We start from the raw sequence: 57,671 nt of genomic DNA, 5'->3' as shown, positions 1-57,671 counted from the left end.
TGTCAACGTCGGACAAAGGACCCGCTCATCCGACTCGCCGTGAATACATCCTTGTAGGCTCCACCGCGCCATCCTTGGCGCGGTGGGTCGGCAGAGCAGATCCCTTTGTCCTCTGTGATGCTCCGGTGTTGTCTGAGGCCTCAATATGATCAGATACTTAAGCCCTGTGCCTGTAGGTAGTGTTGCAAGCGCTCTTGTTCGTCGTTCTGCAGTTCAAGGCCCAGCTTGGTGCGGCGCCACAGAATATCGTCCACCGTGGTGGCCCATTCGTGCTCTATCAGATAATCCACTTCCTTCCGGTATAGGTGGTCGCCAAAGGCCTCCCCCATATCGTCCAGTTGCTCGCAGCCCTGCAAAAACCGGTGACACAGGGTGCCGTAGCTGCGCACAAAGCGTTGTAGCAGGACATCGGGCAGCCAGGAATAGTGGAATCGCAGCGCTTTGGCCAGCCGGGCCTGGGTGCTGAAGTTGCCACCGGGCAGCACGGCGGTGTGGGTCCAGGGCGGGCCGGCTTCGGGAAAGAAGCGGCACAGAGTACTGGTGGCGGCGTCGGCCAGCAGGCGATAGGTGGTGAGCTTGCCACCGAATACCGACAATAACGGGGGCTCGCCCCCGGGCGCATCCAACTCGAAGCTGTAATCGCGGGAGGCCCCTTGTGCATCACCGTCTGCATTGTCTATCAGGGGGCGCACCCCGGAATAGCGCCACACCAGATCTCCCGGGCTTACCTGCCGTTTGAAATAGCCGTTGACCAGATTACACAGATACGCCACTTCGGCATCGTCGATGGCGACCTCGGCCGGATCCCCTTCATAATCCACGTCCGTGGTGCCGATCAGCGAGAAGTGCTCCTGATAGGGGAGCACGAACACGATGCGCCGGTCCTCGTTTTGCAGGATATAGGCCTCGGGCCCGTCGTGCAGTCGCGGCACCAGAATATGGCTGCCCTTGACCAGCCGCAGTTGCCGGGGGGAAGGCATCGCCATGGTATCGGCAAAGAGCGAGCTGGCCCAGGGGCCGGCGGCATTGACCAACGCCCGGCTGCGGCATTGCCGCCGCTCGCCGGTGTCGGTGTTTTGCAGCGTCAGGTGCCAGAGGCCCTCTATACGCCGGGCCTTGATGCAACGGGTACGAGTCTGGATCTCGGCGCCTTGCTCGCGGGCGGCGATGGCGCACAGTACCACCAGCCGGGCATCGTCCACCCAAGCGTCGGAATACTCGAAGCCCTTGGTAATGTGTGCTTGCAAGGGGCTGTCGGCATTGAAGCAAATGGCGCAGGAGCCCGGCAGTCGCTTGCGCCGGGCGAGGTGGTCGTAAAGAAAAAGGCCGGCGCGGATCATCCAGGCCGGACGAAGATGCGGGCGGTGAGGAAGACGAAAGCGCAGCGGCCACATGATGTGTGGGGCGCTTTGCAGCAGTAACTCGCGCTCGGTCAGCGCCTTTTTGACCAGACCAAGTTCATGATGCTCCAGATAGCGCAGACCGCCATGAACCAGCTTGCTGCTGTTTGACGAAGTGGCCGAGGCCAAGTCCTTCATTTCGCACAAGCACACCTTGAGACCGCGACCCGCCGCGTCCATGGCGATGCCGGTACCGTTGACACCACCGCCGATCACCAACACATCATAAAGAGGGGAGTCTGTAGTCATCTGGTTCCTTATTGGCTGTTATATCAATTACATTAATCACCAGAGCAGGATTTGGTCTGTACCCCAGAGGCAACACAGCCGCCTCCCATGACACGCCATGAACTCATCCCTGAGGGCTCGGAAATGCCATCCCTGGCATTTCACGGTCGTGGTAGTCGTTCTCTGTTGCCTCTTCTTGAGTACCGAGTTGCCCGCAGACAGTGCCAACAGGCGACTCTGCAACATCAAGGAGGGCAAAGGGATCTGCTTCACCGACCATCACATGACAGGGACGTCATGTGCTGAGCGTCACAAGGATGTGCTTGTTCGGGTCGGTGGAGCGGACCCTTTGTCCGAGATTGGCATGACCGTAAAAAGATCGAATGTTTAATGCGATCGGTATTAATCATGCTCTTCCCAGTCTCGTGCACGAGTCACCGCCTTCTGCCAGCCATGATAGAGGAGGGCCCGGGTATCCTGGTTCATCCGGGGCTTGAATGTCTTGTCTTCTGCGAGTGTGGCGGCCAGTTGCCCTGTGTTCTGCCACAGGCCCACCGCCAGCCCGGCGAGAAAGGCGGCCCCCATGGCGGTGGTTTCGGTTTGCCGGGGGCGTACTACCCGGGTGCTGATCATGTCTGCCTGAAACTGCATCAGAAAGTCGTTGGCCACGGCGCCGCCGTCTACCTTGAGCGCGGAAAGTACAAGCCCGGCATCTTCCTGCATGGCGTCCAGCACGTCGCGACTCTGATAGGCAATGGCTTCCAGGGCGGCGCGAATGATGTGGTTGCGGTTGCTGCCCCGGGTCAGGCCGACCAGGGTGCCGCGGGCATAGGGATCCCAATAGGGGGCGCCGAGGCCCACGAAAGCGGGCACCAGATACACGCCGTTGTTGTCTGCCACCTTGTCGGCGAAGTAGCCGGAGTCTTGCGCCTCGCGGAGCAGGCCCAGCTCGTCGCGCAGCCACTGAATAATGGCGCCGGCCATGAATACCGAGCCTTCCAGCGCATAGTTCACTTCCCCCCGGGCGCCGATCGCCAGGGTGGTGAGCAGGCCGTGGCGGGAGCTGACTTTTTGCTGGCCGGTGTTCATCAGCAGAAAGCAGCCGGTGCCGTAGGTGTTCTTGGCCATGCCCTTGTTGAAGCACAGCTGGCCAAACAGCGCGGCCTGCTGGTCGCCGGCGATACCGGCAATGGGGATCTCGCCTTTGGCACCCAGCCGGGCCTGGCCGTAGATTTCACTGGAGGACTTTACCTCGGGCAGCATGGCGGCGGGAATGTCCAGCACCTCCAGCAGGTGCCGGTCCCATTGCAGGTTATTGATGTTGAACAGCATGGTACGGGAGGCGTTGGTGTAGTCGGTGACGTGCACCCGGCCTTCGGTCAGCTTCCAGACCAGCCAGGTATCTATGGTGCCGAACAGCAGCTCGCCGTTGTTGGCCTGCTCACGGGCACCCTCCACGTTGTCCAGAATCCACTTGAGCTTGGTGCCGGAAAAATAGGCATCCAGCACCAGGCCGGTGTTTTCCTGCACGTAGTCGGTGAGGCCTTGGGCTTTCAGCTGTTCGCAGAGCTCGGCGGTACGACGACACTGCCAGACGATGGCGTTGTAAACCGGCTTGCCGGTGGTTTTGTTCCACACCACGGTCGTTTCACGCTGGTTGGTGATGCCGATGGCGGCAATCTGCTCGGGAGCTATGCCGGTTTTGGCCAGCACTTCGGTCAGGGTGGCGCGCTGGGTGGCCCAGATTTCCATGGGATCGTGTTCGACCCAGCCGGCGTGAGGGTAGATCTGGGCAAAATCCCGCTGGGCCAGGCCCTGAATCCGGGCGGCTTCATCGAAGATAATGGCGCGAGACGAGGTGGTGCCCTGATCCAGGGCCACCACATAGCGTTTGGCGTGTGCCTGTTTGGCATGTGGCATGGGGGCGATCTCCTTATCGAATCATCATGGCAGTGTGAGCCGTCGCGGCATCTTTATCGTACCCAGCCGACGCATTGTTTGGGCAGAACGGGGCGAAAGGGCGTGCGTGGCCCGGCGGAGATGGCACCGGCCTTGTCGTTCAGCCAGCTGGCAAGCTCGCGGCCGCAGCCGGTGCCGGCGGGCACCTGTGCCTGAGGCTCACACAGGGTATCGCCCTTCGGGCAGTGCAGCCGGACATGAACATGGCTGGAATGGCCAAACCAGGGCCGCAGTTTACCCAGCCAGTCGGCCTCGCCGTATGTCCGGCACATGGCTTTCTTGATCAGCGGATGCACGAAAATACGGCTGACCCGTTCGTCCTGTGCCGCCAGGGCGATCAGCCGGCGCTGTGGGTCGCGAAAATGACGACTCAGAATATAGTAGCGATGATCCACCATATCGACCGCCTTGATGCGTTCCAGCCGATGGGGGCTGGGATCATCGGGGGGCGGGCGCAGCCAGATATCCGCATCCAGGCCGGTCTGGTGGCTGCGATGGCCATATTCGAAGGGGCCACCGCGCTTCATGGCAATATCGGCGACCAGCATCGGCGGTAATTGGGCCTGTCGGGCCTTGAGGCCCAGATTCTGCAGATACTCGATCAGCGGCGGCTGGCCATAGAAACGTTCACGGGCGCTTCTGATCACATAAAAACCGGGCCCGGAGGCGGGCAGGGCCCGGGCGTTAAGCTGGCAACCGGCGGCATAACCACCGATGGCCTGGGCCCATACCAGGGAAGGCAGCCATAACAATAATCCGAACCCGAACCGTCTGATCATTTCAGTGCTCTCCCGAGTGGTCACATGACACCATTATTTATGGTTGCGGTTTTTTTTGCTAGGGTTGTGCCCCTTTTGACCGATGGAATACAAAAATGACAGTGCAGCGCTTATCCCTGCCACAGGTACTTGAACAACCGCTGGAGTTTGTGCTGAGCCCCCCGGCCGGGCGTTTTTACCTGACGCATGCACTGGTATTACTGGCCAGCCTGACGGCGGTGGGGGTGTCGCTGTGGGATGCACAAACCGGTTTTGGCCTGATCCACTGGGTTGGTATCATATTCGGCGGCACTGTCTTGCTGCTGAGCCTGTGGCCGGCCAGTTGGAGCCGGCAGCGACTGATCAACCTGGCGTTCGATGACGAGCGTCTGTATCTGGTGAACGGCGTCGCCAAGCAGGCGATGGCCGTGCCGCGCGAACGGGTGCGGGCGGTCAACAAGGGCAAGCTGCCCGGTCACGACGGCGCCATTATCGCCTTTACCCTGGATCTGGCGCTGAACGAGCAGGAACTGGCACAAGTGCACGACACCCTGGGTACCCAGGCGGAAGCACGATTCAAGCTCGATGAAGACTGTTATCGCTTCGGCTTCGTCGGCAACTGGCAAAATCGGCGTCAGTTGCTGGCAGCCATCTCGGTGCTGGCGCCCGCCATCCCCACCCCCGTCGCCGTGGCGGACGAGGATGATGATGAGTGGGACGATTGAATCCGGCTTGTTGTAGCTACCACTGCAGTCGGCAGGGCTAGACAACAAGCCGGTACAATCACAGCGTCATGCCTACAGGGCCCGAGTCGGCTGTGGGGTTGTATCGCATGGGTGCTTAAGCAGACGACTCGGCGGGCACAAAGAGGCAACAGGGTTGTCTCTTTGTGCTAACAGTTAGCGCAGATAGGGGTTGTGCCGGCGCTCAAAGCCGAAGGTGCTTTCCGGACCGTGGCCGGGTACGAAGGTGATATCGTCGCCCAGCGGCAGCAGGGTGGTGAGAATGGCGTCGATCAGGGTGGCATGGTCGCCGCGCGGGAAGTCGCTGCGACCCACGCCGCCGTTGAACAGCACGTCCCCCACAAAGGCCAGCCGCTGGGCCTTGTGCACAAAGACCACATGGCCCGGGGTGTGGCCGGGGCAGTGATAGACGTCCAGTTGCTCGTTGCCCACGGTCACGGTGTCGCCCTGCTTTAGCCAGCGGTCGGGGGTGAAGGCGGTGACGGGGTCAAAACCGAACATCTGCACCTGCTGTGCCAGGCCCTCTATCCAGAAGGCATCGTCCAGCCCCGGTCCCGTTATCGGCACGCCCGTTTTGGCGACCAGTTCGCCGGTGGCGCCCACATGATCCAGATGGCCGTGGGTCAGCAGTATGGACTCCAGCGTCAGCTCGCGCTCGGCAATGGCCGCCAGTAGCCGCTCGGTTTCGCCGCCCGGATCGACAAGCGCCGCCTTGTTGGTGGCGCTGCACCACACCAGGCTGCAGTTTTGGGCGAAGGGGGTCACCGGCAGTGTGATTCTGTTTAGCATCTGTTCATGGTTCCTTTAACATAATGCGCATCAAGACGCAGTCTGTGCCTCTGGCCGGTTGGCCAGCCACTCGGCCAGCTCGTCGGCCTCGCCACGCTTGATGATACGATCTTCCTTATCGACCTGATGCCGGCGATAGATGGGATCGTAATAACGGCCGAGCAGCTCGGCGATCCACTCCTGATGACCGTCGCTGCCAAAGCCCTGTTGCTGTTGATGAACGGCATCGGTCATCTGCTGTGACAATCGGCGCCAGTCCCGGTCGCCCAGTCGTTTGTACAGCCGCTTGAGGCTGTCTTGCAGGTAGGCTTCCAGCCGTTCCATGTCGTCGTTGAAGTGGCGCTGCATCAGGTCCACATAATCGTACTGGATCTGGCGTACTCGCTGCTCGAAGGGCACTTCCAGCAGCAGAATGGGCGTGTGCTGCATGCGCTGATACAGGCTCTTAGGTAGCGGACAGCGGCCAATCATGGCGCTTTCGTCTTCTACCAGCCAGCTGCCGATACCGGCCCTGCGCTGCTTGAGCCGGGCGATGGCCAGCCGGTTCTCGAAGTCGATGGGTGTGGGCTGGGGCTCGCCCCAGTGGCCGAAGCTGGAGCCGCGATGATAGGCGTAAGCTTCCAGATCCAGCGCCAGCGGGGTGCGGGCCAGCCAGTCGGTTTTGCCGCTGCCGGTCAGGCCCGACAGCACGAAGCCCGGCTGTTCGAAGCCGGTTTCAATTTCCTGCAACAGATGACGACGCAGCGCCTTGTAACCGCCTTCTACCCGGGTCACCGGGCGACCGGCGTCCTGCAGCCACTGCTGTACCGTCTGGCTACGCAGTCCGCCGCGAAAACAATAGATGACGCCATTGGGATTTTCACTCAGCCAGTTGAGCCAGCCCTGCAGCCGTTGCTCGCGGCGTTCACCCGCCACCAGTTGGTGACCCAGCTCGATGGCCGCCGCCTGGCCCTGCTGTTTGTAACAGGTGCCGACCCGGGTACGCTCCTCGTCACTCATCAGCGGCAGATTGCAGGCCAGGGGAAAGGCGCCCTCGATAAACTCCACCGGGGCGCGCAAGTCCAGCAGAGGAATGTCATCACCCAGCAACTGATCATAATCGGCAATCAGCTCGCTCATGTTACTCACCCGATCACCTCGATACAATGCTCGCCGGCCGGGGTCAGCTCGCCGATGGGGGAGAGATGCAGTTCGTGTTTGGCGGCCAGATTCAGGAAGGCGTCGACCGAGTCGGGCCGCACCGCCACCAGCAGGCCACCGCTGGTCTGGGGGTCGCACAGAATGTGTTGCTGGCGGGTGCTCAGCGGCGCCAGCTTGTGGCCGTAGGCATCCAGGTTGCGCAGGGTGCCGCCGGGTACGGCACCGGCCTGCAGATAATGGTCGACGGCGGGCAGCAGCGGAATGGCATCCATCTGCAGCCGGGCGCTGACATCGGCGCCTTCGCACACTTCCACCAGATGACCCATGAGGCCGAAACCGGTGACATCGGTCATGGCGCTCACGCCTGCGAGCGTCGCGAAGTCCTGCCCCGGCTTGTTGAGCAGACACATGGTTTCGGCGGCCAGGGTGGCGTGTTCGTCGAGCAGGACGCCTTTTTTCTGGGCGGTGGACAGAATGCCGATGCCGAGCGGCTTGGTCAGAAACAGCAGGTCACCGGCGGCGGCGGTGTCGTTGCGCTTGACCTGGTCGAGCGCAATCCGGCCGGTAACCGCCAGTCCGAAGATGGGCTCGGGCGCATCTATGCTGTGGCCACCGGCCAGCGAGATACCGGCGTCGTGACAGGCTTGACGGCCACCGTCGATTACCTGTTGGGCCACTTCCGGCGCCAGCAGCTTGACCGGCCAGCCGAGAATGGCGATAGCCACGATGGGAGTACCGCCCATGGCGTAGATGTCGCTGATGGCGTTGGTGGCGGCGATGCGGCCGAAGGTGAAGGGGTCGTCCACTATCGGCATGAAGAAGTCGGTGGTGGAGATGACGCCCATGCCGTTGCCAATGTCGACCACGGCGGCATCGTCCCGGCTGTCGTTACCAACCACCAGGCTCGGGTCGGTGAAGCGGGGCAGCTGGCTGTGCAGTATGGTGTCGAGCACTTTGGGGGAGATTTTGCAGCCGCAGCCGGCGCCGTGGCTGTATTGGGTCAGGCGAATAGGTTCCACTTGGGCTTCCTTGGAGTCACTAACGGAAAGGCGATATGTTACTCCTATTCGCTCGGGTTCGCATCCGTTGGGCGGCTAGGGATAAGCTTTGGAGTGGAGTTCTTGAGCACCGAGTTGTCCGACCTGTACAGAGCAACCAAATAGATCAGTTATCTAATCAGTTTGGTATGACTCTTTGCCCGACATTGGTACAAAAATGAAATAGATCATTTGTTTAATGGAAGCGATATAACAGAAAAAGCCGGCTCAGTTATGAGCCGGCTTTTTGCATTCAGCAGGATGATGGCGCCTTTACCAGGCTCGTACCACCAGTCCTTTCAGGTAGTGGCCTTCCGGGTAGGCGGTGCCGATGGGGTGGTCGGCGGCCTGATTCAGGCGCTCCAGGATCTGGGCATCGCGGCCTGCATCCAGGGCGGCGTCGGCGACGATTTTCTGGAACAGATCCTGAGTCATCAGACCGGAGCAGGAAAAGGTAAGCAGCACGCCGCCGGCATTGAGCAGCTGAAAGGCCAGCATATTGATGTCTTTATAACCACGGCAGGCGCCGTTGAGCTGGGCCTTGCTCTCGGCGAACTTCGGCGGATCCAGCACTATCACGTCGAAACGCTGGCCCTGATCCCGGTATTCACGCAACAGCTTGAACACATCGGCCTGTTCGAAGCGGGCCCGGCTCAGGTCCAGCTGGTTTAGCTCGACGTTCTGTTTCGCCAGCGCCAGCGCGGACTCGGACATGTCTACGTTGACTACTTCGTTGGCGCCGCCCTTGAGCGCGTAAACGCCGAAGGTGCCGGTGTAGCTGAAGCAGTTGAGTACTCGCTTGTTTTCGCAATAACGGGCGGCTATGCGGCGGTTATCGCGCTGATCCAGATAGAATCCGGTCTTGTGACCCTGTTCCACGTCGACCAGGATGCGCACGCCGTCATTTTCTTCGATCACTACCGGTTGGGTCGGCATGGAGCCGGCCAGCAGGCCCTTGCGCTCTTTCAGACCTTCTTTCTTGCGTACCGCCACGTCGGAACGTTCATAGATACAGGTATCCGGATACAGGGTGGTCAGCGCCTGGACGATGGCGGTGCGCCAGCGCTCGGCACCGGTGCTCAGTAGTTGACAGACCACTACATCGGCGTACACATCTATGGTGACGCCGGGCAGACCGTCGGACTCGGCGGCACAGAGACGGTAGCCGGTAAGGCCCTGCTCGGCAATCATCGGCTGGCGGCTGGCCTTGGCCCGCTCCAGACGGCGCAGAAAAAACGCCTCGTCGACCGCTTCATTTTGATCGAAGGTCCATATCCGAGCGCGGATCTGGGACTGGGGTGAATAGAAACCCCGCCCGAGCCACTGGCCCTTCTGGCTCAGGATCTCGACGGTATCACCGGCATTGGGCTGACCCTGTACCTTGTCGACGGCCCGGGAAAACACCCAGGGGTGACGGCGCAGAAGGGACTTTTCACGTCCGGCGATAAGGGTAATGGAGGTGGTCATAGGCTGGGCTGCTAACTGGAAAAGGGGCATAATTCTAGGGGGGTACGGAATAAAACACAAACGGGGAGCGAGCAAGATGACTGAAATCGCAAAAATAATCCGGGTCAGTGGCACTGTGCAGGGGGTGAGCTTTCGCTTTTACACCCAGTGCGAGGCGGAAAAGCTGGGTGTGCGAGGCTATGCCCGCAACCTGCCGGACGGACGAGTGGAAGTGTTTGCCGAAGGTGAGGCGGCCAGGGTACGGCAATTGGTGAACTGGCTGCGGCAAGGGCCCGACACCGCCGTGGTGGACGGCATCACCGAGGAAGACGTGGCCCCGGCAGGGCACCATGGCTTCGAGACCGGTTGAGCACCGTGCATCCGTAGGTGCCCATTTATGCGGCGCAAACCAGCATATGAATCGGTGTGCTCAGAAACGGCACCGAATCTGATAGCCCTGCGCTGTCTGATCCAACCGTTAAAGCGGCGGCTACAACAATTGCAAGCTTGTCCGTCTCATAGGGGTCAATCTATTGGACCGCCGTGCCATCCTGTCACTCCATTGGTCGAATAAATTCGCTCCTACAAAAGACGGCATCTGTTGTTCCATACGTACAAAAAAGCCCGGCATCGCCGGGCTTTTTTAATCATCGAGCAAATCAGACTTTCATTTTGGCATCCAGCTCTTCGATTCTGGCTTTCCAGATGGCGGGGCCGGCAACGTGGGCGTTGTTGCCTTCGCTGTCTACCGCGACGGTAACCGGCATGTCTTCCACTTCAAATTCGTAGATGGCTTCCATGCCCAGGTCTTCAAACGCCAGCACCTTGGCCTTTTTCACCGCCTTGGCCACCAGGTAGGCGGCGCCACCTACGGCCATCAGGTAAACCGCCTTGTGCTGTTGAATGGAGTTGACGGTGGCCGGGCCACGCTCGGCCTTGCCGACCATGCCCATCAGACCGGCCTGTTCCAGCATCATGTCGGTGAACTTGTCCATGCGGGTAGAGGTGGTGGGGCCGGCGGGGCCGACCGCTTCGTTACCGATGGCGTCCACCGGACCCACGTAATAGATGAAACGATCCTTGAAATCGACCGGCAGTGGTTCGCCGTTGTTGAGCATTTCCTGAATACGCTTGTGGGCGGCGTCGCGACCGGTAAGCAGCTTGCCGGACAGCAAGACGGTTTCGCCCATCTTCCACTCGGCAATGTCGGCGCGGGTGACGGTGTCCAGGTTGACCCGGCGCACGTTTTCGCCCACTTCCCAGGTGACTTCCGGCCAGTCTTCCAGCTTCGGCGGGGTCAGCTCGGCGGGGCCTGAGCCGTCCAGATGAAAATGTACGTGACGGGTGGCGGCGCAGTTGGGGATCATCACCACCGGCTTGGAGGCGGCGTGAGTGGGGGCGGACTTGATCTTGATGTCCACCACCGTAGTCAGACCGCCCAGGCCCTGGGCACCAATGCCGAGTTTGTTGGCTTTCTCGAAGATTTCCAGACGCAGTTTTTCTTCGGTGGTGTCGGCGCCGCGTTCGATCAGCTCGTGAATGTCGACCGGATCCATCAGCGATTCCTTGGCCAGCACGGCGGCCTTTTCGGCGGTGCCGCCGATGCCGATGCCGAGCATGCCCGGCGGGCACCAGCCGGCACCCATGGTGGGCAGGGTCTTCAGTACCCATTCCACGATGTCGTCGGACGGGTTGAGCATCACCATCTTGGACTTGTTCTCGGAGCCGCCACCCTTGGCGGCGATGGCCACTTCAACCTCATCACCGGCTACCATGTCGATGTGCACCACGGCGGGGGCATTGTCTTTGGTGTTGATACGGCGACCGGCGGGGTCGGCCACTATGCTGGCACGCAGGGGGTTATCGGGATTGTTGTAGGCGCGACGCACCCCTTCATCCACCATTTCCTGCACCGTCATGTCGCTGTCCCACTGCACCTGCATTCCGATTTTCACGAAACAGGTGACGATGCCGGTGTCCTGGCACAAAGGGCGGTGGCCTTCGGCGGACATGCGCGAGTTGATCAGGATCTGGGCGATGGCGTCTTTGGCGGCCTGGCTCTGCTCTTTGTTGTAGGCTTTTTCCAGCGCCTGCACGAAGTCCAGCGGATGGTAATAGGAGATGTATTGCAGCGCATCGGCAACGGAGTCGATAAAGTCCTGCTTCTTGATAATGCTCATGGCTTCCTCTGAGTTGGCGGGCATAGCTCTGTATTGTTATAAGTGTCGCTATGATACGCTTGGCGGCCCCCGGCTGGCCAGCCTGAGCGCCAGACGAGATGCCAAAACTGTCGAGTGGATTACATTAATGGGATTGCCTTTGCACATTCACAGCCAGCCGTTTTCCGGCTCGGTGCATGATTTCTTTTCTCCTATCGCCGAGCTGCCCTGGGCCATGCTGCTGGAGTCTGCCGCACCAATCGGCAGCGACAGCCGTTTTCACATCATCAGCGCCCAACCGCTGGCCACCCTGGTGACCCGCGGCGAAGAAACGGTGATCGATCATCAAGACGGGTCCGTTATTTCCACGGATTCTCCTTTCGCCCTGCTCAAAGACTGGCAGCGGCAATTGCTGGGCGAAGTGACGCTACCGGCGTCTTATCAACATCTGCCCTTTGCCGGCGGCGCCCTGGGTTTATTTTGTTACGATTTGGGCCGGCGGCTGGAGCGACTGCCGACGCTGGCCATCAACGAGCTGGCGACCCCGGACATGGCGGTGGGTATTTTCGACTGGGCCTGGGTCATCGATCGGGAACAGGGTCTGGCCCATCTGCTGGTGCCGGGTGACGAGGCGGCACTGGCGGCACGGCTGGATTGGTGGCAGGCACAGCAAGCGCCAATACCGGAATCCTTTCACCTGACTGGTGTCTGGCAGGCCAACAAGACGGCGGCCGAGTACGAAACCAGTTTCGATCGGGTACAGCAGTATCTGCAGGCCGGTGACTGTTATCAGATAAACCTGACCATGCGGTTTACTGCGCCCTTCAGCGGCGATGCCTGGCAGGCCTACCGCCATTTGAGCGAGCACAACCGTGCGCCCTTTTCCGCTTTTCTGCACCTGCCCGACAGCCGGGTGCTGAGCCTGTCGCCGGAGCGTTTTATCGCCCTCGACGGACGGCGGGTCGAAACCAAGCCCATCAAGGGTACCCGGCCCCGTGGCGTCTTTGCAGCCGAAGATCGGCAACTGGCGCAGGAGCTGAGTGAGGCACCCAAGGACAGGGCCGAAAACCTGATGATAGTGGACCTGCTGCGCAACGATATCGGGCGGGTCTGTGTGCCGGGCACGGTCAAGGTGCCGTCGCTGTTTGCCATCGAGTCGTTCCCTGCCGTGCATCATCTGGTGTCGACCATTACCGGCGAGTTGGCGGAGGGGCTGGATGGCAGCGAGCTGCTGGCGGCCACCTTTCCGGGCGGCTCCATCACCGGCGCGCCCAAGGTACGGGCCATGGAGATCATCGAAGAGCTGGAGCCGCACCGGCGCCACGGCTATTGCGGCAGCATCGGCTATCTCAGCGCCCACGGCCGCATGGATACCAGCATCACCATTCGCACCCTGTTGGCGGAGCAGAACCGGCTTTATTGCTGGGCCGGCGGCGGTGTGGTGGCCGACTCACAGGTCGAGGCGGAATATCAGGAGCTGTTCGACAAGCTGGGCAAGATACTGCCGGTGCTGGCAGCGTTATGACGTTGGAGGAGTTGGAAACCCGCATCAAGCTGCTGCCGCCCAGGCCGGATCCGCATCTGCCGGATCACGCCTATCCGGCGGCGGTGTTGATGCCCTTGCTGCAGGCGGAGCAGGGAGTGGAACTGGTATTGACCCGTCGCAGCCGCCATCTGCGCCAGCATCCGGGGCAGGTCAGCTTTCCCGGTGGGCGGGCGGACAGCACAGACCCCAGCCTGTGGCACACGGCGCTGCGTGAAAGCTGGGAGGAGATAGGTCTGGCGCCCGGACGGTGCCGCCAGCTGGCACGATTGCGGGCCCAGTACACGGTGTCGGGGTTTGCGCTGACGCCCTTCGTCGGGGTGATTGAAGGGCAGCCGGAGTTTGTGCTTAATCCGGCAGAAGTAGAGGAGCTGTTTCGGGTACCGCTGGACTATGCGCTGGACTTGCGTCATCACCATCTGTTTACCCTGCGCCGCAAGGGCCACTGGCACCGGGTGGTGTTCATTCGCTGGCATGGGATCTGGATCTGGGGTATTACCGCCGCCGTTATTCATCAGCTTGCCCGACAGATCGCCCGCTGACGGGCGATCACCATCACAAATACGGCGTCGGCGTTCCTGCCGTTGTTAAAAAGTTGTTGGGTCTTCTCTCAAATAATTCTACAATCATTCAATAATAGTTGAGTGATTCGGTTCAACCTTGCTTGAGCCCTGTTAATCCCGGTTGTATTTTGTAACCTCAGTGCGTTTTGGAGTCTTGCCATGATCAGCGTTTTCGATATGTTCAGTATTGGTATCGGCCCGTCCTCTTCCCATACCGTAGGGCCGATGCGGGCGGCGCATGACTTTGTAGAAGCCATGGCACAGCAGGACATTCTGACCCGGACCAGCCGGGTAGAAGTAGAATTGTTCGGCTCGCTGGGCCAGACCGGCATCGGCCACGGTACCGGCAAGGCGGTGATCCTGGGGCTGGGCGGTTTCGATCCGGAAACGGTGGACGTGGACATGATCCCGGGCTTTCTGGAACGGGTCGAGTCCAGCCAGGAAATACTGCTCAACCAGAGCCATCCGGCGGCGTTTCCCCGTAGCGGTGCCATCGTCTTTCACCGCCGTAAAACCCTGCCACTGCACAGCAACGGCATGACCTGCCGTGCCTTCGAAGGCGAGCAACTGCTGTATGAACAGTCCTACTATTCCATCGGTGGCGGTTTTATCGTCAAGGCGGAGGAGTTCGCCGACACCAAGGCCAGCGCCGCGGCCCAGTCCAGCGCCAAACCGGCACCTTTTCCCTTCAAGAGCGGTGATCAGTTGTTACAGTTGTGTCGTGAAAACGGCATGTCCATCAGCAGCCTGATGATGGCCAACGAAAAGGTCAACCGCAGCGAAGAAGAAATCATAGAGGGGCTGCGCAAGCTGTGGGACGTGATGAAGTCCAGCGTGAAACGCGGCTGCAAGACCGAAGGCATTCTGCCCGGCGGCCTCAAGGTTCGCCGCCGTGCGCCATCCTTGATGCGTCGTTTGAACAGTGAGTCCCAGTACAACAAGGATCCGCTGAGCGTGATGGAGTGGGTGGACTTGTTTGCGATGGCGGTAAACGAAGAGAATGCCGCCGGTGGTCGGGTGGTGACGGCGCCGACCAACGGTGCCGCGGGCATCATTCCGGCGGTGCTGCATTACTACGACAAGTTCGTGCAGCCGGTGGATGACGACGTGCTGGTGCAGTATTTTCTGACCGCTGCCGCCATCGGTATTCTGTACAAGGAAAATGCGTCCATCTCCGGTGCCGAAGTGGGCTGTCAGGGCGAGGTGGGCGTAGCTTGCTCCATGGCGGCAGCGGCATTGACCGCGGTGGTGGGCGGCACCATAGAGCACGTGGAAAACGCCGCCGAAATCGGCATGGAGCATAATCTGGGGTTAACCTGTGACCCGGTGGGTGGCCTGGTACAGGTGCCCTGTATCGAACGTAACGCCATGGGCTCGGTCAAGGCCATCAACGCCAGCCGCCTGGCCCTGCGTGGCGACGGCGAGCACAAGGTGTCTTTGGACAAGGTGATCAAGACCATGCGCGAAACCGGCATGGACATGAAAACCAAGTACAAGGAAACCGCCCGCGGTGGCCTGGCGGTCAACATCATCGAATGTTGATGCCCTGTGCCAGGGTATGAAGTCAGCAAGCCCGGCCATGCCGGGCTTTTTGTTGCGTATGGCAGAGTTATGCCTGCTGTTGGTCGTCACTCCGCGCAGGAGGGAGTCCAGTGCCTGGCGGGGCTGTTTGGACTGACTGAACCAAACCGGGTGATTGGGTTTCCGCCTACGCGGGAATGACAATCCGGCCTGTCATCAACAAAAAGCCCGGTCAGGACCGGGCTTTTTCTCGTTGCAGCCAACTGCTGGCGATTTTACTTGATCCGCATGCCGGGCTGGGCACCGTCCTGGGGCTCGAGGATCCACAGATCCTTGCCACCGGGGCCGGCGGCCAGCACCATGCCTTCACTCAGCCCGAAGCGCATCTTGCGCGGGGCCAGGTTGGCGACCATGACGGTGAGCTTGCCTTCCAGATCTTCAGGAGCGTAGGCGGACTTGATACCGGCGAATACCTGGCGGGTTTCGCCCCCCAGATCCAGCTCTAACCGCAGCAGCTTCTCGGCCTTGGGCACGGCTTCGGCCTTTTTGATCAGTGCCACGCGCAGATCAACCTTGGCGAAGTCGTCGAAGCTGATGGTGTCACCGATGGGATCCTCGGCCAACGGGCCGGTAATCTGCTTGACCTGGGCCTGCTCGGCGGCCAGATCTTCTTTGGAGGCGTCGACCATGGCGGCCACCTTGTCGGCGTCGATGCGGCTGAACAGGGCGTTGAACTTGTTGACGCCATGGGCGAGCAGCGGCTCGTTGACGGCATTCCAGCTCAGTTCGCAGTCGAGGAACGCCTCGGCACGTTCGGTCAGCTTGGGCATTACCGGCTTGAGATAGGTCATCAATACCCGGAACAGGTTCAGACCCATGGAGCACACGGCCTGCAATTCGGCGTCTTTGCCTTCCTGCTTGGCCAGCACCCAGGGGGCCTTGTCATCCACATAGCGGTTGGCCTTGTCGGCCAGCGCCATGATTTCACGAATGGCACGGCCGAATTCACGCTGCTCGTAAGACTGACCGATGCGCTCGGCGGCGGCGGAAAACTCGGCATACAGCTCGGGCCCGGCGCATTCGGCAGCCAGTTGGCCATCAAAGCGCTTGGCAATAAAGCCGGCGTTGCGCGAGGCCAGGTTGACCAGCTTGTTGACCACATCGCTGTTTACCCGGGCCACGAAATCATCCAGGTTCAGGTCCAGATCGTCGATGCGGCTGGACAGCTTGGCGGCGTAGTAATAACGCAGGCACTCGGGATCCAGGTGGTTGAGGTAGGTGTCGGCCTTGATGAAGGTGCCCTTGGACTTGGACATCTTGGCGCCGTTCACCGTCACATAACCGTGTACGAAGATGTTGGTCGGCTTGCGGAAGTCGCTGCCTTCAAGCATGGCGGGCCAGAACAGGCTGTGGAAGTAGACGATATCCTTGCCGATAAAGTGATACAGCTCGGTGCTGCTGTCTTTGTTCCAGTATTCGTCGAAGCTCAGATCGCCCCGCTTGTCGCAATAGTTCTTGAACGATCCCATGTAACCGATGGGAGCATCCAGCCACACATAGAAGTACTTGCCCGGGGCGCCGGGAATTTCAAAGCCGAAGTAGGGCGCATCGCGGGTAATGTCCCACTGGTGCAGGCCGGACTCGAACCATTCTTCCAGCTTGTTGGCCATTTCTTCCTGCAGGGCGCCGGAACGGGTCCAGGCCTTGAGCATGCCGTCAAACTGGGGCAGGTCGAAGAAGAAGTGCTCGGTGTCTTTCATCACAGGGGTAGCGCCGGACACCGCCGAACGCGGGTCAATCAGCTCGGCCGGGCTGTAGGTGGCGCCGCACACTTCGCAGTTGTCGCCGTACTGATCTTCGGCCTTGCAGCTGGGGCAGGTGCCCTTGACGAAACGGTCCGGCAGAAACATGTTCTGCTCCGGATCATAAAGCTGGGAAATGGTGCGGTTCTCGATAAAGCCGTTGCTCTTGAGGCGCCCGTAGATCAGCTCGGCAAAGTCGCGATTTTCTTTGCTGTGAGTCGAGTGATAGTTGTCGAAGCCGATGTTGAAGCGGTCGAAGTCGGCTTTATGCTCCTGCTGCACGGCGGCAATCATCTGCTCGGGATCCACGCCCAGCTGCTGGGCCTTGAGCATGATGGGAGTGCCGTGTGCGTCGTCGGCGCAGATAAAATGAACCTGATGGCCACGCATTCGCTGATAACGAACCCAGATATCGGCCTGAATGTGCTCCAGCATATGGCCAAGGTGAATAGAACCGTTGGCATAGGGCAGGGCGCAGGTGACAAGTATCTTACGAGGTTCGGTAGCCATAATTTCCATTCTGTTGAGTCAATGACACGGGACAGAGCATGTTACCCGAGTTTTTTTCGGTTATACACACTTTGGCGGCTTTTTCCGGCCCAAATGGCCCGGGCCGTAACCGTGCCGCTGCCTGGCACCGGAATATGGCCGACATACATTCGACTTTATACGACATAAGGCCGGCAAAGCCGCATATCGCCTCGGCCCGACGTTTCGCCGCTGCAGGCTTTTTGGTAGAGTGCAGAACAGATTCATCAGCAGGCAATTCAGCATGAATAATGAACAGATTAGTGCCCGGCTGGCCCGGTTTCGGCCCCCGCACTGGGCGCAGGATCCGGTGAGTGCCGGTTTTGTCCGTAGTGTGACGCTGGAGCAAGAGGTTCTGGTGATCTCGCTGGTACTGCCCTTCGTCGATTACCGGCTGGAAGGCGAGTTGCAAACCCTGGACGCCGACCTGTGTCGGCTGAGTGGCGCCCGCGCGGTGCGCTGGCAATTGAGCCATGATGTAGCGACCCTGGCGCAAGCCAACGATGCCCAGGCTGTGCCCGGGGTACGTAATATCATCGCGGTGTCGTCCGGCAAGGGTGGGGTGGGCAAGTCCACGACAACGGTGAACCTGGCGCTGGCGCTGAGTCGTCTCGGTGCCCGGGTGGGCATACTGGATGCGGATGTGTACGGGCCTTCCATTCCGATGATGCTGGGGGTGAGCGACGCCCGGCCTGAAAGCGACGATGGCAAGACCATGGCACCGGTGCTGGCGCACGGTATCAAGGCCAACAGCATCGGCTTTCTGGTCGGGGCCGATGATGCCACCGTGTGGCGCGGCCCCATGGCGAGCAAGGCGCTGGCGCAGATATTGCGTGAAACCCGCTGGGGCGATCTCGATTACCTGGTAGTGGATCTGCCGCCGGGCACCGGTGATATTCAAATCACCATGGCCCAGCAGGTGCCGACTACCGGTGCCCTGGTGGTGACCACGCCCCAAAACGTGGCGCTGGCCGATGCCATCAAGGGCATCAGCATGTTTCGGAAGGTCAGCATTCCGGTTCTGGGGGTGGTGGAGAACATGAGCTATCACCGGTGCAGCCAGTGTGATCACAAGGAATTCCTGTTTGGTGAAGGCGGCGGCCAGCGGGTATCAGACGAACATCAGGTGCCCCTGCTCGGACAGTTACCGCTGGATATGCGTATCTGCCGGCATATGGACAAGGGCACCCCTACTCTGATCGTCGAGCCCGACGGGACTCTGGCCCTGGAATATCTGACTATTGCCGCCCGGGTGGCCGCCGGCCTGTATTTTAGTGGTAACACCATTCCCACCCGCCTTTATACCCGGCAGGTTTAATCGCATTACTGCCACGCAGGCGTGTCGTTCGCGGCGCCAGACGGCAAGGGCCGTCGCTGCCGTGGTGGGTTCAACATTGAGTTAAGGAGTTTTCATGCGTCTTTGTGACCGGGATATCAAGCGTTATCTGGCCGAGGGTCTTATCCAGATCAGCCCGGCTCCGGATCCCGATCGGATCAGCGGCGTCAGCGTCGATGTGCTGCTGGGCAACGAATTTAGAGTGTTTCAGGACCACACCGCGCCCTATATCGAACTGAGCGGGCCCAGCGCTCAGGTGTCCGAAGCCATCAACCGGGTCATGAGTGACGAAATTGTCATCCCCGATGGTGAAGCTTTCTTCCTGCATCCGGGTGAGCTGGCGCTGGCGGTAACACTTGAATCTGTCACCCTGCCCGATAATATCGTCGGCTGGCTGGACGGTCGTTCTTCCCTGGCGCGGCTCGGGCTTATGGTGCACGTCACGGCGCACCGTATCGATCCGGGCTGGTCCGGGCGCATCGTGCTGGAATTCTACAACAGCGGCAAACTGCCGTTGGCGCTGCGCCCGAAGATGGTAATTGGCGCGCTCAATTTCGAAACCATGTCCGGCCCGGCCGAGCGGCCCTACATGAGCCGTGCCAGCGCCAAGTACAAGTCGCAGCAAGGCGCGGATGCCAGCCGTATCAATCAGGACTGACACCGATTTGATTCAATCTCTGCCCGGTTCGTCATCCTGGGGAACGTCAGGATCTTTCCGCAAAAAGATACCGGGTCAAGCCCGGTATGACAGCTAAAGACGTCACTCCGGCGAAGGCCATGGCGTCACACGCAGCAAAGCAGATTGCTATTCAACGTACAAAACGGGAAAACAATAATGAAAAAACTACTCTACGGCGTGGCGGCGTTGCTGCTGTTATTGCTGCTGGCGCTGGTGATTCTAACCCAGGTGGTCGACACCGACAGGGTCAAACGGGTGTTGATTGAACAGACCCGGGAAAAAACCGGCCGTACCCTGGTGATCAACGGTGATCTGAGTTGGCGCTTTTTCCCCTCCATCGGTTTTACCCTCGACGATACCGCCTTGCTTAACCCGCCCGGTTTTGCCGCGGGTAACACCCTGTCTGTCGGTGAAATCAGCCTGGATGTGGCACTGAAGCCGCTGTTCGATAACCGGCTCGAGATCGGCGAAGCGGTGCTGGGCAAGGCGCGTCTGCATCTGATCACCCGCGCCGATGGGGTAACTAATATCGATGATTTGCGCAGCCTGTCTGCCGCCACCGACCCGGACAAGAATACGGATGCCGCCGCCGAGCCTGGCAGCGCCGACGAGTCTCGTCAGCCGATGAATATCAGCCTGGATGGTGTGCGGGTGGTGGATGCCGAAATAGTGGTGCAGAACCAGGTCAGCAATACCCTGACGCGTCTGAACCGGGTGAATTTCACTCTCGACGAGTTTGCCCCCGGCAAGGCGGTGCCTCTGAGTCTGTCCGGTAATCTGTTCAGTGACGAGATCCAGGCCAACATCGATGCCACCGGTCAGCTATGGTTGGCACCGGAATTCGATCGCCTGCGGCTGGATGAACTGACACTGGATGTCGACGCCACCGGTCGCGCGATTCCCGGTACCAAGCAACTGCGGTTGCAGGGCAACCTGAACTACAATCTCGAGCGCAAACTGGCCGAGTTCAGTGACATGACTGTGAAGCTGGGCTCTCTGGATGCGACCGGGGAGCTGTCGGTGCGCCATATCTCGACTCCCGAGCTGGGCTTCAATCTGAACACGCCGCTGTTGGATGTGGATGCACTGCAGGCCGAATGGCGAACCACGCCGGCCTCTGCCGTCGATCAGGCGGTAGCCAGCGCAGCGGCTCCGGCACCTACGCTGCCTTCTTCCATTGCTGCCAGCGAGCCGGATTTGTCTGCACTCAAGGGCATCAAGGTCGAAGGCCGGCTGGCCGCCGACAAGGTGCTGGCGCAGGGGATTGAACTGGAACAGCTCACCATCAAGGTCAAGATCGATCAGGGCAAGGTGAAGCTGAACCAGATACAGGCGCAATTGTACGAAGGCAAGATTGAGGCCAGCGGTGAGCTGGACGTCAATGCACAGCCGGCTCGTTTTCGGGTGCAGAAGACGCTGAGCGGGGTCAATGCCCGTGATCTATTGAGCGCGGCGGCGGGCATCGACTATCTGGAGGGGCGGGCAGACCTGTCTTTTGACCTGAGTGGTACCGGCCTGACCGCCGATGCCATCAAGCGCAGCGTAAAGGGGAGTACCGCACTGACGGTGGCCGACGGCGCCCTGAACGGGGTGAATATAGCGGCGCTGATCCGTCGGGCACACGCCAGGGTGAAGGGACTGCCGCTGCCGGCAGAAGACGCGGTCGAAAAAACCGACTTCAGCGCCCTGACGGCGGATTTTGCCATCGCCAAAGGCAAGGTGAGCACCGATAATCTGCACATGGCGTCGCCCTTGTTGCGCATCAATGGCGAGGGGGAAACCAACCTGCTCGAGGAGTCGCTCGATGTATTGTTCAACACTGCCATTGTTGGCAGCCTCAAGGGCCAGGACGGTGAAGAGTTGAGCGAGCTCAAGAACATAGTACTGCCGGTGCGCATCGGCGGCAGCTACCAGGATCCGAAATACAGCCTGGATCTGCAGCAGATATTCGATCTCTATCTGCGCGACAAGGCCGACAAGGAAGCCGAGCGGGTCAAGCGCAAGCTTAACGAAAAGCTGGGCGACAAACTGGGCGATAAACTGCCGGGCCTGCTCGATAAACTGGGTCTGTAACCGACAACTGCCATCGCTTTGCTCTGCGCTCACGTCCCCGTGGGCCTCTGTCTGGCTTAAAGCGATGGTTTATTTACGCCTTCTGCCTGATGTCTTCCTTTCACCGTCCTTTCTTTTGTGAATCTCGCCAGCGATCGTCTCGCCGTATGGTTGTGTTTAATCTGTCACTTGCTCAGAATGTTTGATAGCCCCTTGAAAGATAGTTGTGCGTAATGATAGAACCGGGTCCAACATGTCTGAATCAAGGGAGCATCCAGTGAGCAATAAAAACCAACCTAGCGTGTTGATGGTCTGCATGGGCAACATCTGTCGCTCGCCAACCGCCGAGGCGGTGTTACGTCAGTTGGCGGCCCGGGATGGTGTTGCCGTCGACATCGACTCCGCGGGCACCCTCGGTTACCACAGCGGGGCGGCACCTGACAGTCGGGCTCGTGCGGCGGGCGAGAGCAGGGGCTATGACTTCAGTGGTATCAGTGCCCGAGAGGTGACGGCCGAGGACTTTGTTCACTTTGATCTTGTTTTGGTGGCTGATCGCAGTAATTTGGCTGATCTGCAGGCTCGTTGTCCGTCCGAGCATCAACACAAGCTCAGGCTGTTGCTGAGCTATGCGGACGTACCGGAGCAGGAAGTGCCGGATCCCTATTATGGTGGCGAGCAGGGTTTTGAACGAGTATTGGATTTGATTGAATCGGCTTGTGAGGGTTTGCTGGCGCAGTTAAAGAAGTCTTGATAACAGAAACAGCAGGCAAATAAAAAGGCTCCCGAAGGAGCCTTTTTAGTGGAGTCAGGTTACTCCGGTTTGGTCATGGGTGCCGAGGCGGTGTTGCGTGCGGCGACACTACCGGCCTTACGGCCGCTGGTGGCAATGGCCTGACGCTGCAGCGGCGGATATTCCGGCTTAACGTAATCCGGCTGTTCCACTACCGTCGGTTTGACCATGGGGGCTGACGCCTGGCGTGCACGCGAGTAAAGGCCGGAGGCAGCGGCGACCTTGGGCGCTTCGGCTTTGGCCTTGGGCGCTTCGGCTGCGGCCTTGGGCGCTTCGGCTTCGGCCTTGGGCGCTTTGGCTTCGGCCTTGGGCGCTTTGGCTTCGGTCTTGGGCGCTTTGGCTTCGGCCTTGGGCGCTTTGGCTGCGGCCTTGGGCGCTTCGGCTTCGGGCGCTACGGCTTCGGGCGCTACGGCTGCAGGCTTGGGCGCTTCGGCTTCGACCTCGGGCGTTTCGGCTGTGGCCTCGGGCGCTACGGCTTCGGCCTTGGGCGCTACGGCTTCGGCCTCGGGCGCTTCGGCTGCAGGCTTGGGCGCTTCGGCTGCAGGCTTGGGCGCTTCGGCTGCAGGCTTGGGCGCTTCGGCTTCGACCTTGGATGCTTGCTGCTGCGGCGCGGCGGGGGTCTGTTCGGCTACCACAGGACGGGCTTCAACTTTGGCCGGGGCGGCTTCAATATCAGCCGTTTCGGGGGCAACCCACTTTTCTTCACCCTGAGCGGCGATCAAGGCCGCGATGCTGTCCTGGCGACGCTGACGACGACTGTCTTCATTGATGCGTTTGCGCTTGGGCATGGTGCCACCACGCTGATGATGAGAGGCCTGCTTTTCGGTACCTTCGGTGGCCTTTACTGCGGCGGTCGGGGCCTTGGGCTGGCGTTCTGCCTGTTCGGTGGTGGCATCAGCCGGGCGGGCTTCGCTGCCAATACGCACCTGTTTACGCATCTTGCGACGCTGACGGCGCTCGGCGATGGCCTGCTCTTTCTGCTCGCTTTCCAGAGCCGGTTGCTGCTGAGGCTGTTGTTGCTGCGATTGTTGCTGCGGCTGTGGTGCCGGGGTTGGCACCAGCTCGACGGCGGCGGTCTCTTTCTGCTGCTGCTGTTGCTGCGGCTCGCGGCGCGGTTTACGACGTTCACGACGCGGTCTGTCGGTTTTGGTCTCGCTCTGAGGTTGTGACTGGGTGTCGGCAGCGGCCGGGGCGGCCTTGTTGCTGCGGTCTTCATCCCGCGGTCTGCGGTTGTTACGTGTATTGCGGCGCTCACCACGTTCACGGCGCTCGTTATTGCGATCCTGGTTGCGATCGTTGTTGCGTGCCTGGCGGGTCGGCTTGTCGACCGGCGTCGGCGCCGCTGCCTGCTGAGGCTCGGCAGAACCCTTGAACCAGTTGGCCAGGGCGCAGAACATGCGGCTCAGGATGCCGGGTTCGGCGGAAACGGCAACGGGAGCGGCGGCTTCGGTTTTAGTCGCAACCGCGGCAGGGGCAGGGGCCTGAGCCGGAGCGGTAAAACCCTGCAGCGCCGGTTGTTCGCTCCTGGCTGCAGCCTGACCCTGACGGGGGCTGTAGGTCGGCTTTTCGACGGTGGTTTTCAGCGCAAAGCTGGAGACATTATCTTCATCACCGCTGCGAACCCGGGCCACGTCGAAGTGTGGCGTTTCCAGCTGTTCGTTGGGGATGATGTAAATCTCTACCTTGTAGCGATTTTCCAGCCCGGCAATGGACTTGCGTTTTTCGTTGAGCAGATAGGCGGCCACGTCGACCGGCACCTGGGCATGAATTTGCCCGGTGTTGTCTTTCAGCGCTTCTTCTTCAATCAGGCGTAGTATGGCCAGTGCCAGCGATTCGTTGTCGCGGATGGTGCCCTGGCCCAGACAGCGGGGGCACACATGGGTGCTGGACTCGCCGAGGGAAGGACGCAGGCGTTGACGAGACATTTCCAGCAGACCGAAACGGGAGATGCGGCCCAGCTGGATGCGGGCTCTGTCCTGGCGTACCGCATCGCGCAGGCGGTTTTCCACCTCGCGCTGGTGGCGCACCGGTGTCATGTCGATGAAGTCGATCACCACCAGGCCACCCAGGTCACGCAGACGCAGCTGACGGGCGATTTCTTCCGCCGCTTCCAGGTTGGTCTGCAGTGCGGTTTCCTCGATATCGCCGCCCTTGGTGGCGCGAGAGGAGTTGATGTCGATGCTGGTCAGTGCTTCGGTCGGATCGATAACGATGCTGCCGCCGGAGGGCAGACGCACTTCCCGCTGAAAGGCCGATTCGATCTGGCTTTCGATCTGGTAGTGGCTGAACATGGGCACGTCGCCCTCGTACAGCTTGACCCGGTTGACGAAGTCGGGGCGAACCAGCTCTATATGTTGCTTGGCGCGTTCAAAAATCACCGGGTTGTCAATCAGGATTTCGCCGATATCACGACGCAGGTAGTCACGGATGGCGCGCACGATGACGTTGCTTTCCTGATGGATCAGGAAAGGGGCGCTACCACCTTCTGCAGCTTCCTGAATGGCGGACCAGTGAGTCTGCAGTACGTGCAGATCCCACTCCAGCTCTTCGCCGGATTTGCCGACACCGGCGGTACGTACGATAAGACCCATGCCGTCGGGCAGCTTGAGGTGCGCCAGGGCTTCCTTGAGCTCGGTACGCTCGTCACCCTCGATACGGCGGGAGATACCACCGGCGCGAGGATTATTGGGCATCAGTACCAGATAGGAGCCGGCCAGGCTGATAAAGGTGGTGAGGGCGGCACCTTTGTTACCACGCTCTTCTTTATCGATTTGAACGATAACTTCCTGACCTTCCTTGACCACTTCCTTGATATTGGGGCGACCCTGATAGCTATAACCGGCGGGAAAGTAGTTGCGGGCGATTTCCTTGAGGGGCAGAAAACCGTGACGGTCGGCGCCGTAGTCGACGAAGGCGGCTTCCAGGCTGGGTTCAACCCGGGTGATTTTGCCTTTATAGATGTTGGCTTTCTTTTGTTCGTGACCGGGGCTTTCGATATCCAGGTCGTATAGTTTTTGCCCATCCACCAGGGCTACACGCAACTCTTCTTCCTGGGTTGCGTTGATTAGCATTCTTTTCATTGAAGACTCTTTTATAAAGTTTTTACTGTTTCGACAGTGTTGGTATCCCCGGGTACACCGTGTTATTCCGACTGACACCGGCCTCGAGTCTGTGAGCGTAATGGTTACAGCCTCCCGGCTGGGTACGCATGAGGCGCATATTCAGGTGTCTTTCACGTCAAGGGGGGAGCCCTAAGGTCGCGAATAAAACGGAAAACCAGGGGTATTCAGGGTGTGCCCTCCGATCCCGGAAAGCACGAAAAACGGAGTTATTATCACACTTTAACTACAACCTTAGCAAGACGCCTTTTTTGCAGCCAAAGGACACAGGCTGGTGTTAGAATAACGGCCATGAAACAAGAACAACACAGCGTGCGGCTGCTCACCATAGAGGCTGAGCATGAAGGGCAGCGCATCGACAATTATTTACGGACTCAGCTTAAAGGCGTTCCCAAAAGCCTGATTTATCGAATTTTACGCAAAGGCGAGGTAAGGGTTAACAAAAAACGCATCAAACCGGAATATAAACTGCTGGTCGGTGATGTGATCCGGGTGCCGCCGGTGCGAGTGGCAGAGCGTGAAAATACGCTGCCCTCGGCCAAGCTGAACCAGGTACAGTCGCTCGACACGGCCATCCTCTATGAAGATGATGCACTCATCGTACTGAACAAGCCTTCGGGCATAGCGGTACATGGCGGTAGCGGCCTGAGTTTTGGTGTGATTGAAGGCTTGCGGGCGTTACGCCCCGAGGCGCGTTTTCTGGAGCTGGTGCACCGGCTGGACCGGGACACCTCCGGCATTCTGCTGGTGGCCAAGAAGCGCAGCATGTTGCGTAGCCTGCACGAGCAGCTGCGTGAAAAAACCATGGACAAGCATTATCTGGCACTGGTACGAGGCCAGTGGCAGCCGCACCAGAAGGTGGTGAAGGCGCCGTTGAAAAAGAACGAGCTGGCATCGGGCGAGCGAGTGGTGCGGGTAGATAAGGAAGGTAAGCCGTCGGAAACCCGGTTTCGCATCATCCAGAAATTCACCGGGGCCACCCTGGTGGAATGTAGCCCGGTCACCGGTCGAACCCACCAAATCCGGGTCCATACTCTGCATGCGGGCCATCCGATTGCCGGCGACAACAAGTACGGCGACCAGTTGTTTGATGATAAAATGACTGGAATGGGGTTGAAGCGACTGTTTTTGCATGCCTGCCGCATTCGTTTTTTCCACCCGGGACGTGAAGAGAGCATGGTACTGGAAGCTCCCCTTGAGCCGGCGCTGAAAAAACTGCTGACCCGGATGGCGCAATCATGAAGTATCAGCTGGTTATCTTCGACTGGGACGGCACCCTGATGGACTCGGTGGCGCGTATTGTGTCCAGTATGCAGGCGGCGGCTCTGGATTGTGCCCTGACCGTGCCCACGGCGGCGGCGGTGCGCAATATTATCGGGCTCAGCCTGCACAAGGCCTTTCCGCTGTTGTTCGGGTCGTTGACGGCCACCGATGAAACGGCGATGTTTGCGGCGTACCGTCGTCATTATCTCGAGCTGGACGAGACGCCGTCCCCCTTGTTTGCGGGTGCGGCGGACACCATCAAGGGGTTGCATGATGCCGGTTATCGGCTGGCGGTGGCCACCGGCAAACAGCGGGTAGGGTTGGACCGGGTACTGGCAGAAACCGGACTCGGGGCGTATTTTCACGCCCTGCGTGGGGCGGATCAGGCCCAGTCCAAGCCTCACCCCTTGATGCTGGAGCAAATTCTGGACGAGCTGAAGCTCAGTCCGGCCGAGGCGGTGATGGTCGGGGATTCGAGCTACGATCTGGCGATGGCCGAAGCCATAGGTATGGATCGCATCGGCGTGACCTATGGTGTACACGACGGCATTAAGTTATGCCAACATGCTCCACTGGCCCTGATCGATGATATCCGCCAGCTTCCCGGCTGGCTTTGAAAAGCCGTGAGGGGTGAAGCGGAAAGCCCCCTGTTTGTCACTCCCGCCTTCGCGGGAGTGACAATGGTTAAATAACCGTGTTTTCCTCACCCTGAACATCAAAGCACATCTACTCCAAAACGGCTCAGTAGCTCCACCAGGGCGATGAGCGGTAATCCTACCAGGCTGTTGGGATCCCGCCCCTCCATGCGTTCGAACAGGCTGATGCCGAGCCCTTCGCATTTGAAGGCGCCGGCACAGTCCAGGGCGGGCTCCCGATCCAGATAACGGTCAACCTGTGCCTCGCTCAAGGGGCGGAATATCACCGAAAACGGCTCTACCGTCGAATGCAGGCGATCGCTTGCCGCATCGAGTACCGCCAGGCCGGTATAGAAGGTGATGCATTGCCCGCTGGCAGCCAGTAGCTGTGCCCTGGCCCGTGTCCGGGTACCGGGTTTGCCCAGAATCTGCCCTTGATTGACACACACCTGATCCGAACCGATGATGAGTCCATGAGGGTACAGGCCCACCACGGCACGGGCCTTTTGCTCGGCCAGCCGCTGCGCCAGGGCGATGGCCGGTTCGTCGGGGCGGGGCGTTTCGTCGATGTTTGGGCTACAGCTTTTAAAGTCCAATCCCAGCTTGTGCAGCAGTTGCTGGCGGTAGGGAGAAGAGGAGGCGAGGATGATTCTGGCCATTGGGTACCTGAGTCTGTTTAAACAAAAGAAATAAGAGCGTCGTCATTGTAGTCGTAGCAGGAAGTGCCGTCACGGCCTGAGACTCGGGTGCTTGCCGGTTATTCTTCTACAGACTGCTTTTCTCTTTGACTCCGGTGACCTGTCACTATAATATGCGCGCCTTATGGAAAAGGTAAAGTTGCCCATTAAGGTTGATCCCGCTCGCTGCGCGCAAAGTCGTCTTGAATATCAAGGCGTGTTTGGCGCAGTTCTGATGCCCAGACTGCAGGATTCAACCCAAGGTATCCATGGTGATATCGACGTGTCTCTGAAATTTGGTACAGATGCCCAGGGGCTGCGCGTGATGTCGGGCCAGGCCCGAGTTCAGGTGTCGCTCCAGTGCCAAAGATGTAATGAGCTGTTTGATACCACTATAGAATCCGAATTTACATACACGCCGCTACGTGCAAACGCAGAGGCGCCGGAGTTGCCGGAAGACTACGACACTATTGAAGTGGATGACATTGGCGAAATCAACCTGGCTGAAATCATCGAGGATGAACTCATTCTCGGTTTACCGCAGATACCGACTCATGAAAATGAGCAGTGCTCCGAAGGTAAATTTGATCAAAGCTTTGGTGAGATCCCTACCGCCGAAGAGCGTCCGAATCCTTTTGCTGTTCTGGAAGAATTAAAACGTAAGTAACTGATTTAGGAGTGAGGTCAAATGGCCGTACAAAAAAGTAAAGTATCTCGTTCTCGTCGTGGTCAGCGTCGCTCACACGATGCATTGAGCACTGCTTCACTGTCTGTGGATCAAACCACCGGTGAACTGCATCGCCGTCACCATGTGACTGCCGACGGTTTCTACCGTGGTAAAAAGGTAATCGCCAAGTAAGGCTTGCCTTTTGCCGCAGCTGACCGTTGCGTTAGATATGATGGGGGGCGATCATGGCCCTTCTGTTACAGTGCCTGCCGCCGCGCAGGCACTGTCGCTTCTGCCTGATCTCAATCTGGTTTTGTTTGGCCTTGAGGCCGACTTTTCTTCCTGGTTACGCCGCTTTCAACTGGATACTCATCCCCGGGTGGAAGTGCGGTTTTGCAGCCAGCAGGTGGAAAATGGACATAAAGCCGCTTATGCCCTGCGTCATCTGACCGACTCCTCTATGCGCAACGCGCTTGATGCCCTGGCATCAGGGCGGGCACATGCCTGTGTCAGCGCCGGTAATACCGGTGCCCTGATGGCGATGGCGATGAAAACGCTCAATACCTTGCCCGGTGTGGACAGACCCGCCCTGATCACCCGGATGCCACAGGCCGGCGGCGGCTATGCGCTGCTGCTGGACGTGGGGGCCAACCTCTGCTGCGGAGCCGGACAACTGGTGCAGTTTGCCCTGATGGGAGAGCAGGCGGCACGACATACCCTGGGTATCAGCCAGCCCCGTATCGGCCTGCTGAATGTCGGTGTAGAAGCCAACAAGGGCAACGAGTCGGTTCGCGAGGCGGCGCAGCGTTTGCAGCAGGTAGAAGGGGTGCACTATGCCGGTTATGTGGAAGGGGATGAGCTGTTTTCTGGTCGCGTCGATGTTATCGTATGCGATGGTTTTGTCGGCAACGTCGCCTTGAAAACCAGCGAAGGGGTAGCGCGGCTGTTACTCGGCCAGCGGCAACAGCGCGGTTTTTTAAGCAAAATATTGACTTTTTGGTTAAAAAAGCGGCTTTCCCATCTGAACCCCGACCAGTATAACGGCGCGAGTCTGATAGGATTGCGCGCCAGTGTGGTCAAGAGCCACGGGAGTGCCGGCTCACCTGCCTTCTTAAATGCGATCTTGCAGGCCGTTTCCGAAATTGAACATGACCTGCCCGCGAGTATCGCGCATCGTTTTGATACTGCCCTACGGGACAGTCACGCAAGATAACGCCTATGAACAGTAGAATATTGGGAACTGGCAGCTACCTGCCAGAAGCGGTACGTACCAATGCCGACCTGGAACAAATGGTAGAAACCAGCAATGACTGGATCGTCGAACGTACCGGAATCCGGGAACGTCGCATCGCCGGGGTGGAAGAAACCGTCGCCACCATGTCTTATGGCGCCGCCTTGCGCGCCCTGGAAGCCGCCGGCATCGGCGCGCACCAGCTGGACATGATAGTACTGGCCACCACCAGCGGCGATAATGCCTTTCCGGCCGCCGCCTGTGAAGTGCAGGCCATGCTGGAGGTGCCTGGCATTCCGGCGTTCGATATCGCCGCCGCCTGCGCCGGTTTCAGCTACGCCCTGAGCGTGGCCGACCAGTTTATCCGCAACGGCCAGGCCCGCCACGTATTGGTGATTGGGGCCGATGCCCTGTCGCGCATGTGCGAGCCGGGTGACAGATCCACTATTATCCTCTTCGGCGATGGTGCCGGTGCCGTGGTACTGGGCGCAAGCGAAGAGCCGGGTATTCTGTCTACGCATCTGCATGCGGACGGCCGTTACGGGGAACTGCTCAAGCTGCCCCAGCGTCAGCGCGGCGTAAGCGGCAGCGAGATGGATGCCTACATGAGCATGAAGGGGAACGAAGTCTTCAAGGTTGCGGTGTCGCGCCTGAGTGAAATCGTGACCCAGACCCTGGCAGCCAACGGGATAGACAAGTCCGAGCTGGACTGGCTGGTACCGCATCAGGCAAATTATCGTATTATCAATGCCACCGCCCGAAAGCTGAATATGCCGATTGAGCGGGTGATCCTCACACTGGACAAGCATGGTAATACCTCAGCGGCCAGCGTGCCCATCGCCCTCGACGAGGGCGTACGAGATGGCCGCATTCAGCGGGGCCATCTGGTACTGCTTGAGGCCTTCGGTGGCGGTTTCGCCTGGGGCTCGGCCCTGGTGCGCTTCTAACGACCGGCTTGTTTTTAAAAACGGATTCGTTTTCAAAGAAGGACAGACAATGACATTTGCCATTACCTTTCCCGGACAGGGATCTCAGGCGGTGGGCATGCTTGCGGGTGTGCTGGCCGAGCATGATATCGTGAAGCAGACCTTTGCCGAGGCATCCGACGCCCTGGGTTACGATGTGGCCGAGCTGGTACTGAATGGTCCGGCCGAAGAGCTGAACAAGACCTGGCGTACCCAGCCTGCCTTGCTGACCGCCTCGGTCGCCCTGTGGCGCCTGTGGCAACAGCAGGGCGGTGCCCAGCCTGCCGTGATGGCCGGCCACAGCCTGGGCGAATACTCGGCGCTGGTTTGTGCCGGTGTACTGAGCCTGACCGACGGTGTCAAGCTGGTCGAATTACGAGGTCAGCTGATGCAGGAAGCCGTGCCCGAAGGCACCGGCGCCATGTCCGCCATCATCGGCCTGGACAACGACACTATTATCGCCAACTGCGCCAAGGCGGAAGAGGGCGAAGTGGTGTCGGCGGTGAATTTCAATTCACCCGGCCAGGTGGTGATCGCCGGTAATAAGGCGGCGGTAGAGCGGGCCAATGTGCTGATGAAGGAAAGCGGCGCCAAACGTGCCCTTCCGCTGCCGGTCAGCGTGCCTTCACACTGTGCGCTGATGCGAACTGCCGCCGAGCAGCTGGAGCAGACTCTGGCCGAGATGACGTTCAACGAGCCGGAAGTACCGGTGATCAACAACGTGGACGTCAAGATGGAAACCTCGGCGGCCGCTATCAAGGACGCCCTGGTGCGCCAGTTGTACAGTCCGGTACGCTGGACCGAAACCGTGGAAGCCATGGTCGGGCAGGGTGTGACCCTGGCGCTGGAAATGGGCCCGGGCAAGGTATTGTCCGGTCTGGCCAAGCGTATCGACAAGCGGGTTGAAGGTCTGGCGGTGAACGACGACGCCGCCCTGCAGCAGGCACTGGCCGCCGTACCGGCTTAACTATACAACGCAGAATTGATAAGGGATGGCAGAGTGACAGCTAAGCCGACCGTGGCATGCCAGGGACGGCACGTCCGAGCCCCAGGGATGGGGTTATGGCGTGTCGGCGTGCTTCACTCTGCCAGCCCTTTGCACAATCGAAGGAGTCATTATGAGTTTTTCCGGTAAAGTGGTATTGGTCACCGGCGCCAGCCGGGGTATCGGCCGGGCAACCGCCGAGCTGTTCGCCAGCCGTGGCGCGACCGTTATCGGTACCGCCACCAGTGAGAAGGGTGCCGAGGCGATCAGCGCTTATCTGGGCGACAAGGGCGCGGGTCTGGTGCTGAACGTGACCGATGTCGAGTCCATGAATCAGTTGATTGATACCATCAAACAGCGTTATGGCGACATCGATGTGCTGGTCAACAATGCCGGCATCACGCGCGATAACCTGATGATGCGGATGAAAGACGACGAGTGGCAGGATATTCTGGATACCAATCTGACCTCGGTATTCCGCCTGTCCAAGGCGGTGCTGCGCGCCATGATGAAGAAACGTCAAGGCCGTATCGTGACCATCGGCTCCGTCGTGGGCACCATGGGTAATGCCGGTCAGGCCAACTATGCGGCTGCCAAGGCCGGACTCATCGGTTTTAGCAAGTCACTGGGTCGTGAAGTGGCGTCGCGTGGCATTACCGTCAATGTGGTGGCGCCCGGATTTATCGAAACCGACATGACGCGCACATTGAATGAAGAGCAAAGGGCCGCTATCTTGTCACAAGTTCCGACACAACGTTTGGGCGACCCGAAAGAAATTGCCTCTGCCGTGGCCTTCTTGGCTTCGGATGAGGCCGGTTATATCACAGGTGAAACGCTGCACGTAAATGGCGGCATGTACATGGTGTGATGAAAATCTCCGCAGTTAGAGGCTGTTTGACGAAAATTGCGACATATTAAGCAGTTTTTCTGGTTTGACCAGACTCAAATAGTCTTGCAAACTACGGTTAATTTAATACACTACCGCAACGACACGCACTTGCGTATTTCTAAAGGATAATACTGGTCATGAGCAACATCGAAGAACGCGTAAAGAAAATCATCATCGAGCAACTGGGTGTTAAAGAAGAAGAAGTTAAATCTGAAGCCTCTTTCGTTGATGATCTGGGCGCCGACTCCCTGGACACCGTTGAGCTGGTAATGGCTCTGGAAGAAGAATTCGACACCGAAATTCCTGATGAAGAAGCTGAAAAAATCACTACCGTTAAAGCGGCAGTTGATTACATCAACGCTAACCAGGAATAATAAACCTGTACCGAAGTGGCCGTCGCCACTTCGGTTCTTTCCCCGTTTTAACCCCCATTCGGAGACGCACCTGTGTCCAAACGCAGAGTCGTGGTGACTGGCCTCGGTATGCTCTCTCCTGTCGGTAACTCGGTCGATGCCAGCTGGCAGGCCCTGTTGGCAGGCCAAAGCGGCATCAGCAACATCGAGCACTTTGATACTACCGATTACAGCACCAAATTCGCAGGCCTGGTCAAGGACTTCGATCCCGAAGCTCATGGTATCGCCAAGAAAGAAGCCCGTAAGATGGATTTGTTTATCCAGTACGGCGTGGCGGCCGGTTTGCAGGCCATGGCCGATTCTGGCCTTGATATCACCGAAGCAAACGCCGATCGCGTTGGTGTATCCATTGGCTCCGGAATCGGTGGTCTGGGTCTTATCGAGCAGAACCATACCAACCTGATGGCCAGTGGTCCTCGCAAGCTCAGCCCATTTTTTGTACCGTCTACCATCATCAACATGGTGTCCGGTCATTTGTCGATCATGAAAGGCCTTCGTGGCCCCAATATTGCGGCGACCACCGCCTGTACCACAGGTACTCACAGCATTGGCCTGGCCGCACGCATGATTGCCTACGGTGACGCCGATGCCATGCTGGCGGGCGGCACCGAGAAAGCCTCTACCACCATGGGTATGGGTGGCTTTGCCGCGGCCCGGGCTCTTTCTACCCGCAACGACGAACCGCAAAAAGCGAGTCGTCCCTGGGACAAAGAGCGCGACGGTTTCGTGCTGGGTGATGGTGCCGGCGTCATGATGCTGGAAGAGTATGAGCACGCCAAGGCGCGTGGCGCTACCATCTATGCCGAGCTGGTTGGTTTTGGCATGAGTGGCGACGCCCATCACATGACGGCACCGCCCGCCGACGGTAGCGGCGCTGCCAAGGCGATGGCCAATGCCATCAAGGATGCGGATATCGCCCCCGAGCTTATCGGTTATGTCAACGCGCACGGTACTTCCACCCCTCTGGGTGATGTGGCCGAGCTGCGTGGCATGAAAATGGTATTTGGCGAGCATGCCAATCAGTTGATGATCAGCTCGACCAAATCGATGACCGGTCACCTGCTGGGTGCTGCCGGTGCAGTGGAAGCCATTTTCAGCGTGCTGGCGTTGCGTGATCAGATTGCGCCCCCCACCATCAATCTGGATAACCCGGATGACGAGTGCGATCTGGATCTGGTGCCTCACCAGGCCAAGAAAGGTCAATTCGAGTATGCCCTGTCCAATTCTTTCGGTTTTGGCGGCACCAATGGCTCATTGATTTTCAAACGCATATAATGGCCTTTTGGCCAATCGCGAGCCCGGCCTTAGCGCCGGGCTTTTTTATTGGGTGATCATGCAGACTATTTTCACAGACTCCATTATTGCAGACACGGATCCTCTGTTGGCCCTGAGCCGGGCCTGGCAACTGGGCGATGCGCATTTCAGTACCCTGCACGCCAGGGCAGGCCGGCTATTCCACTGGCACTATCATCAGGCTCGATTGATGGCGGCCTGTACCCGACTACAGATGCCGATGCCGGACTGGAACGCGCTGTATGCAGCGGCGTTGGCGGCGACGAATGACGGCGATCAGGTGTTGCGCATCACCCTGGTTCGTGGTCCCGGCGCTCGTGGCTACGGTATCGCCGGCTGTGGCGAGACGATTGTGATGCTGAACCGCTCGCCTTTTCCTGCGCATTATTATCGATGGCGGCAGCAGGGTATCGGCATCGGCGTCTGTGCCGGCCGCCTTGGACAGAGCCCCTTGCTGGCGGGCCTGAAAACGGTGAATCGGCTGGAGCAGGTGATGCTCAAAGCCGAGCTGGAGGCGAAGGGCTGGCCGGAGGCGGTGGTGCTCGATGCCGGTGGCAGGGTGATGGAGGCGGTGACTGCCAACCTGTTCTGGCGCGAAGGCGAACGGATGTATACACCGGATTTGTCGATGGGCGGCGTTTGCGGTACCTTGCGCGCCTGGTGTCTGGATCATCTGGGGGAACGACTGACGCTGGCTGATGCCAGCTTGTCCCGGCTGCTGACGGCCGACGAAGTCTGGCTGACCAATGCCCTGATGGGCGTAGTGCCGGTCACGGCGATTGGCGAACGACATTTTTCATCCGACTTTATCATGGTGAAGGAATTACAGCAGGCTTATGAAGAAACTGAGTAAATGGCTGATGCGCTTGTCGCTGACAGTGGCGCTGGGACTGGGTGGGTTAGGTCTGTATGGATACCAGCAATGGCAACAACTGGAGCGGATGACGATCGCCTCCACCGATGAACCCTTGTTTGTGGTGGCTCGGGGGGAGACCAGTTTCAGGCTGATCAATCGCCTGAGTGCGAAGCCGGTACCCGAGTTGTATCGTCGGCTGTGGTTGCGATTTCATCCCGAGCTGGCGGCGGTGCGCCAGGGCACCTATAAATTCGAGCCGGGTACCCGACTGCGCGATGCGCTGATGACCATAGTAAACGGCGATGTTTACCGGCTGCAGATCACCCTGGTGGAAGGACTGCGTTTGAGCGACTGGCTGCAACGTCTGGCGGGGGCGGAATACCTGGAGGTAAAACTGACCGATGTGGACGACGGCGAACTCGCCGAACGGTTGGGGGTGGAGCAGAACAAGCTGGAAGGCCTGTTATTGCCCGAAACCTACAGCTATACCCCGGGTGATACCGATATTTCCATACTGCAGCGGGCCCATGACGAGATGGAGCGTTTTCTGGCTGACGCCTGGGCCGAGCGGGAACCCGGCCTGCCCATCGAGACGCCTTATGAGGCGCTGATCCTCGCCTCCATTATCGAAAAAGAAACCGGCATTGCCGAAGAACGACCGCTGATTGCCTCTGTCTTTATCAATCGGCTGCGGCGGGGCATGCGATTGCAGACCGATCCTACCGTCATCTATGGCATCGGAGAAGATTATGACGGTAACATCCGCAAGCGGGATCTGCAGACCCATACGCCTTATAACACCTACATGATTGATGGCCTGCCGCCGACGCCCATCGCCATGCCGAGCAAGGAAGCCATCATGGCTACCCTGCAACCGGAGCACAGCAAATACTATTATTTTGTGGCCATGGGCGAGGGACGACATTATTTTTCCAAGACACTGCGCGAACACAATAACGCGGTTCGTCGTTATATTCTGAAAAGGTAACACATGAGCCAGTTTATCGTGATTGAAGGACTCGAGGGGGCCGGCAAGAGTACGGTGCAGCGCCATGTGGTGGCCTGGCTCGAATCCCGTGGACTGTCGGTGATGAGTACCCGTGAGCCGGGCGGCACGCCGCTGGCCGAAAAGATGCGCACCCTGGTGAAAGAGGTACACGAAGAGCCGCTGACCATGGAGGCCGAGCTGCTGCTGATGTATGCGGCCCGGGTTCAACTGGTCAAAAACCGTATTCAGCCGGCATTGGCGGCCGGCACCTGGGTGGTGGGAGACCGGCATGACTGGTCTTCCCAGGCCTATCAGGGCGGCGGCCGGGGCATCGATGCCCGGCTGATCACGCAGATAAAGCAGGCGGTGTTGGGCGACTTTGCACCCGACCTTATTTTGTATCTGGACATCAATCCGGCTCAGGGGCTGGATCGGGCTCGGGTGAGGGGCGAACTCGATCGCATCGAGCAGGAGCAGCTCGGCTTTTTTGAACGAACCCGGTCCCGTTACCTGGTGCTGGCACAGGATAGTCCCCGTTGCGAGCTGATTGATGCCAGCCGCAATGAAGCAGACGTAAAAGCTGCGGTATTGGCCTGTCTGGAGCGCCGCCTGTGTATCCCTGGCTAAGCGGGCAAGAGCAGCAGTTGACTGCCTTGATACGCCAGCAACAGCTGGGCCATGCGCTCTTGCTGAAAGGGGTGGAGGGCATCGGCAAGCGGGCGTTGGCGGCAGCATTGGCGCAGGCTTTATTATGCCAACATACAAATGTTGCAGATAACAAACAAGGTGTCGCCTGCATACATTGCCATTCCTGTCAGCTGATTAAGGCCGGTAATCATCCGGATCTGCATGTGATCGGCGGCCAGCAGCAGCGCAGCATAGGAGTGGATGCCATCCGTCAGCTGACTCAGGTATTGAGTGAAAGTGCTCGCCTGGGCCACGGCAAGGTCGCTATCATCGAGCAGGCGGACAAGATGACCGAAGCCGCCGCCAATGCGCTGCTGAAAACCCTGGAAGAGCCGGCGGGGGAAGCGACGCTCTTGCTGACCAGCGCTCATCCCGAACGGTTGCTGCCGACCATTCGCAGTCGCTGCCAACAGTGGCTGTTACCGGTACCCGAATCTGATGTGGTCTTGCGCTGGTTGTCCGGGCTGGGGCTGGAGTCAAATCTGGCGGCTCTGAATGTCAACCAGGGCTCGCCGCTCGGTACCCGAGATTATCTTGCCGCCGGTACCGACAAGCGTCGCCGGGAACTGTTACAGCAGTTTGGCCAACTGGCCCAACTGCCGCAGACACTGACCTCGGTACAGAGCGGCCTGCTGGAGCAGCCGGTGCATCTGCTCTGGCTGCAGCTGTTGCTGCAGGATGCGCTGCAGCTGGCACTGGGATTATCCTCGACCGGTTTACGCCTGGCTGACAGCGAGGACCTGTGCCGAGCCTTGAGCCAGCGTGGCCCCGAGAAGCTCAGACAGGCGCTTACCAGCTTGCTGCAATTGCGTCAGATCCTGCAACCCGGTGCCGGCAGACCGGTGAATGCCGGTCTGCAACTGGGCCAGTGGCTCAACGACTGGCTGATTAACATAAGCTGAGGGGCTTCCCCTTCACACCTCACGATCGATTCAAAGGAGACGGTTTTGCTGGTTGACTCCCATTGCCATCTGGACAAGCTCGAATACGGAAAAAAACATCGCGACATGGCCGACGCCGTTCGCAAGGCCGCCAACCGCGGCGTCGATCACATGCTGTGCATCAGCGTCGGGCTGTCATCCTTTCCTGACATGCTGGCGGCGATAACGCCTTTTCCCCAGGTATTTGCCTCTTGTGGCGTGCACCCCTTGCACCATGACGATGAACCCAGCGATCCGGCCTTGTTGTTGCAACTGGCGGCACACCCCAGGGTGGTGGCCATTGGCGAGACCGGGCTCGACTATTTCTATGCTCCGGAATCCGCCGAGTTGCAGCGTCGTTCGTTCGAGCAACATGTGGCCGTGGCGGTGGCCCTGAACAAGCCGTTGGTGATCCACACCCGACATGCCCAGGAAGATACCCTGGATATTCTGCGTCGGGGCGGGGCCGACAAGGTGGGTGGCGTGCTGCACTGCTTTACCGAATCGCTGGAAATGGCGGAAGCGGCCATCGAGCTGGGTTTTTATATCTCGATTTCCGGTATCGTCACCTTCCGTAGCGCCGAAGCGTTGCGCGAGGTAGTCAAGGCGCTGCCGCTGGAGCGATTGCTGGTGGAAACCGACTCACCCTGGCTGGCACCGGTGCCGTTTCGTGGCGAAGAAAACGAACCCGCCTATACCCGTACCGTGGCGGAGTTTATCGCCGATCTGAAAGGTGTGCCGGTGGAGCGGGTAGCCGAACAGACCACCGCCAACTTCTTCGAGTTGTTCAAGCTGGCCAAGCCAGTCAGCAGTTGATCGCGAGATGAAGGGTGAGAACAGCGCCGAGCATCAAGTGCCAGGCTCAAGATAAACACCCAAGGCCAAGTATTGGCATACCGGGCCTGCCCCGGTATGCCTTTGCAAATAGCATCAAAACAAAAGCTCGGCGCCGTGTTTCATCTTTAACGCCTCTCCCCTGACTCCTCGCATCGTTTTCCCGTTTCCTTTCTATCTGCCTGTCCTCTATAGTAACTCTAGTTTCAATTGTGTCTTTTTCGGGAGGTGATACCTTGCTTGCCTGGCATTGGTGGTTGATTGCCGCCTTGTTGTTATTGTTACTGGAATTACTGGGCACCGGTTTCTTCGCCTTTGCATTCGGGTTGGCGGCGCTGGCTGCCATGGTCGTCGCCTGGCTGGATGTCGGCATCACCTGGCAGTGGTTTACCTTTGCCCTGGCGGCGGCGCTGTTGGCGCCGCTGCTCAAGCGATTATTTCGCCGCTTTGCACCGTCGCAGCGAACCAGTTTTCTGGCCGGAGAGAGCCGCCAGCAGCAGGGAGAAATAGTACAGCTGACTTCCGGTGAGTTGCGCCTCAAGCTGGAGGGGGACTTGTTTCCGGTTCGAAGTGTCTCGGACGCTCCGTTAACGGTCGGCGATCGGGTTCAGATCCGCCGCTTCGATGGCATTACCGCCATCATAGATTAAGAGGGAACCTCAATGGATTCGATGTTAATAATTGCTCTGGTGTTTACGGTATTGATCCTGGTGTTGATCATCAAGGGCCTGATGATCATACAGCAGTCGGAAGCCGTGGTGATCGAGCGCCTCGGCAGTTATCAGAAAACCCTGAGTCCGGGCGTGAACTGGATTATTCCGCTTGTTGACAAGCCTCGCTCTATCAAGGTGCGGCGTTATCAGGCCATCGGCGGAGAAAACGTCGCCGTGGTGCAGGAAGAAACCCGCATCGACCGACGCGAGACGGTACTCGACTTTCCCGGTCAGTCGGTGATCACCGCCGACAACGTCAGCGTAACCGTGAACGGCGCCCTCTACTTTCAGGTCATCGATCCGGAGCGGGCCGTTTATCAGACCGAAAACCTGATCCAGGCTATCGAAATTCTGGCCAAAACCTCCTTGCGTTCTGAAATGGGCAAGATGGAGCTGGACAAGCTGTTCGAGTCCCGTCAGGAAATCAACGACAAGTTGCAGCTGGTGATGGACGAGGCGGGCAACAAGTGGGGCGTCAAGGTCACCCGGGTGGAGATACAGGACATATTGATCCCAACCGAAGTCGAAGACGCCATGCGCAAGCAGATGGCCGCCGAGCGGGAGCGCCGGGCCCTGGTCTTGCGCGCCAGTGGCGAACGGGAAGCGGCCATCGCCAAGGCGGAAGGTGAGAAGCGGTCCAGCATTCTGGTGGCCGAGGGTAAAAAAGAGGCTGCCATCCTGATGGCCGACGGCCAGCGTCAGGCCATCGATCAGGTATTGGCCGCCGGCAACGAGAAACTGGAGCCACAACTGGTGGTAGGTTATCTGCTGGGACTGGAATATCTGAAGACGCTGCCGGAAATTGGCAAGGAAGGGGATCGTATCTTCCTGCCGTTCGAAGCCAGCAACGTACTCGGTGCAGTAGGCAGCATCGAAGCCCTGCTCAAGGGCCCGTCAAAATAAACCTGGATTAATAAACCGGGATTAACGGGAAGCGCAGGCTTCCCGTTTTATTTTCGTCAATATTGAACATAATCATGCTGTCGGCGCAATGGTGGCAAGCGCGATAATGACACTCACAGAGAGTCGGTAGAGCGGGCCCTTTGTTCGGGGTTGATATGACAATCACACAGATCGACGGGTTAAATGGGACAGCTATCACTCCCGATCGCACAACAGTCGATAGGCCAGCATTGATATCAGGGCACAACCGCTCATGGTCAGCAGCATATACAGCGGTGAGCTGTCGGGCAGGGCGGAGACCACGGCGCCCACCAGGGCGGCGGTGCCAAAGCGTAGGGTGCCGGCCAGCGATGAGGCGGTACCCGCCAGATTGGGCAGGCTGCTGAGCAGACTGGCCATGGTATTGCTGCCGATGGTGGAAATGACACCGACATAGAGCATGATGGGTGCCACCACCGACCAGAGCCCCCAACCCAGCAGGGGCCCGATCGGCATCAGGAGTCCGGCCAATAGCTGCAACCCCAGTGCCAGTCGCAGCATGGTTTTCGACCCCAGCCGGTGCACCCATTTGCCGTTGAGGGTGGTGAACAGCATCAGGCTCAGCACGTTGAGTCCGAACAGATAACCGACGTGCTGGGGAGATACCCCGTAGAGTTCGATATAGATAAAAGAGGCGCCGGTGAGAAAGGCAAACATGCCGGCAAAGGAAAAGGCGCCACAGAGCATGAAGCCTAAGGCCTGACGAGTGCAGAGAAGGCGCAGGTAGCTGCGCAGGATCGACATCAGGTGCAACGGTTGTCGGCGTTCCGGTGTCAGGGTTTCCGGCAGCCGCAAGCTGCAGATCAGGGCTATCAGGGCGGTAACGCCGGCCAGCACCCAGAAAATGGAACGCCAGCCAAACCAGTGAGCCAGATGACCGCCCAGCATAGGGGCTATCAAGGGGGCCAGTGTCATTACCAGGGTGATATAGGCCATGGTGCGAGCGAAGTCTTCCCGGTCGAACAAATCGCGCACCAGCGCCTGTACCACCACTGCAGAGGCGGCGCCGGCAAAGCCCTGAGCCGCTCTGAGCCAGGTCAGGCTTTCGACGTTGGTAGCCAGGGCACAGAGCAGGGCACTCAGCATGAAAATCAACATGCCGCCGAGCAGTACCGGGCGGCGTCCGCGGGCGTCAGAAAGCGGGCCAAACAACAGCTGGCCGAGGGCGAAGCCGCCGGTGTAGGCGGCAAGGGTGGCCTGTACGCGATGGGAGTTACTGGATAGTGCGTCGGCGATGGCGGGCATGGCCGGCAGGTACATATCGATAGCCAATGGGGTGAGGGCAGACACGGCGCCCAGCAAGATAATCAGCGGTAAGGTGGCACTGGATGACATAACGCAGCAGGTTCCTCCGGAGCAACAACCAGGCTCCGAGCCTGCTGTTATTGCAATAAAGTCGTTGTAATTATTGGCAAAAAGTAACCAAAAATAACAAACAAAAAAAGCCAGGTACGAAATCCCTGTACCTGGCCTAGGGGAATGGCTCATATACTGAGCCGTGCGCTAGTGTGAAGGCACCAAAAAAAGGCGCACTTCGATTAAACTATCGGCCAGAATACGCCTACTCGCCAGAAACTGGCCAAAAAAGTTGTCCATTACCATGCAAACGACCGGATCCAGCCATTGTTACTAGAATAACATCGTTGCACAGACCAGGGGGACGGTAACGATTCCGGCTTGCAACCGGGATAACATGATATTACTGTATATACATACAGAATAGGAGTCAGTTATGGCAGTCATAATACAGTACCTGGTGGTAAGAAACGGAATCGATAAAATGACGTTTACCAATAAAAAAGACGCAGATGCCTACGATCGTCTGCTCGACCTGGCCGAGCACCTCGATGAGCTGCTGGCCGATGCCCCGATCAGCCTGAATGAGGCCGACCGAGAAGCATTGGCCCTGTATCTGGCACAGCATCAGGAGCAGTTGAGCGGGCCTAAAAAGAAGCCGGCAAAAAAAGCCGATAAGGTGACGGACAAGTCTGAAGCCGCTCATTCTACCGGTAATGACGACGATATTCAGGCCGTTGCCTGAATTGACCCCTCTGTTCTCATGCCTCACCACTGGCTAATAATACAGGGTGCGATATAAACCGGGCTGGTCCAGCAGCTCGTGATGGGTGCCCGACTGGCTGATCTTGCCGTCTTCGAATACCAGCACTCTATCCGCCTGGCGTACCGAGCTCAAGCGGTGCGCCACTATCAGGGTGGTCCTGCCCCGCAAAAATCCGGCCAGCGCCTGATGCAGTTTTTGCTCGGTTTCGGTATCCAGTGCCGAGGTAGCTTCATCCAGGATTACGATGGCCGGGTTTTTAAGCACCATGCGGGCAATGGCCAGTCGTTGCTGCTGCCCCCCCGACAGTTTGACGCCGCGCCGACCCACCTGAGTGTCCAGCCCCAGCTCCATGGCCGCTATCACCTGGTCCAGCTGTGCCACCCGCAATGCCTGCCATAGCGCCTCGTCGTCATGCATATCACCCAGACTCAGGTTTGAGCGTACCGTATCGTTGAACAGCACCGGTTGCTGCAGCACAGTGGCCACATGTTCACGAATGGTCGGAAATCCGATGTCCCGGCTATTGACGCCGCCAAAGCAGATGTCTCCGGCATCGGCCGGATACAGACCCAGCAGCAGCTGTATAAAGGTGGACTTGCCGCCGCCGCTGGCACCGACCAGCGCCACCTTCTCTCCGGCCCGGATCTGCAGGCTGACATCATCCAGCACCTTGCGCTCGCCGTTGTAGGAAAAGCTGAGCCCCTTCACCGAAATCGGCAGGGTAGTAGCGCCCTCGAAGGGGTCGGTGCGGCCCGTATGTTCGGGCTCGCCCCCGAGAGCCAGCATGCGGTTGATGCGCTTGAGCGCGGCGGTGGCGGCATAAAAGGAGTACTGCATGTTGAGTAAGTCCTGCACCGGTCCCATCATGAACCACAGATAGCTGAATACCGCGAAGATCTGGCCCACGGTCAGATCGGTATAGAGCACCATGATCATGCCGGTGGCTCGAAACAGCTCGACCCCGGACAGAAACAGTAAAAAACTGGCGCGACCGGCGGCTTCACTCTTCCAGGCATAGTCGATGGCGGTATCTCGTACTCCGCGGGCCCGGTCGATCACCCGCAGCATATAGTGGCGTTCCCGGTTGGCGGCCCGAATTTCGTGAATGCCGTCCAGGGTTTCCACCAGCGCCTGCTGAAACACCTCGAAGGCGCTGTTCTCGTTACGCTTCAGATGCTTGACCCGGGCCCCCAGCCGGCTGGAAAAATACACCACTACCGGGTTGAGCAGCAGAATAAAGAGCCCGAGCTGCCAGTTGAGTAGCAGTAGCACCACGGCCGTGCCGATCACGCTCAATATGCTGATCAGCAAACGGCTCAGGGTTTCCCCCAGGAATTTGTCCAGGGTCTCCACATCGGTGACAAAATGCGAACTGACGCTGCCGGCTCCGATGGACTCGAAGGCGCGCAGGGGGGTTCTGGTCAACTGGCGAGCCAACCGTCGACGGATCTGAAAGGTCAGGTGTTTGGCCACACGGGCAAACTGACGGCCCTGAATGATGTTGAACACCAGCGACAGACTGCGCAGCAGCAGGGTGATGACCAGTACTGCCAGAATATAGCCGACACCGGTCTGCCAGGCCGCGGGCAGCAGCCCGTCCAGTCCGCTCAACAGGCGGCCGGGGCTGTCCAGCAGCACTTCATCGACCAACAGGGGCATCAGCAGCGGCACCGGCACTGCCAGCAGGGTGCCGCACAGGGCAAAAAGATGCGCATAAATCAGCAGGGGGCGATGGCGCTGCATCATCCGAATGATGTTCGGCCACTGCAAAAGCGGGGCATTCAGCGTTTTTTTATCCATCAATCACCATCATCGGGTTTTCATTTGGGAAAAGGGCAGGTAAGTTAAGCAAAAATTAACGGCGCTCTGTACTTTATGTCTGAAAAGTCTGCATTTTACCAAAGCCTCACCGCTCAGGCACTTGCCCTGTGCGAAGGGGAGCCCAATCGTATTGCCAAGCTCGCGAACCTGTCCGCCCTGCTTAACCTGGCACTGGAAGACATCAACTGGGTGGGTTTTTATCTGCGCGAAGAAGATACCCTGGTATTGGGGCCTTTTCAGGGCAAACCGGCGTGCATCCGGATCCCGGTCGGCAAGGGAGTTTGTGGTACTGCCGCCGCCACCGATCAGGTACAGCGGATTGCCAATGTACATGAATTTTCCGGCCATATCGCCTGCGACGGGGCCAGCAACGCCGAAATCGTGCTGCCGTTGAGCCAGGGTGATGTGGTATGGGGCGTACTGGATATCGACAGCCCCTCGTTTGGACGTTTTGATGAAGAAGACGAAGCCGGTTTGCGGCACTGGGTAGCCGCCGTGTTACCCCTGTTGTAACGCCGGGGTCGCTTTTGTCGGTGTGCGCTTTATAATATGCATGTTTCAATGGGCGTTGCGCCCTCAGGTCTTACACCAAGGTATTTCATGGAAAACTCGGAAAAATTGAAAAACAGTAAAGAAGTCATTGCCTATCTGGCCGAATGCTTCCCCCAGTGCTTCGTAGCGACCGGCGAAGCCAAGCCGCTGAAAATTGGTATTTTTCAGGATCTGGCCGGCCGTCTGGCGGAGGATCCCAAGGTATCCAAGACCCTGCTGCGCACGGCGTTGCGTCAGTACACCTCCAGCTGGCGTTATCTGCACGGCCTCAAGGCCGGCCAGACTCGGGTAGACCTGGATGGCGAAGCTTGCGGTGAGTTGACCCAGGAACATGTCGATCATGCGAAGGGCGCGCTCAAGGAAAGCAAAGAAAAGGTGTTTGGCCCGCGCAAGGACAAGCCTGCCGCCAAAAAGCCCCGGCCCAAGCCCCGCAAGGTGGATCCGGCGGCTCTGACCGTAGAGCAGAATGTTAAAGTATTGCTGGGCAAGTCACCGGTTCCCGCTACCATTAAGGAAGTGACTCGTGATGATGTTCAGGTGGAGCTTAAAACCGGCATGTCCATGCGCGTCAAGTTTGAGCATCTTATTCTTTAAGGAGTAGGGTTTGATCAATCCCGGAATTCGTTTGTCTCTGGTAGCCGCCGGTATTATGGCTGCGGGAATCGCCTGGGCGGTACCGCCGTCCATCGATGCCTCCGCCATTCCTGTATTGGTACCGGAAAGTCAGCATGCGGCTGCCAGCAAGCGGGTTACCGCGCTGTTCACCCGTTCTCATTACCGTCAGTTTCAGCTTGATAATGCTTTCTCGGAAGTGATCTTCGATCGCTTTATCGAAAGTCTGGATTACAGCAAAAACGTCTTTACTCAGGCCGATGTCGCCCGTTTCGAGCGCTATCGCAACGAGTTCGACGATGCGCTGAGAGCCGGTCGACTCGATATTGCCTTCGATATGTATAACGACAGTCTGCAGCAACGCTATCAGCGTCTGGTGTATGCATTGTCGTTACTCGATACCCCCATGACCTTCGACGGTCAGGAGCAATATCAGTTCGATCGCCGCAAGGCTGACTGGCCCAAAGACAAGCAGGAGCTCGACCGGCTCTGGTCTCAGCGGGTCAAATACGACGCCCTGAGTCTGGCGCTGGCCGATAAAGACTGGGACGAGATCCGCGAGACCCTGGGCAAGCGTTACAACAATGCCATCAAGCGCCTGGCCCAGAGTGAAAGTGAAGATGCCTTCCAGAGCTTTGCCAATGCCTTTGCCCGTGCCATAGAGCCGCACACCAGTTATCTCAGCCCCCGCAATGCCGAACGTTTCGAGACCGAAATGAACCTTTCGCTCGAAGGCATCGGTGCCGTACTGCAGGCCGAAGACGACTATACGGTGATCCGCTCACTGGTACCGGGCGGCCCTGCGGCCAAGTCCGGTGAGCTGCAACCCGAAGATCGCATTATCGGGGTGGGGCAGAGTGCCGACAAGGTCACCGATGTGATCGGCTGGCGGCTGGATGAAGTGGTTGATCTGATCAAGGGCCGTAAAGGCACCAGGGTCTGGTTACAAATTCAGCGTGGCAAGGCGGTGACGGCGACGCCAAAAGTCATCGAGCTGATCCGTGACACCGTTCGACTGGAAGACAGAGCCGCCAACGGCAAGGTATTGCAGATCGACGGTGAAAACATCGGTGTTATCGAAATTCCGAGCTTCTACGTCAACCTCAGCGCCGATGTGGCGGAACAAATCAACAAGCTGAAAACCCAGGACATTCAAGGTCTGGTTATCGACTTGCGCGGCAATGGTGGTGGTGCTCTGACCGAGGCATCGTCCCTGACCGGGCTCTTTATCGACAGCGGCCCCGTGGTGCAGATCCGCGATGGTCTGGGCCGTATTTCGGTGAATGGCGACGAAGACGACATGCTGGCCTACGAGGGACCGATGACGGTGCTGGTTGATCGTTATTCTGCTTCGGCTTCCGAGATTTTTGCCGCCGCCATGAAAGACTATGGCCGGGCGGTCATCCTGGGTGAAAACACCTTTGGTAAAGGGACGGTACAACAGCATCGCAGCCTGTCGCGCATTTACGATCTCTATGAACACCCCATGGGTTTTGTGCAGTTTACCATCGCCAAGTTTTATCGTATCAACGGTGGCAGCACCCAGAACAGGGGCGTGCAACCGGATATCCCGTTCCCGACCCCCATAGTGGCCGATGAAACAGGCGAAAGTCTGGAGAAAAATGCCCTGCCCTGGGATCAGATTGCCAGCCTCGACTTCAAGCGTATTCGGGATCTGACACCGCTGCTGGGTCAGCTTCGTCAGCGCCATCAGGCGAGAATCGAGCAGGATCCCGAGTTTGTTTATGTCTTTGAAGACATCAAGGAATACAAGAAACTGAAAGACAAGGACTCGGTTTCACTCAATCTTGCCGAGCGCAAAACCGAGATGGAAGAGCAGGACGCCAAGTCTTTGGCTCGTCTTAACGACCGGTTACGGCGGGCCGGACTGGATCCGGTGGATTCCCTCGATAATACCCCCAGCGATTTTGAGCCGGATGACGGCTATCTGAAAGAAGCGGCACGCATTACTGCCGACCTGGCCCGACTGCTTGGCTGAACCCCAAGCCCGGATCCGGTTTGACCGGATCCGGGCTTTTTCTTAAAGCCCTCTCCGACGACGTTAACGAGATCTCCGCTATGACCCAAACAAAACCGCAAGTGCAATATCGCGAAGATTATCAGCCACCTCATTACTGGATTGATACCCTGGATCTGGACATTCAGCTGCACGACAGTACCACCGAAGTGGTGGCCATCAGCCGGGTGCGCCGCAATGGTGAACACGACGAGCCGTTGATACTGGACGGCGAGCAGCTCGAATTGCTGCGGGTGGCCATCAACGGAGTGGATATCGCACAATACCAGCAAACCGAGAGTGGACTTATCCTGTCTCAGTTGCCGGAAGAATTCGTACTGACCATCAGGACCCGACTCAATCCGGCCGCCAATACTGCGCTGGAAGGGTTGTACAAGTCGGGATCGGCGTTTTGCACCCAGTGTGAAGCCCAGGGTTTCAGACGTATCACCTATTACCTGGACAGACCCGATGTGCTGGCGCGGTTCAGTACCCGGATCACCGCCGATGAGAGCGCCTATCCCTATTTGCTGTCGAACGGTAACCGACTCGATCAGGGCAAACTCGATGATGGCCGTCACTGGGTGCAATGGCAGGATCCCTTTCCCAAGCCGGCTTACCTCTTTGCCTTGGTAGCGGGTGATTTCGACGTGCTGCGTGACAGCTACACCACCATGAGCGGACGGGACGTGGCGCTGGAGATCTTCGTCGACAAGGGTAATCTGCACCGGGCCGGGCATGCGATGGACAGCCTCAAGGCCTCCATGGCCTGGGATGAACAGCGTTGTCACCTGGAGTATGATCTCGATATCTACATGATAGTGGCGGTGGACTTTTTCAACATGGGTGCCATGGAAAACAAGGGTCTCAACGTTTTCAATGCCAAGTTTGTGCTGGCGGATGCCAACACGGCCACCGACAACGATTATCTGGATGTCGAACGGGTGATCGGTCACGAATACTTCCATAACTGGACCGGTAACCGGGTGACCTGCCGCGACTGGTTTCAGCTGTCGCTGAAGGAAGGGCTGACCGTGTTCCGGGATCAGGAGTTCTCGTCCGATCTGGGCTCGCGCACCGTGAACCGCATTCAGAATGTACGCATCATGCGTGGCCCCCAGTTTGCGGAAGACGCCGGTCCCATGGCGCATCCCATTCGTCCGGATGCGGTCATCGAAATGAACAACTTCTATACCCTGACCGTGTACGAGAAGGGCTCGGAAGTCATTCGTATGCTGCATACCCTGCTCGGCGAGCAGGCATTTCAGCGCGGGCTGACGCTGTATCTGCAGCGTCACGACGGCCAGGCCGCCACCTGTGAGGACTTTGTGACGGCGATGAGTGAGGCCAGCGGGCGGGACCTGACTCGTTTCAAACGCTGGTACAGCCAGGCCGGTACCCCGGTGCTGACCGTGACCGACGACTTTGATGCCGACCTACAGCGCTATACCCTGACCGTACGTCAGCATACCCCGGCTACCCGGGAGCAACCTGGCAAGCTGCCGCTGCATATTCCGCTCAGCCTGGCGCTTTATACCGAGCAGGGCGAGCCGCTGTCGCTGATGGTCAACGGCGACACCGTCGGCCCGGTACTGGATGTACTGGAAGCCGAACAGCGGTTTGTGTTCGAACAAATCCCGTCCCGGCCCGTTCCTGCGTTGTTGCAGGGTTTTTCCGCCCCGGTCAAGCTGGACTATCCCTATACCGATGAACAGCTGACCTTGCTGGCCAAGAGCAGTATCGACGAATTTGTGCGCTGGGACGCGGTGCAGATGCTGATCAACAAGGCCGTGGTGGACAATCTGGCTCGTCTGCAGCGCGGTGATGTGATCCAGGTGCCGCGCACCTTGATAGAGGTGTTTCGTACTACTCTGGAAGATGTTGCCCTGGATCGGGCTCTGCAGGCACAGATGCTGACGCTGCCGGATCTGGGCAGCCTGCTGGAACTGTTCGAACAGGTCGATATCGACTTGCTGGGCCAGGTACATCAGCAGCTGCATGTGGCGCTTGCAGAGGCCCTGCGGCCCCTGTGGCAGCAGGCCTATGAGCAGAACCTGACCCCCGAATACCGAATCGATCACCAGGATATAGCGCGGCGGGCGATGAAAAACGTGGCGCTCGGTTACCTCGCTCTGGCCGGCGATGCGGCGAAGACGCAACATCAGTATCAGGAAGCCGACAATATGACCGACACCCTGGCGGCCATGAAGGCGGCGGTACGGGCCGAGGCGGATGAGAGCGTGGCCATGCTGGCCGACTTTGAAGCCAAATGGCGTCAGGATGGCCTGGTGCTCGACAACTGGTTCCGGCTGCAGGCCACGGCGCCGGGTGAGGGGACGCTGGCGAAGGTAGCGCAACTGATGGATCACCCGACCTTCAGCCTGAACAACCCTAACCGGGTACGGGCCTTGGTCGGTGCCTTTATTACCGGTAACCCGGTGCAGTTTCATCGCATCGATGGCGCCGGCTATGACTTGCTGGTGTCGGTGCTGGAACAGCTCAACGACAGCAACCCGCAGGTGGCTTCGCGTCTGGTGACGCCACTTATCCAGTTTGCCCGGCTGGACGATGTTCGACAGGCCTTGATCAAGACGCGGCTACAGCAGTTGATGGCATTGCCGGCGCTGTCACGGGATTTGTTCGAAAAAATCAGCAAGGCACTGACCTGATGGAGAGGCTGCGTTTTCGTCTGTCCATCAGCAGAGCGCAGCTGCTGCAGTACTATCAGGGTCGCACCGCGGCCCTGTCGGTCATCACAGAGCAGGGTTTGCGCTTGCAGGTGGCCCTGCATCACTTTCGAGGTTTTGTCGGTCACGACGGCCTTAACGGCCGTTTTGAAATAGAGCTTACCGAGCAGCGTCAGTTGCATAGGCTCAACCGCCTGTCCTGATAATAAACGCATATCCATGCAGAGCATGGATATGCCGTCGGCTACCTTTCCGTGCCTGAACACTCCTTCCTTTTGTTGTTTTAGGTAGCATAATCTGCTTTTTTACTATTTCTTTATTTTCATGGTTTTCGTTTTAATATGAATAACTATTCCGCCTCTATTGCACCATATTGCCCTTAACAAGCATCCATATCATCAAGAAACAATTCATTTACTTTCAGAGTATTCTTTGGTGAAAGGTTTTTTTCACTTTGTATATATTCTGCCCACTCGTGATCGGGTCGATATTTTGAGACCTTTTTCTTTGGCTTTGCTCGCATTCGAAATAGTGCGGGCTTACACTGTTTTTGTCCCGTTGGGGCCCTACTTCCCCCATGGTCATTGCCTGTATCCGAGGAACACGAAGCCATGATATTTAAAGACGCAGCAACGTCCGTTTTACTTGAAAATGTGAATCAATTGGTAGATGACAAGTTTTCCGATAATACCGCCCCCCTGGTAAATACCTTCGTCAGCAAGCTTTATAGCGGTATGACCTATGACGATCTGAATCATCGTAATGATAGCGATCTGTATGGTGCTGCTGTCAGTCTGTGGGGCTTTTTTGAAACTCGGGCCGAACAAACGCCGTATGTGCGAGTCTATAATCCCGAATTGTCCCGCAACGGTTGGCAGTCCCCTCACACCATCGTCGAACTGATCATCAAAGACGCGCCTTTTCTGGTGGACTCCATCCGTATGGTACTGACCCGGCTGGGCATTACTTCACACCTGATGCTGCACCAGCCGATGCACCTGGTGCGCGATGAGCAGGGTAAACTGCAACAGATACTGTCGAGCAGTGAACAGAAAAAACAGAATCGGGTAGAAACCGCCTTTCTGATCGAGATCGACAGGCAGCCCCAGGCGAAGACTCGTGATCACCTTCGCGACGAGTTGCTGTCGGTGGTAGAAGAAGTGTCGCTGATGGTCGGCGACTGGCAGCCGATGGTGGAGCGCTTCGGCGACATCATCAAGGAGCTGCCCAGGCAGGCCAAGGGCGCCAAGCCGGAACACCTGAAAGAAACCCTGTCTTTTCTGAGCTGGGTGGCAGATCACAATTTTACCCTGATGGGCTACCGTCGTTATCATATTTCCGCCATCGAGGGTGACTACGAGCTGGTGCCCGAGCAAGACACCAGCCTGGGTTTACTGCGTCATGTACAAAAGGGCGATAGCCTCAAATTCAGCAGCCTGACTGCGACCGCTCGCGAGGCGGCGCTGAGCAAGGATATTCTGGTACTGACCAAGACCAATCATAAATCCCGGGTACACAGACCCGCCTATATCGATTACATCGGCATCAAGCGTTTCGACGATAAGGGCAATGTGGTCGGGGAAGATCGCTTTATCGGCCTGTATGCCTCCAGCATCTATAACACCAGTGCCATGCAGATCCCGCTGATCGGCGCCAAGCTCAGACGTATCATCGACGGCTCCGGCCTGGAGCTTGGCTCTCATGCCTACAAGGCGCTGCTTAATATTCTGGAAACCTATCCGCGCGACGAGCTGATCCAGGCGACCGAAAAGGAACTGCTCGATATCGGCATGGGGGTGCTGGGCATGCAGGAGCGGGACATGACCCGGCTCTTTGTACGCCGGGATCTGTTCGGCCGCTTCTTCTCCTGCATGGTGTATGTCACCAAGGAACGCTACAACACGGCGCTGCGTGAAAAAACCCAGCGCATATTGCAGCGTTATTTTGGCTCTGAAGAAGAAGTGGAATTCACCACCTATTTTTCGGAAGGCGTACTGGCCCGTACCCATTATCTGATCCGGGTACCGAACAATTCGATGGATATCAACGTGAACGAAATTCAGGCAAATCTGATTGAAGCGGCTCGCAGCTGGGAAGACAAGCTGGAGCAGTCGCTGTCTATCAGCTTCGGTGAAGCCGAAAGCAATCGACTGAAAGAAAAATATCGCAATGCCTTTCCACGTGCCTATACCGAAGAGGTGATGCCCGGCTCTGCAGTGGGCGATATCGAAAAGCTGGAAGGACTGAACGATAACAGCCCGCTGGGTATGCTGTTCTATCGGGCTCAGGAAGAAGAGCGGGACTCCAATCGGGTACGTCTCAAGCTGTATCACAGAGCCGAGCCCATTCATCTGTCCGACGTCCTGCCGATGCTGGAAAACATGGGGCTGCGGGTGATCGGTGAAACGCCGCATGAAATCGAGTGTGTCGATGAAACTTTCTGGATCCTCGACTTTTCCATGTACTACACCGGCTCGCCGCTCGATCTGGACAGCAGTCAGGAGCGGTTCCAGAAAGCCTTCGCCCAAGTGTGGAACAACGAGCTGGAAAGTGACGGTTTCAATCGCCTGGTACTGGCGGCGGGGCTGAGTGGTCGCGAAGTAACCATACTGCGTGCCTACGCCAAGTATATGCGCCAGACCGGTGTAACCTTCAGCCAGAGTTATATCGAAGAAACCCTGTCTCGCTATCCGGAACTGGCAGCCCTGCTGTTCAGCCTGTTTCAGCGCCGCTTCTCGCCCAAGCTCAAGCAGGATCCCAAGCAACAGCAGAAACTGCATCAGCAGCTGATTGACGAGCTGGACAAGGTCGCCAACCTGGACGATGACCGCATCATCCGCCGCTATATGGAAATGATCGAAGCGACCCTGAGAACCAACTTCTATCAGCCCGCCGTTGATGGCAGCGACAAGACTTATATCTCATTCAAGATGGCACCCGAAACCATCAGCGACATGCCGTTGCCCTTGCCCAAGTTCGAGATTTTCGTTTACTCGCCGCGGGTGGAAGGGGTGCATCTGCGCTGGGGCAAGGTGGCTCGGGGTGGTTTGCGCTGGTCCGACCGTCGGGAAGACTTCCGTACCGAAGTGCTCGGCCTGGTGAAGGCGCAGCAGGTCAAGAACACCGTCATAGTGCCGGTCGGCGCCAAGGGCGGTTTTGTCTGCAAGCAACTGCCGGTCGGTGACAGGGCCGCCTTCCTCAAGGAAGGACAGAACTGCTACCGCCTGTTTATTCGAGCGCTGCTCGACGTGACCGACAACATCATTCAGGGTGAAGTGATTCCGCCCAAGAATGTGGTGCGCCATGACGAAGACGATTATTACCTGGTGGTAGCGGCCGACAAGGGCACCGCGACCTTCTCCGACATCGCCAACGAAATCAGCGCCGAATATGGCCACTGGCTGGGCGATGCCTTCGCCTCCGGCGGCTCTGTCGGTTACGATCACAAGAAGATGGGTATTACCGCCCGCGGTGCCTGGGAATCGGTGAAGCGCCACTTCCGGGAAATCGGTATCGATTGCCAACAGACCGACTTTACCTGTGTTGGCATCGGTGACATGGCTGGCGATGTGTTTGGTAATGGCATGCTGTTGTCTGAACATACCCGTCTGGTGGGCGCCTTCAATCACCTGCACATCTTCATCGACCCGGAACCGGATGCCGCCAGCACCTACAAGGAGCGGGAGCGTCTGTTCAATACACCGGGCTGCAGCTGGGATGATTATGATCGCAGCCTGATCTCCGATGGCGGTGGCATCTTCCTGCGCTCGGCCAAGTCGATCAAGCTCAGCCCGCAGATGAAAAAGCTGCTGGGCACCCAGAAGGCGACGCTGACCCCGACCGAGGTGATCCGTCATCTGTTGATGGCCGACATCGATCTGCTGTGGAATGGCGGCATCGGCACCTACGTCAAATCACGCCGGGAAAGCGATGCCGAAGTGGGCGACCGCGCCAATGATGCAGTACGGGTAAACGGTGAAGATCTTCGTACCCGTATCGTGGGCGAGGGCGGTAACCTGGGCTGTACCCAGCTGGGCCGGATTGAATATGCCGGTAAAGGCGGGCGCATCAATACCGACTTCACCGATAACGTCGGGGGGGTGGATTGCTCGGATAACGAGGTCAACATCAAGATCCTGCTCAACTCCCTGGTCGACAAGGGTGAACTGACCAAGAAGCATCGGGATCAACTGCTGTACGACATGACCGAGAACGTGACCGACATAGTGCTGACCAACGCCTACCGCCAGTCCCAGACCATCTCCATTACCGAGCATCGTGGTGCCAGCCCGCTGAAGGAGCATCAGCACTTCATGCACTGGCTGGAGCGGGAAGGGAAACTCGATCGCAATCTGGAATATCTGCCTAACGACGAAGAGCTGGCCGAGCGCATGGCTGCCGGTCGTGGTCTGACTCGTCCCGAGCTGGCCATTCTGGTGGCTTACGGCAAGATGGTGCTGAAAGACATGCTCAACGTGCCCGAGCTGACCGATAACGACTATATCGCCCGCCTGCTGCCATCCAGCATGCCGGCCAAGTTGGTGGAACGGTTCGGTGAGGCGCTGATGGAGCATCCGCTGCGCAGTGAAATTATCGCCACCCGCCTGGCCAATATCATGGTCAACGACATGGGCTTCAACTTCGCCAACCGGCTGCAGGATGAAACCGGTGCCAGCATGTGCGACATCGCCATCAGCTTTATGATTGCCCGTGAAGTATTCGGCATGAACCAGCTGCTGCGCGATATCGAGGCGCTGGACAACAAGGTGGCGGCAGCTACCCAACTGGATATGTTCTATCAGGTGCGGCGTATGGTTCGCCGGGCGACCCGCTGGTTCCTGCGTTCACGTAACCGTAACCAGAGCATCGAGCAAACCATTGCCCAGTTCAAGCCGGCCTATGTGACCCTGGCCGAACATCTCTATCAGGTGATGGTGGAGTCCGAGGTCAAGGAGCACAAGAACGATGTCGCCAGGCTCGAGAAACAGGAGGTGCCGACCGACGTGGCCGAGCGAGTAGCTCAGATGAGCAGTCTGTTCTCTGCCCTGGATCTGGCCCAGGTCGCAGCCGAGCATGACAGGGATATTCGGGTGGTGGCCGAGCTGTACTTCCACCTGGGATCCGAGCTGGAGCTGCACTGGTTCCTGGAACAGATCAACAAGCAGGCGGTGGGTAACCACTGGCAGGCTCTGGCCCGGGCCGCCTTCCGGGAAGATCTGGATTATCAGCAGCGTAGCCTGACGTCAGTGGTATTGAAACGCTGTAAAGCCAAGGTTGAATGCGCTAACATGCTCGACCAGTGGCTTGATGAGCATGAGCAGTTGCTGAATCGCTGGCGCCACCTGCTGGCGGACTTCAAGGCGTCCGGCAGTCATGAGTTTGCCCAGTTCTCGGTCGCCATGCGCGAGCTGAACCTGCTCCATCTCAATTGTATGAACGCCGTCTAAATAACACGGTGTAACACACAAAAGCCCCGGCCATGACCGGGGCTTTTTTATGAGGAAAAATACGTGTATTCACTGGTTAAACCCCTGCTTTTTCAATGTGACCCCGAGCATGTCCACGAGCTGACCATCAAGGGGCTGGCCAAGTCCCAGCACGGCCCGCTGGCGGCCTTGTATCGTCGTCCGAAAATCCATAACCCGGTACAGCTGATGGGGCTGACCTTCGATAATCCGGTGGGGTTGGCCGCGGGTCTCGACAAGAACGGAGATTGTATCGATGCCTTCGCCGCCATGGGATTCGGCTTTATTGAAATTGGTACCGTCACGCCGCGGGCCCAGCAAGGCAATGAACAGCCGCGGTTGTTTCGTATCAAGGAAGCCGATGCCATCATCAACCGGATGGGATTCAATAATAACGGCATCGATTATTTAATCGAGAATGTTAAAAAATCCCGCTACACCGGTGTGCTGGGTATCAATATTGGCAAGAACAAAGATACTCCGATAGAGCAGGGTAAAGACGATTATCTGATTTGCATGGATAAAGCCTATGCCCATGCCGGCTATATAACCGTGAATATCTCTTCGCCCAATACCCCGGGCCTGCGCTCGCTGCAATACGGTGAAGCACTCGACGACTTGTTGTCTTCGCTTAAACAGAAACAGCGGCAACTGGCCGAGCAACATAACAAGCAGGTGCCGCTGCTGGTCAAGATAGCACCGGACTTGTCGATGGAAGAAATCGAGCAGGTGGCCGATAGCCTGGTGCGTTTTGAGATTGATGGTGTGATTGCCACCAATACCACCTTGGATCGGGAGCTGGTGTTCGACTTGCCTCATGCTCATGAAGCCGGGGGCCTGAGTGGACGGCCGGTACAGAATAAAAGTACCCAGGTGATAAAGGAGTTATCGCGTCGGCTCGATGGTCGCTTGCCAATTATCGGCGTCGGGGGGATCGATTCACTGACTGCCGCCAGAGAAAAAATGGCGGCTGGCGCCGGCCTGGTACAGGTGTATTCCGGCTTTATTTATCAGGGACCGGCACTGGTTCAACGTCTGGCCCGACACCTGTAACCAATATTAGAGGTCTTATTATTTGCTCCCCACGCCTAAATACAATATAAATTAAGGAACTGGGGAGCCATATCATAATTTTGTTATCACAAGGTGTGACAGGGATGATACTACAACCAAACGACGGCTGGCGCTGGTTTATGGGCGAAGATCAACACCTGATGCTGGATTTAGGGGCGGAAATGCTGTTCAGTACGCCTTACATCAAGAAGCAACTGGTGTGCTCCGATAATATGGATCAGTGTTTTTCGGTAGAGGATACCGGCCTCTATTACCGTTTTCTCGATAAACTTGGCGCGATCGGCGCGCCTGCGCAACGGGTGCAGGCCGCCTTGAACGGCATTGCCATCGCCCGTTTTTATAAACCACTGATGCCACAGAGTTGGTTTTTCGAGCCACAGGCCGATTATCATCAGCCTCAACTGGGTGAGCTGATTGCGCTTGATGTCCAGACCGAGTTGCTGACCTTAATGGTGGTGGAAACCTCGCCGTCGGCGACGGTCTGCATGTCTTTGTCGGCGGAGCAACTGCTGGCGGGAACCAAGCAATTATCGACATTTGGTGCCATCAAGGTGATGAACGACAGGATCATCAGCCTGGAAGCATCTTGCCAGGAAGAAGAAATAAGAAAAGTAGGGTGAAAACACAGTCATAATCGGTAAACGATCAGCGGCAAGAAAATATGATTGGATTTAACAGCCTGACTCAGAAATTGATTTGATAAATAGGCACGGATAATAAATAGCGACGAGGGAGAACAGGGTAGGGGATACGTACACAACAAGTTGGTTGCGGGAGCCGGATTTGAACCGACGACCTTCGGGTTATGAGCCCGACGAGCTACCAGACTGC

General features: G+C 58.2%; 48 protein-coding genes. 35 read left to right on the top strand and 13 right to left on the bottom strand.

Going from position 1 to position 57,671, the window contains the following annotated elements; genetic code table 11:
- Positions 1–149 precede the first annotated feature (149 nt).
- The 3 genes from glpD to mepA all read right to left on the bottom strand — a co-directional run bounded on the left by glpD (position 150) and on the right by mepA (position 4,366).
- A complete protein-coding gene (gene glpD / locus ACLEIV_RS08630; RefSeq protein WP_410456248.1) occupies positions 150–1,649 on the bottom strand; it encodes a glycerol-3-phosphate dehydrogenase in 1,500 nt (499 codons plus the stop codon).
- A 381-nt stretch (positions 1,650–2,030) separates the two neighbouring features.
- Entirely contained in the window at positions 2,031–3,548 is a 1,518-nt protein-coding gene (gene glpK / locus ACLEIV_RS08625) for a glycerol kinase GlpK (RefSeq protein ID WP_410456247.1), read from the bottom strand.
- Between the two features lie 53 nt (positions 3,549–3,601).
- A complete protein-coding gene (gene mepA, locus ACLEIV_RS08620; RefSeq protein ID WP_410456246.1) occupies positions 3,602–4,366 on the bottom strand; it encodes a penicillin-insensitive murein endopeptidase in 765 nt (254 codons plus the stop codon).
- Between the two features lie 95 nt (positions 4,367–4,461).
- On the opposite strand from mepA, the gene ACLEIV_RS08615 reads away from it, so the two are divergent.
- Positions 4,462–5,070 (top strand): hypothetical protein, encoded by a 609-nt coding sequence (locus ACLEIV_RS08615; protein ID WP_410456245.1) that lies wholly within the window; start codon positions 4,462–4,464, stop codon positions 5,068–5,070.
- A 174-nt stretch (positions 5,071–5,244) separates the two neighbouring features.
- Here ACLEIV_RS08615 and ACLEIV_RS08610 read toward each other — a convergent pair whose 3' ends face one another.
- The 4 genes from ACLEIV_RS08610 to ACLEIV_RS08595 form a co-directional block, all read right to left on the bottom strand.
- Positions 5,245–5,877, bottom strand: a complete 633-nt coding sequence (locus tag ACLEIV_RS08610; RefSeq protein WP_410456244.1) for an MBL fold metallo-hydrolase — start codon at positions 5,875–5,877, stop codon at positions 5,245–5,247.
- A gap of 30 nt (positions 5,878–5,907) precedes the next feature.
- On the bottom strand, positions 5,908–6,996 hold the full coding sequence (gene mnmH / locus ACLEIV_RS08605) for a tRNA 2-selenouridine(34) synthase MnmH (RefSeq protein ID WP_410456243.1): 1,089 nt from the start codon (positions 6,994–6,996) through the stop codon (positions 5,908–5,910).
- Between the two features lie 5 nt (positions 6,997–7,001).
- Positions 7,002–8,036 carry a selenide, water dikinase SelD gene (gene selD, locus ACLEIV_RS08600; RefSeq protein WP_410456242.1) on the bottom strand — a complete coding sequence of 345 codons (1,035 nt, stop codon included), beginning with the start codon at positions 8,034–8,036 and terminating at the stop codon, positions 7,002–7,004.
- 291 nt (positions 8,037–8,327) lie between these two features.
- Positions 8,328–9,521: a class I SAM-dependent methyltransferase gene (locus tag ACLEIV_RS08595; RefSeq protein ID WP_410456241.1), complete on the bottom strand. Its 1,194-nt coding sequence runs from the start codon at positions 9,519–9,521 to the stop codon at positions 8,328–8,330.
- Positions 9,522–9,597: 76 nt separating this feature from the next.
- On the opposite strand from ACLEIV_RS08595, the gene yccX reads away from it, so the two are divergent.
- Positions 9,598–9,870, top strand: coding sequence for an acylphosphatase (gene yccX / locus ACLEIV_RS08590; RefSeq protein ID WP_410456240.1), 273 nt, complete (start codon positions 9,598–9,600; stop codon positions 9,868–9,870).
- Between the two features lie 289 nt (positions 9,871–10,159).
- Here yccX and ACLEIV_RS08585 read toward each other — a convergent pair whose 3' ends face one another.
- Positions 10,160–11,680 (bottom strand): fumarate hydratase, encoded by a 1,521-nt coding sequence (locus tag ACLEIV_RS08585; protein ID WP_410456239.1) that lies wholly within the window; start codon positions 11,678–11,680, stop codon positions 10,160–10,162.
- Between the two features lie 127 nt (positions 11,681–11,807).
- On the opposite strand from ACLEIV_RS08585, the gene pabB reads away from it, so the two are divergent.
- The 3 genes from pabB to ACLEIV_RS08570 all read left to right on the top strand — a co-directional run bounded on the left by pabB (position 11,808) and on the right by ACLEIV_RS08570 (position 15,307).
- Positions 11,808–13,184: an aminodeoxychorismate synthase component I gene (gene pabB, locus ACLEIV_RS08580; protein ID WP_410456238.1), complete on the top strand. Its 1,377-nt coding sequence runs from the start codon at positions 11,808–11,810 to the stop codon at positions 13,182–13,184.
- The gene (locus ACLEIV_RS08575) at positions 13,181–13,744 is read left to right on the top strand and encodes a CoA pyrophosphatase (protein WP_410456237.1); all 564 of its coding nucleotides are present in this window, start codon (positions 13,181–13,183) and stop codon (positions 13,742–13,744) included. Before pabB ends, ACLEIV_RS08575 begins: the two co-directional genes overlap by 4 nt.
- Before the next feature lie 180 nt (positions 13,745–13,924).
- Positions 13,925–15,307, top strand: a complete 1,383-nt coding sequence (locus tag ACLEIV_RS08570) for an L-serine ammonia-lyase (protein WP_410456236.1) — start codon at positions 13,925–13,927, stop codon at positions 15,305–15,307.
- Positions 15,308–15,561: 254 nt separating this feature from the next.
- On the opposite strand, the gene metG is transcribed toward ACLEIV_RS08570, so the two are convergent.
- Positions 15,562–17,598 carry a methionine--tRNA ligase gene (gene metG, locus ACLEIV_RS08565; protein WP_410456235.1) on the bottom strand — a complete coding sequence of 679 codons (2,037 nt, stop codon included), beginning with the start codon at positions 17,596–17,598 and terminating at the stop codon, positions 15,562–15,564.
- 262 nt (positions 17,599–17,860) lie between these two features.
- Between metG and apbC the strand changes: the two genes are divergently transcribed.
- From apbC to ACLEIV_RS08545, 4 genes are all read left to right on the top strand, one after another.
- Entirely contained in the window at positions 17,861–18,934 is a 1,074-nt protein-coding gene (gene apbC, locus ACLEIV_RS08560) for an iron-sulfur cluster carrier protein ApbC (protein WP_410456234.1), read from the top strand.
- 94 nt (positions 18,935–19,028) lie between these two features.
- Complete coding sequence (dcd, locus tag ACLEIV_RS08555; RefSeq protein WP_410456233.1) at positions 19,029–19,610, top strand: dCTP deaminase; 582 nt, start codon at positions 19,029–19,031, stop codon at positions 19,608–19,610.
- A 177-nt stretch (positions 19,611–19,787) separates the two neighbouring features.
- Complete coding sequence (locus ACLEIV_RS08550) at positions 19,788–21,704, top strand: AsmA family protein (protein ID WP_410456232.1); 1,917 nt, start codon at positions 19,788–19,790, stop codon at positions 21,702–21,704.
- Positions 21,705–21,960: 256 nt separating this feature from the next.
- On the top strand, positions 21,961–22,434 hold the full coding sequence (locus ACLEIV_RS08545) for a low molecular weight protein-tyrosine-phosphatase (protein WP_410456231.1): 474 nt from the start codon (positions 21,961–21,963) through the stop codon (positions 22,432–22,434).
- Positions 22,435–22,493: 59 nt separating this feature from the next.
- On the opposite strand, the gene rne is transcribed toward ACLEIV_RS08545, so the two are convergent.
- Positions 22,494–25,553: a ribonuclease E gene (rne, locus tag ACLEIV_RS08540; RefSeq protein WP_410456230.1), complete on the bottom strand. Its 3,060-nt coding sequence runs from the start codon at positions 25,551–25,553 to the stop codon at positions 22,494–22,496.
- A 330-nt stretch (positions 25,554–25,883) separates the two neighbouring features.
- Between rne and rluC the strand changes: the two genes are divergently transcribed.
- Complete coding sequence (gene rluC / locus ACLEIV_RS08535; protein WP_410456229.1) at positions 25,884–26,834, top strand: 23S rRNA pseudouridine(955/2504/2580) synthase RluC; 951 nt, start codon at positions 25,884–25,886, stop codon at positions 26,832–26,834.
- Positions 26,831–27,472, top strand: a complete 642-nt coding sequence (locus ACLEIV_RS08530; RefSeq protein WP_410456228.1) for an HAD family hydrolase — start codon at positions 26,831–26,833, stop codon at positions 27,470–27,472. The genes rluC and ACLEIV_RS08530 overlap by 4 nt, the downstream gene beginning before the upstream one ends.
- Positions 27,473–27,570: 98 nt before the next feature.
- On the opposite strand, the gene ACLEIV_RS08525 is transcribed toward ACLEIV_RS08530, so the two are convergent.
- Entirely contained in the window at positions 27,571–28,149 is a 579-nt protein-coding gene (locus ACLEIV_RS08525) for a Maf family protein (protein WP_410456227.1), read from the bottom strand.
- Positions 28,150–28,312: 163 nt separating this feature from the next.
- Between ACLEIV_RS08525 and yceD the strand changes: the two genes are divergently transcribed.
- The 15 genes from yceD to ACLEIV_RS08450 all read left to right on the top strand — a co-directional run bounded on the left by yceD (position 28,313) and on the right by ACLEIV_RS08450 (position 40,511).
- Positions 28,313–28,834 (top strand): 23S rRNA accumulation protein YceD, encoded by a 522-nt coding sequence (yceD, locus tag ACLEIV_RS08520; RefSeq protein ID WP_410456226.1) that lies wholly within the window; start codon positions 28,313–28,315, stop codon positions 28,832–28,834.
- A 21-nt stretch (positions 28,835–28,855) separates the two neighbouring features.
- Complete coding sequence (gene rpmF / locus ACLEIV_RS08515; RefSeq protein ID WP_410456225.1) at positions 28,856–29,026, top strand: 50S ribosomal protein L32; 171 nt, start codon at positions 28,856–28,858, stop codon at positions 29,024–29,026.
- Positions 29,027–29,036: 10 nt separating this feature from the next.
- Complete coding sequence (plsX, locus tag ACLEIV_RS08510; protein ID WP_410456224.1) at positions 29,037–30,047, top strand: phosphate acyltransferase PlsX; 1,011 nt, start codon at positions 29,037–29,039, stop codon at positions 30,045–30,047.
- 5 nt (positions 30,048–30,052) lie between these two features.
- Complete coding sequence (locus ACLEIV_RS08505) at positions 30,053–31,012, top strand: beta-ketoacyl-ACP synthase III (protein WP_410456223.1); 960 nt, start codon at positions 30,053–30,055, stop codon at positions 31,010–31,012.
- A 49-nt stretch (positions 31,013–31,061) separates the two neighbouring features.
- Positions 31,062–31,997, top strand: coding sequence for an ACP S-malonyltransferase (fabD, locus tag ACLEIV_RS08500; protein WP_410456222.1), 936 nt, complete (start codon positions 31,062–31,064; stop codon positions 31,995–31,997).
- Positions 31,998–32,148: 151 nt separating this feature from the next.
- On the top strand, positions 32,149–32,883 hold the full coding sequence (gene fabG / locus ACLEIV_RS08495; RefSeq protein ID WP_410456221.1) for a 3-oxoacyl-ACP reductase FabG: 735 nt from the start codon (positions 32,149–32,151) through the stop codon (positions 32,881–32,883).
- A 158-nt stretch (positions 32,884–33,041) separates the two neighbouring features.
- Complete coding sequence (acpP, locus tag ACLEIV_RS08490; RefSeq protein WP_086963052.1) at positions 33,042–33,278, top strand: acyl carrier protein; 237 nt, start codon at positions 33,042–33,044, stop codon at positions 33,276–33,278.
- A gap of 72 nt (positions 33,279–33,350) precedes the next feature.
- Positions 33,351–34,592 (top strand): beta-ketoacyl-ACP synthase II, encoded by a 1,242-nt coding sequence (fabF, locus tag ACLEIV_RS08485; RefSeq protein WP_410456220.1) that lies wholly within the window; start codon positions 33,351–33,353, stop codon positions 34,590–34,592.
- A gap of 58 nt (positions 34,593–34,650) precedes the next feature.
- Positions 34,651–35,463 (top strand): aminodeoxychorismate lyase, encoded by an 813-nt coding sequence (gene pabC / locus ACLEIV_RS08480; protein WP_410456219.1) that lies wholly within the window; start codon positions 34,651–34,653, stop codon positions 35,461–35,463.
- Positions 35,447–36,454 carry an endolytic transglycosylase MltG gene (gene mltG / locus ACLEIV_RS08475; RefSeq protein ID WP_410456218.1) on the top strand — a complete coding sequence of 336 codons (1,008 nt, stop codon included), beginning with the start codon at positions 35,447–35,449 and terminating at the stop codon, positions 36,452–36,454. The genes pabC and mltG overlap by 17 nt, the downstream gene beginning before the upstream one ends.
- Positions 36,455–36,457: 3 nt before the next feature.
- Positions 36,458–37,081 (top strand): dTMP kinase, encoded by a 624-nt coding sequence (gene tmk, locus ACLEIV_RS08470; protein WP_410456217.1) that lies wholly within the window; start codon positions 36,458–36,460, stop codon positions 37,079–37,081.
- Positions 37,066–38,043, top strand: coding sequence for a DNA polymerase III subunit delta' (holB, locus tag ACLEIV_RS08465; protein WP_410456216.1), 978 nt, complete (start codon positions 37,066–37,068; stop codon positions 38,041–38,043). The genes tmk and holB overlap by 16 nt, the downstream gene beginning before the upstream one ends.
- Positions 38,044–38,088: 45 nt before the next feature.
- Positions 38,089–38,877 (top strand): TatD family hydrolase, encoded by a 789-nt coding sequence (locus ACLEIV_RS08460; RefSeq protein ID WP_410456215.1) that lies wholly within the window; start codon positions 38,089–38,091, stop codon positions 38,875–38,877.
- A gap of 254 nt (positions 38,878–39,131) precedes the next feature.
- Entirely contained in the window at positions 39,132–39,545 is a 414-nt protein-coding gene (locus ACLEIV_RS08455) for an NfeD family protein (protein ID WP_410456214.1), read from the top strand.
- A 21-nt stretch (positions 39,546–39,566) separates the two neighbouring features.
- Entirely contained in the window at positions 39,567–40,511 is a 945-nt protein-coding gene (locus tag ACLEIV_RS08450) for an SPFH domain-containing protein (RefSeq protein ID WP_410456213.1), read from the top strand.
- A gap of 195 nt (positions 40,512–40,706) precedes the next feature.
- Here the strand turns inward: ACLEIV_RS08450 and ACLEIV_RS08445 are convergent, their stop codons facing one another.
- A complete protein-coding gene (locus tag ACLEIV_RS08445) occupies positions 40,707–41,885 on the bottom strand; it encodes a Bcr/CflA family multidrug efflux MFS transporter (protein ID WP_410456212.1) in 1,179 nt (392 codons plus the stop codon).
- Between the two features lie 397 nt (positions 41,886–42,282).
- On the opposite strand from ACLEIV_RS08445, the gene ACLEIV_RS08440 reads away from it, so the two are divergent.
- A complete protein-coding gene (locus tag ACLEIV_RS08440; RefSeq protein WP_410456211.1) occupies positions 42,283–42,591 on the top strand; it encodes a YebG family protein in 309 nt (102 codons plus the stop codon).
- Positions 42,592–42,624: 33 nt separating this feature from the next.
- Here ACLEIV_RS08440 and ACLEIV_RS08435 read toward each other — a convergent pair whose 3' ends face one another.
- On the bottom strand, positions 42,625–44,412 hold the full coding sequence (locus ACLEIV_RS08435; protein ID WP_410456210.1) for an ABC transporter ATP-binding protein: 1,788 nt from the start codon (positions 44,410–44,412) through the stop codon (positions 42,625–42,627).
- A 75-nt stretch (positions 44,413–44,487) separates the two neighbouring features.
- Here ACLEIV_RS08435 and ACLEIV_RS08430 point away from each other — a divergent pair, with 75 nt between their 5' ends.
- From ACLEIV_RS08430 to ACLEIV_RS08395, 8 genes are all read left to right on the top strand, one after another.
- Positions 44,488–44,946, top strand: coding sequence for a GAF domain-containing protein (locus ACLEIV_RS08430; RefSeq protein ID WP_410456209.1), 459 nt, complete (start codon positions 44,488–44,490; stop codon positions 44,944–44,946).
- Between the two features lie 87 nt (positions 44,947–45,033).
- Entirely contained in the window at positions 45,034–45,579 is a 546-nt protein-coding gene (proQ, locus tag ACLEIV_RS08425; RefSeq protein WP_410456208.1) for an RNA chaperone ProQ, read from the top strand.
- A 10-nt stretch (positions 45,580–45,589) separates the two neighbouring features.
- Positions 45,590–47,596: a carboxy terminal-processing peptidase gene (gene prc / locus ACLEIV_RS08420; RefSeq protein ID WP_410456207.1), complete on the top strand. Its 2,007-nt coding sequence runs from the start codon at positions 45,590–45,592 to the stop codon at positions 47,594–47,596.
- An 80-nt stretch (positions 47,597–47,676) separates the two neighbouring features.
- A complete protein-coding gene (gene pepN, locus ACLEIV_RS08415; protein WP_410456206.1) occupies positions 47,677–50,283 on the top strand; it encodes an aminopeptidase N in 2,607 nt (868 codons plus the stop codon).
- Positions 50,283–50,504, top strand: coding sequence for a DUF2835 family protein (locus ACLEIV_RS08410; protein WP_410456205.1), 222 nt, complete (start codon positions 50,283–50,285; stop codon positions 50,502–50,504). The genes pepN and ACLEIV_RS08410 overlap by 1 nt, the downstream gene beginning before the upstream one ends.
- A gap of 408 nt (positions 50,505–50,912) precedes the next feature.
- A complete protein-coding gene (locus ACLEIV_RS08405) occupies positions 50,913–55,748 on the top strand; it encodes an NAD-glutamate dehydrogenase (protein ID WP_410456204.1) in 4,836 nt (1,611 codons plus the stop codon).
- A gap of 63 nt (positions 55,749–55,811) precedes the next feature.
- The gene (gene pyrD, locus ACLEIV_RS08400; RefSeq protein WP_410456203.1) at positions 55,812–56,819 is read left to right on the top strand and encodes a quinone-dependent dihydroorotate dehydrogenase; all 1,008 of its coding nucleotides are present in this window, start codon (positions 55,812–55,814) and stop codon (positions 56,817–56,819) included.
- Between the two features lie 104 nt (positions 56,820–56,923).
- Entirely contained in the window at positions 56,924–57,460 is a 537-nt protein-coding gene (locus ACLEIV_RS08395) for a cell division protein ZapC domain-containing protein (protein WP_410456202.1), read from the top strand.
- The last annotated feature ends 211 nt before the right edge of the window (positions 57,461–57,671 follow it).

It is taken from the genome of Oceanisphaera submarina (genome assembly GCF_046521305.1).
Classification (GTDB): domain Bacteria; phylum Pseudomonadota; class Gammaproteobacteria; order Enterobacterales; family Aeromonadaceae; genus Oceanimonas; species Oceanimonas submarina.
Note: the sequence above shows the minus strand (reverse complement) of the source record. Positions and strands in the feature narration are given on the sequence as shown.

Excerpts from the sequence above, each read along its gene's own strand:
- metG (WP_410456235.1), bottom strand. The coding sequence starts at position 17,598 with ATGGCTACCGAACCTCGTAAGATACTTGTCACCTGCGCCCTGCCCTAT.
- ACLEIV_RS08570 (WP_410456236.1), top strand. The coding sequence starts at position 13,925 with ATGATCAGCGTTTTCGATATGTTCAGTATTGGTATCGGCCCGTCCTCT.
- ACLEIV_RS08395 (WP_410456202.1), top strand. The coding sequence starts at position 56,924 with ATGATACTACAACCAAACGACGGCTGGCGCTGGTTTATGGGCGAAGAT.
- ACLEIV_RS08450 (WP_410456213.1), top strand. The coding sequence starts at position 39,567 with ATGTTAATAATTGCTCTGGTGTTTACGGTATTGATCCTGGTGTTGATC.
- ACLEIV_RS08550 (WP_410456232.1), top strand. The coding sequence starts at position 19,788 with ATGAAAAAACTACTCTACGGCGTGGCGGCGTTGCTGCTGTTATTGCTG.
- glpD (WP_410456248.1), bottom strand. The coding sequence starts at position 1,649 with ATGACTACAGACTCCCCTCTTTATGATGTGTTGGTGATCGGCGGTGGT.
- apbC (WP_410456234.1), top strand. The coding sequence starts at position 17,861 with ATGAATAATGAACAGATTAGTGCCCGGCTGGCCCGGTTTCGGCCCCCG.
- ACLEIV_RS08405 (WP_410456204.1), top strand. The coding sequence starts at position 50,913 with ATGATATTTAAAGACGCAGCAACGTCCGTTTTACTTGAAAATGTGAAT.
- rluC (WP_410456229.1), top strand. The coding sequence starts at position 25,884 with ATGAAACAAGAACAACACAGCGTGCGGCTGCTCACCATAGAGGCTGAG.
- pabC (WP_410456219.1), top strand. The coding sequence starts at position 34,651 with ATGCAGACTATTTTCACAGACTCCATTATTGCAGACACGGATCCTCTG.
- ACLEIV_RS08440 (WP_410456211.1), top strand. The coding sequence starts at position 42,283 with ATGGCAGTCATAATACAGTACCTGGTGGTAAGAAACGGAATCGATAAA.
- ACLEIV_RS08615 (WP_410456245.1), top strand. The coding sequence starts at position 4,462 with ATGACAGTGCAGCGCTTATCCCTGCCACAGGTACTTGAACAACCGCTG.
- mnmH (WP_410456243.1), bottom strand. The coding sequence starts at position 6,996 with ATGAGCGAGCTGATTGCCGATTATGATCAGTTGCTGGGTGATGACATT.
- ACLEIV_RS08575 (WP_410456237.1), top strand. The coding sequence starts at position 13,181 with ATGACGTTGGAGGAGTTGGAAACCCGCATCAAGCTGCTGCCGCCCAGG.
- ACLEIV_RS08430 (WP_410456209.1), top strand. The coding sequence starts at position 44,488 with ATGTCTGAAAAGTCTGCATTTTACCAAAGCCTCACCGCTCAGGCACTT.
- ACLEIV_RS08410 (WP_410456205.1), top strand. The coding sequence starts at position 50,283 with ATGGAGAGGCTGCGTTTTCGTCTGTCCATCAGCAGAGCGCAGCTGCTG.
- mltG (WP_410456218.1), top strand. The coding sequence starts at position 35,447 with ATGAAGAAACTGAGTAAATGGCTGATGCGCTTGTCGCTGACAGTGGCG.
- yceD (WP_410456226.1), top strand. The coding sequence starts at position 28,313 with ATGGAAAAGGTAAAGTTGCCCATTAAGGTTGATCCCGCTCGCTGCGCG.
- glpK (WP_410456247.1), bottom strand. The coding sequence starts at position 3,548 with ATGCCACATGCCAAACAGGCACACGCCAAACGCTATGTGGTGGCCCTG.
- ACLEIV_RS08530 (WP_410456228.1), top strand. The coding sequence starts at position 26,831 with ATGAAGTATCAGCTGGTTATCTTCGACTGGGACGGCACCCTGATGGAC.
- pabB (WP_410456238.1), top strand. The coding sequence starts at position 11,808 with ATGGGATTGCCTTTGCACATTCACAGCCAGCCGTTTTCCGGCTCGGTG.
- ACLEIV_RS08585 (WP_410456239.1), bottom strand. The coding sequence starts at position 11,680 with ATGAGCATTATCAAGAAGCAGGACTTTATCGACTCCGTTGCCGATGCG.
- fabG (WP_410456221.1), top strand. The coding sequence starts at position 32,149 with ATGAGTTTTTCCGGTAAAGTGGTATTGGTCACCGGCGCCAGCCGGGGT.
- proQ (WP_410456208.1), top strand. The coding sequence starts at position 45,034 with ATGGAAAACTCGGAAAAATTGAAAAACAGTAAAGAAGTCATTGCCTAT.
- ACLEIV_RS08595 (WP_410456241.1), bottom strand. The coding sequence starts at position 9,521 with ATGACCACCTCCATTACCCTTATCGCCGGACGTGAAAAGTCCCTTCTG.
- yccX (WP_410456240.1), top strand. The coding sequence starts at position 9,598 with ATGACTGAAATCGCAAAAATAATCCGGGTCAGTGGCACTGTGCAGGGG.
- rne (WP_410456230.1), bottom strand. The coding sequence starts at position 25,553 with ATGAAAAGAATGCTAATCAACGCAACCCAGGAAGAAGAGTTGCGTGTA.
- ACLEIV_RS08525 (WP_410456227.1), bottom strand. The coding sequence starts at position 28,149 with ATGGCCAGAATCATCCTCGCCTCCTCTTCTCCCTACCGCCAGCAACTG.
- ACLEIV_RS08445 (WP_410456212.1), bottom strand. The coding sequence starts at position 41,885 with ATGTCATCCAGTGCCACCTTACCGCTGATTATCTTGCTGGGCGCCGTG.
- pepN (WP_410456206.1), top strand. The coding sequence starts at position 47,677 with ATGACCCAAACAAAACCGCAAGTGCAATATCGCGAAGATTATCAGCCA.
- ACLEIV_RS08505 (WP_410456223.1), top strand. The coding sequence starts at position 30,053 with ATGAACAGTAGAATATTGGGAACTGGCAGCTACCTGCCAGAAGCGGTA.
- acpP (WP_086963052.1), top strand. The coding sequence starts at position 33,042 with ATGAGCAACATCGAAGAACGCGTAAAGAAAATCATCATCGAGCAACTG.
- mepA (WP_410456246.1), bottom strand. The coding sequence starts at position 4,366 with ATGATCAGACGGTTCGGGTTCGGATTATTGTTATGGCTGCCTTCCCTG.
- ACLEIV_RS08610 (WP_410456244.1), bottom strand. The coding sequence starts at position 5,877 with ATGCTAAACAGAATCACACTGCCGGTGACCCCCTTCGCCCAAAACTGC.
- dcd (WP_410456233.1), top strand. The coding sequence starts at position 19,029 with ATGCGTCTTTGTGACCGGGATATCAAGCGTTATCTGGCCGAGGGTCTT.
- tmk (WP_410456217.1), top strand. The coding sequence starts at position 36,458 with ATGAGCCAGTTTATCGTGATTGAAGGACTCGAGGGGGCCGGCAAGAGT.
- fabD (WP_410456222.1), top strand. The coding sequence starts at position 31,062 with ATGACATTTGCCATTACCTTTCCCGGACAGGGATCTCAGGCGGTGGGC.
- rpmF (WP_410456225.1), top strand. The coding sequence starts at position 28,856 with ATGGCCGTACAAAAAAGTAAAGTATCTCGTTCTCGTCGTGGTCAGCGT.
- ACLEIV_RS08435 (WP_410456210.1), bottom strand. The coding sequence starts at position 44,412 with ATGGATAAAAAAACGCTGAATGCCCCGCTTTTGCAGTGGCCGAACATC.